This is a genomic window from Halomonas flagellata (assembly GCF_022487945.1).
GTDB classification, from domain to species: domain Bacteria; phylum Pseudomonadota; class Gammaproteobacteria; order Pseudomonadales; family Halomonadaceae; genus Halomonas; species Halomonas flagellata.
The window spans coordinates 172,156-228,482 of record NZ_JAKVPY010000005.1 but is presented as its reverse complement, the minus strand read 5'-3'; the positions used below and the strand labels follow the sequence as shown (position 1 = coordinate 228,482).

At 67.9% G+C, this 56,327-nt stretch carries 49 protein-coding genes and 6 tRNA genes (2 of these 55 only partly in view); 26 read left to right on the top strand and 29 right to left on the bottom strand.

The features are described 5' to 3' along the window. Nucleotides 1-724, bottom strand: partial view of an ABC transporter ATP-binding protein gene (locus MKP05_RS06085; protein ID WP_110283668.1) — the 5' portion only. Its footprint begins 239 nt before the window's first position; the window shows 724 of its 963 coding nt (coding positions 1-724); the start codon lies at nucleotides 722-724; the stop codon falls past the left edge of the window. Between the two features lie 67 nt (nucleotides 725-791). After that, nucleotides 792-1,223 (bottom strand): MarR family winged helix-turn-helix transcriptional regulator, encoded by a 432-nt coding sequence (locus tag MKP05_RS06080; RefSeq protein WP_240567454.1) that lies wholly within the window; start codon nucleotides 1,221-1,223, stop codon nucleotides 792-794. Nucleotides 1,224-1,307: 84 nt separating this feature from the next. Here MKP05_RS06080 and MKP05_RS06075 point away from each other — a divergent pair, with 84 nt between their 5' ends. Beyond that, nucleotides 1,308-1,871, top strand: a complete 564-nt coding sequence (locus MKP05_RS06075; RefSeq protein WP_240567453.1) for a YIP1 family protein — start codon at nucleotides 1,308-1,310, stop codon at nucleotides 1,869-1,871. Nucleotides 1,872-1,902: 31 nt separating this feature from the next. Here MKP05_RS06075 and MKP05_RS06070 read toward each other — a convergent pair. The 6 genes from MKP05_RS06070 to MKP05_RS06045 form a co-directional block, all read right to left on the bottom strand. Beyond that, nucleotides 1,903-1,977 (bottom strand) — tRNA-Gly (locus MKP05_RS06070). A 27-nt stretch (nucleotides 1,978-2,004) separates the two neighbouring features. Then, nucleotides 2,005-2,080, bottom strand: a tRNA-Glu gene (locus MKP05_RS06065). 14 nt (nucleotides 2,081-2,094) lie between these two features. Continuing rightward, nucleotides 2,095-2,169 (bottom strand) — tRNA-Gly (locus tag MKP05_RS06060). A gap of 40 nt (nucleotides 2,170-2,209) precedes the next feature. Beyond that, nucleotides 2,210-2,285 (bottom strand) — tRNA-Glu (locus MKP05_RS06055). Between the two features lie 4 nt (nucleotides 2,286-2,289). Further along, nucleotides 2,290-2,364: transfer RNA gene (locus MKP05_RS06050), tRNA-Gly, on the bottom strand. Between the two features lie 24 nt (nucleotides 2,365-2,388). Beyond that, nucleotides 2,389-2,464 (bottom strand) — tRNA-Glu (locus MKP05_RS06045). Nucleotides 2,465-2,662: 198 nt separating this feature from the next. Here MKP05_RS06045 and msrB point away from each other — a divergent pair. From msrB to htpX, 4 genes are all read left to right on the top strand, one after another. Continuing rightward, nucleotides 2,663-3,064 carry a peptide-methionine (R)-S-oxide reductase MsrB gene (msrB, locus tag MKP05_RS06040; RefSeq protein WP_110283665.1) on the top strand — a complete coding sequence of 134 codons (402 nt, stop codon included), beginning with the start codon at nucleotides 2,663-2,665 and terminating at the stop codon, nucleotides 3,062-3,064. An 81-nt stretch (nucleotides 3,065-3,145) separates the two neighbouring features. After that, nucleotides 3,146-4,117: a ribosome biogenesis GTPase YlqF gene (gene ylqF / locus MKP05_RS06035; protein ID WP_240567452.1), complete on the top strand. Its 972-nt coding sequence runs from the start codon at nucleotides 3,146-3,148 to the stop codon at nucleotides 4,115-4,117. A gap of 45 nt (nucleotides 4,118-4,162) precedes the next feature. Further along, nucleotides 4,163-5,392, top strand: coding sequence for a pyridoxal phosphate-dependent aminotransferase (locus MKP05_RS06030; RefSeq protein ID WP_240567451.1), 1,230 nt, complete (start codon nucleotides 4,163-4,165; stop codon nucleotides 5,390-5,392). A gap of 125 nt (nucleotides 5,393-5,517) precedes the next feature. Continuing rightward, complete coding sequence (htpX, locus tag MKP05_RS06025; protein WP_240567450.1) at nucleotides 5,518-6,420, top strand: protease HtpX; 903 nt, start codon at nucleotides 5,518-5,520, stop codon at nucleotides 6,418-6,420. Nucleotides 6,421-6,615: 195 nt separating this feature from the next. Here the strand turns inward: htpX and pdxB are convergent, their stop codons facing one another. Continuing rightward, complete coding sequence (pdxB, locus tag MKP05_RS06020) at nucleotides 6,616-7,776, bottom strand: 4-phosphoerythronate dehydrogenase PdxB (RefSeq protein ID WP_240567449.1); 1,161 nt, start codon at nucleotides 7,774-7,776, stop codon at nucleotides 6,616-6,618. Nucleotides 7,777-7,904: 128 nt separating this feature from the next. On the opposite strand from pdxB, the gene MKP05_RS06015 reads away from it, so the two are divergent. Further along, nucleotides 7,905-8,186: a hypothetical protein gene (locus tag MKP05_RS06015; protein WP_110283660.1), complete on the top strand. Its 282-nt coding sequence runs from the start codon at nucleotides 7,905-7,907 to the stop codon at nucleotides 8,184-8,186. A 198-nt stretch (nucleotides 8,187-8,384) separates the two neighbouring features. Here the strand turns inward: MKP05_RS06015 and MKP05_RS06010 are convergent, their stop codons facing one another. Together MKP05_RS06010 and rlmKL are read right to left on the bottom strand one after the other, a co-directional pair. Beyond that, a complete protein-coding gene (locus tag MKP05_RS06010; protein ID WP_240567448.1) occupies nucleotides 8,385-8,732 on the bottom strand; it encodes a glutaredoxin family protein in 348 nt (115 codons plus the stop codon). A gap of 459 nt (nucleotides 8,733-9,191) precedes the next feature. Further along, entirely contained in the window at nucleotides 9,192-11,402 is a 2,211-nt protein-coding gene (gene rlmKL, locus MKP05_RS06005) for a bifunctional 23S rRNA (guanine(2069)-N(7))-methyltransferase RlmK/23S rRNA (guanine(2445)-N(2))-methyltransferase RlmL (protein ID WP_240567447.1), read from the bottom strand. 307 nt (nucleotides 11,403-11,709) lie between these two features. Here rlmKL and rmf point away from each other — a divergent pair, with 307 nt between their 5' ends. Then, entirely contained in the window at nucleotides 11,710-11,916 is a 207-nt protein-coding gene (rmf, locus tag MKP05_RS06000; protein ID WP_110283657.1) for a ribosome modulation factor, read from the top strand. A gap of 128 nt (nucleotides 11,917-12,044) precedes the next feature. Here rmf and MKP05_RS05995 read toward each other — a convergent pair whose 3' ends face one another. From MKP05_RS05995 to MKP05_RS05975, 5 genes are all read right to left on the bottom strand, one after another. Next, complete coding sequence (locus MKP05_RS05995; RefSeq protein WP_240567446.1) at nucleotides 12,045-13,076, bottom strand: quinone-dependent dihydroorotate dehydrogenase; 1,032 nt, start codon at nucleotides 13,074-13,076, stop codon at nucleotides 12,045-12,047. A 113-nt stretch (nucleotides 13,077-13,189) separates the two neighbouring features. Continuing rightward, a complete protein-coding gene (locus tag MKP05_RS05990) occupies nucleotides 13,190-18,031 on the bottom strand; it encodes an NAD-glutamate dehydrogenase (protein ID WP_240567445.1) in 4,842 nt (1,613 codons plus the stop codon). A 191-nt stretch (nucleotides 18,032-18,222) separates the two neighbouring features. Then, a complete protein-coding gene (trmA, locus tag MKP05_RS05985) occupies nucleotides 18,223-19,344 on the bottom strand; it encodes a tRNA (uridine(54)-C5)-methyltransferase TrmA (RefSeq protein WP_240567444.1) in 1,122 nt (373 codons plus the stop codon). Between the two features lie 74 nt (nucleotides 19,345-19,418). Beyond that, nucleotides 19,419-20,195 (bottom strand): glutamate racemase, encoded by a 777-nt coding sequence (gene murI / locus MKP05_RS05980; RefSeq protein WP_240567465.1) that lies wholly within the window; start codon nucleotides 20,193-20,195, stop codon nucleotides 19,419-19,421. 210 nt (nucleotides 20,196-20,405) lie between these two features. Then, nucleotides 20,406-20,951: a hemerythrin domain-containing protein gene (locus MKP05_RS05975; protein ID WP_110284016.1), complete on the bottom strand. Its 546-nt coding sequence runs from the start codon at nucleotides 20,949-20,951 to the stop codon at nucleotides 20,406-20,408. A 221-nt stretch (nucleotides 20,952-21,172) separates the two neighbouring features. On the opposite strand from MKP05_RS05975, the gene MKP05_RS05970 reads away from it, so the two are divergent. Further along, a complete protein-coding gene (locus MKP05_RS05970) occupies nucleotides 21,173-22,522 on the top strand; it encodes a replication-associated recombination protein A (RefSeq protein ID WP_240567443.1) in 1,350 nt (449 codons plus the stop codon). A gap of 292 nt (nucleotides 22,523-22,814) precedes the next feature. Here the strand turns inward: MKP05_RS05970 and lolA are convergent, their stop codons facing one another. Together lolA and MKP05_RS05960 are read right to left on the bottom strand one after the other, a co-directional pair. Then, nucleotides 22,815-23,444 carry an outer membrane lipoprotein periplasmic chaperone LolA gene (gene lolA, locus MKP05_RS05965; RefSeq protein WP_240567442.1) on the bottom strand — a complete coding sequence of 210 codons (630 nt, stop codon included), beginning with the start codon at nucleotides 23,442-23,444 and terminating at the stop codon, nucleotides 22,815-22,817. A gap of 122 nt (nucleotides 23,445-23,566) precedes the next feature. Then, nucleotides 23,567-26,695: a DNA translocase FtsK gene (locus tag MKP05_RS05960; RefSeq protein ID WP_240567441.1), complete on the bottom strand. Its 3,129-nt coding sequence runs from the start codon at nucleotides 26,693-26,695 to the stop codon at nucleotides 23,567-23,569. Nucleotides 26,696-26,861: 166 nt separating this feature from the next. Between MKP05_RS05960 and aat the strand changes: the two genes are divergently transcribed. The 3 genes from aat to infA all read left to right on the top strand — a co-directional run bounded on the left by aat (nucleotide 26,862) and on the right by infA (nucleotide 28,720). Then, nucleotides 26,862-27,623, top strand: a complete 762-nt coding sequence (gene aat / locus MKP05_RS05955; RefSeq protein WP_240567440.1) for a leucyl/phenylalanyl-tRNA--protein transferase — start codon at nucleotides 26,862-26,864, stop codon at nucleotides 27,621-27,623. Beyond that, a complete protein-coding gene (locus MKP05_RS05950) occupies nucleotides 27,620-28,357 on the top strand; it encodes an arginyltransferase (protein WP_240567439.1) in 738 nt (245 codons plus the stop codon). The genes aat and MKP05_RS05950 overlap by 4 nt, the downstream gene beginning before the upstream one ends. Before the next feature lie 144 nt (nucleotides 28,358-28,501). Then, complete coding sequence (infA, locus tag MKP05_RS05945; protein WP_013332816.1) at nucleotides 28,502-28,720, top strand: translation initiation factor IF-1; 219 nt, start codon at nucleotides 28,502-28,504, stop codon at nucleotides 28,718-28,720. Between the two features lie 106 nt (nucleotides 28,721-28,826). Here the strand turns inward: infA and clpA are convergent, their stop codons facing one another. The 3 genes from clpA to icd form a co-directional block, all read right to left on the bottom strand. Continuing rightward, the gene (clpA, locus tag MKP05_RS05940; protein ID WP_110283649.1) at nucleotides 28,827-31,103 is read right to left on the bottom strand and encodes an ATP-dependent Clp protease ATP-binding subunit ClpA; all 2,277 of its coding nucleotides are present in this window, start codon (nucleotides 31,101-31,103) and stop codon (nucleotides 28,827-28,829) included. 140 nt (nucleotides 31,104-31,243) lie between these two features. Continuing rightward, the gene (clpS, locus tag MKP05_RS05935; protein ID WP_110284014.1) at nucleotides 31,244-31,573 is read right to left on the bottom strand and encodes an ATP-dependent Clp protease adapter ClpS; all 330 of its coding nucleotides are present in this window, start codon (nucleotides 31,571-31,573) and stop codon (nucleotides 31,244-31,246) included. Nucleotides 31,574-31,785: 212 nt separating this feature from the next. Beyond that, nucleotides 31,786-33,042 carry an NADP-dependent isocitrate dehydrogenase gene (gene icd / locus MKP05_RS05930; protein WP_110283648.1) on the bottom strand — a complete coding sequence of 419 codons (1,257 nt, stop codon included), beginning with the start codon at nucleotides 33,040-33,042 and terminating at the stop codon, nucleotides 31,786-31,788. Between the two features lie 118 nt (nucleotides 33,043-33,160). Between icd and MKP05_RS05925 the strand changes: the two genes are divergently transcribed. The 10 genes from MKP05_RS05925 (at nucleotide 33,161) to MKP05_RS05880 (ending at nucleotide 42,545) form a co-directional block, all read left to right on the top strand. Further along, entirely contained in the window at nucleotides 33,161-33,769 is a 609-nt protein-coding gene (locus MKP05_RS05925) for a pseudouridine synthase (RefSeq protein WP_110283647.1), read from the top strand. Further along, nucleotides 33,766-34,215, top strand: coding sequence for an NUDIX domain-containing protein (locus tag MKP05_RS05920; protein WP_240567438.1), 450 nt, complete (start codon nucleotides 33,766-33,768; stop codon nucleotides 34,213-34,215). The genes MKP05_RS05925 and MKP05_RS05920 overlap by 4 nt, the downstream gene beginning before the upstream one ends. Before the next feature lie 133 nt (nucleotides 34,216-34,348). Next, complete coding sequence (gene mnmA / locus MKP05_RS05915; protein WP_240567437.1) at nucleotides 34,349-35,476, top strand: tRNA 2-thiouridine(34) synthase MnmA; 1,128 nt, start codon at nucleotides 34,349-34,351, stop codon at nucleotides 35,474-35,476. Then, the gene (gene hflD / locus MKP05_RS05910; protein ID WP_110283644.1) at nucleotides 35,473-36,114 is read left to right on the top strand and encodes a high frequency lysogenization protein HflD; all 642 of its coding nucleotides are present in this window, start codon (nucleotides 35,473-35,475) and stop codon (nucleotides 36,112-36,114) included. Before mnmA ends, hflD begins: the two co-directional genes overlap by 4 nt. Nucleotides 36,115-36,179: 65 nt before the next feature. Further along, nucleotides 36,180-37,544 (top strand): adenylosuccinate lyase, encoded by a 1,365-nt coding sequence (gene purB / locus MKP05_RS05905; protein WP_240567464.1) that lies wholly within the window; start codon nucleotides 36,180-36,182, stop codon nucleotides 37,542-37,544. Nucleotides 37,545-37,575: 31 nt separating this feature from the next. Continuing rightward, nucleotides 37,576-38,139: a cob(I)yrinic acid a,c-diamide adenosyltransferase gene (locus tag MKP05_RS05900; RefSeq protein ID WP_240567436.1), complete on the top strand. Its 564-nt coding sequence runs from the start codon at nucleotides 37,576-37,578 to the stop codon at nucleotides 38,137-38,139. A 33-nt stretch (nucleotides 38,140-38,172) separates the two neighbouring features. Continuing rightward, a complete protein-coding gene (locus MKP05_RS05895) occupies nucleotides 38,173-39,348 on the top strand; it encodes a cupin domain-containing protein (protein WP_240567435.1) in 1,176 nt (391 codons plus the stop codon). Between the two features lie 74 nt (nucleotides 39,349-39,422). Beyond that, nucleotides 39,423-39,857: a GNAT family N-acetyltransferase gene (locus MKP05_RS05890; protein WP_240567434.1), complete on the top strand. Its 435-nt coding sequence runs from the start codon at nucleotides 39,423-39,425 to the stop codon at nucleotides 39,855-39,857. A 397-nt stretch (nucleotides 39,858-40,254) separates the two neighbouring features. After that, nucleotides 40,255-41,853, top strand: a complete 1,599-nt coding sequence (locus tag MKP05_RS05885) for an isocitrate lyase (RefSeq protein ID WP_110283640.1) — start codon at nucleotides 40,255-40,257, stop codon at nucleotides 41,851-41,853. A gap of 224 nt (nucleotides 41,854-42,077) precedes the next feature. After that, nucleotides 42,078-42,545 carry an outer membrane lipoprotein gene (locus MKP05_RS05880; protein WP_240567433.1) on the top strand — a complete coding sequence of 156 codons (468 nt, stop codon included), beginning with the start codon at nucleotides 42,078-42,080 and terminating at the stop codon, nucleotides 42,543-42,545. A gap of 130 nt (nucleotides 42,546-42,675) precedes the next feature. On the opposite strand, the gene MKP05_RS05875 is transcribed toward MKP05_RS05880, so the two are convergent. Next, nucleotides 42,676-42,957 carry a hypothetical protein gene (locus tag MKP05_RS05875; protein ID WP_110283638.1) on the bottom strand — a complete coding sequence of 94 codons (282 nt, stop codon included), beginning with the start codon at nucleotides 42,955-42,957 and terminating at the stop codon, nucleotides 42,676-42,678. Nucleotides 42,958-43,185: 228 nt separating this feature from the next. Between MKP05_RS05875 and MKP05_RS05870 the strand changes: the two genes are divergently transcribed. Next, nucleotides 43,186-43,668: an FKBP-type peptidyl-prolyl cis-trans isomerase gene (locus MKP05_RS05870; RefSeq protein WP_110283637.1), complete on the top strand. Its 483-nt coding sequence runs from the start codon at nucleotides 43,186-43,188 to the stop codon at nucleotides 43,666-43,668. A 76-nt stretch (nucleotides 43,669-43,744) separates the two neighbouring features. On the opposite strand, the gene MKP05_RS05865 is transcribed toward MKP05_RS05870, so the two are convergent. Together MKP05_RS05865 and MKP05_RS05860 are read right to left on the bottom strand one after the other, a co-directional pair. After that, complete coding sequence (locus MKP05_RS05865) at nucleotides 43,745-44,371, bottom strand: CDP-alcohol phosphatidyltransferase family protein (protein ID WP_240567432.1); 627 nt, start codon at nucleotides 44,369-44,371, stop codon at nucleotides 43,745-43,747. Nucleotide 44,372: 1 nt separating this feature from the next. Next, on the bottom strand, nucleotides 44,373-46,589 hold the full coding sequence (locus tag MKP05_RS05860) for a dihydrolipoyl dehydrogenase family protein (protein WP_240567431.1): 2,217 nt from the start codon (nucleotides 46,587-46,589) through the stop codon (nucleotides 44,373-44,375). A gap of 166 nt (nucleotides 46,590-46,755) precedes the next feature. On the opposite strand from MKP05_RS05860, the gene msrA reads away from it, so the two are divergent. Then, complete coding sequence (msrA, locus tag MKP05_RS05855; protein WP_240567430.1) at nucleotides 46,756-47,367, top strand: peptide-methionine (S)-S-oxide reductase MsrA; 612 nt, start codon at nucleotides 46,756-46,758, stop codon at nucleotides 47,365-47,367. On the opposite strand, the gene MKP05_RS05850 is transcribed toward msrA, so the two are convergent. Then, entirely contained in the window at nucleotides 47,364-48,566 is a 1,203-nt protein-coding gene (locus tag MKP05_RS05850) for an MFS transporter (RefSeq protein ID WP_240567429.1), read from the bottom strand. The two genes, msrA and MKP05_RS05850, sit on opposite strands and share 4 nt — an antisense overlap. Nucleotides 48,567-48,653: 87 nt before the next feature. On the opposite strand from MKP05_RS05850, the gene MKP05_RS05845 reads away from it, so the two are divergent. Beyond that, entirely contained in the window at nucleotides 48,654-49,541 is an 888-nt protein-coding gene (locus MKP05_RS05845; RefSeq protein WP_110283632.1) for a LysR family transcriptional regulator, read from the top strand. A 9-nt stretch (nucleotides 49,542-49,550) separates the two neighbouring features. On the opposite strand, the gene MKP05_RS05840 is transcribed toward MKP05_RS05845, so the two are convergent. Together MKP05_RS05840 and MKP05_RS05835 are read right to left on the bottom strand one after the other, a co-directional pair. Then, complete coding sequence (locus MKP05_RS05840) at nucleotides 49,551-50,177, bottom strand: C40 family peptidase (RefSeq protein ID WP_240567428.1); 627 nt, start codon at nucleotides 50,175-50,177, stop codon at nucleotides 49,551-49,553. A 275-nt stretch (nucleotides 50,178-50,452) separates the two neighbouring features. Further along, nucleotides 50,453-52,918, bottom strand: a complete 2,466-nt coding sequence (locus MKP05_RS05835) for a DUF1266 domain-containing protein (protein WP_240567427.1) — start codon at nucleotides 52,916-52,918, stop codon at nucleotides 50,453-50,455. A 230-nt stretch (nucleotides 52,919-53,148) separates the two neighbouring features. Here MKP05_RS05835 and MKP05_RS05830 point away from each other — a divergent pair, with 230 nt between their 5' ends. Then, nucleotides 53,149-54,585, top strand: coding sequence for an NAD-dependent succinate-semialdehyde dehydrogenase (locus MKP05_RS05830; RefSeq protein ID WP_240567426.1), 1,437 nt, complete (start codon nucleotides 53,149-53,151; stop codon nucleotides 54,583-54,585). A gap of 33 nt (nucleotides 54,586-54,618) precedes the next feature. Continuing rightward, on the top strand, nucleotides 54,619-55,917 hold the full coding sequence (gabT, locus tag MKP05_RS05825; RefSeq protein WP_110283628.1) for a 4-aminobutyrate--2-oxoglutarate transaminase: 1,299 nt from the start codon (nucleotides 54,619-54,621) through the stop codon (nucleotides 55,915-55,917). An 85-nt stretch (nucleotides 55,918-56,002) separates the two neighbouring features. Here the strand turns inward: gabT and MKP05_RS05820 are convergent, their stop codons facing one another. Together MKP05_RS05820 and MKP05_RS05815 are read right to left on the bottom strand one after the other, a co-directional pair. Then, entirely contained in the window at nucleotides 56,003-56,245 is a 243-nt protein-coding gene (locus MKP05_RS05820) for a GlsB/YeaQ/YmgE family stress response membrane protein (protein ID WP_110283627.1), read from the bottom strand. Between the two features lie 80 nt (nucleotides 56,246-56,325). Further along, on the bottom strand, nucleotides 56,326-56,327 hold a 2-nt sliver of the coding sequence (locus MKP05_RS05815; protein ID WP_110283626.1) for a DUF924 family protein. It continues 553 nt past the right edge of the window; a 2-nt sliver of its 555-nt coding sequence is all that appears in the window; its start codon lies off the right edge, out of view; only part of the stop codon is in view: it crosses the right edge, with 2 bases visible at nucleotides 56,326-56,327.

Genomic DNA, 56,327 nt, shown 5'->3' with positions numbered 1-56,327 from the left:
CCGGGCGGGCCAGGTCGAGCAGGAAGGTCTCGGTGTCGAGCTCGGCGAGCAGCTCGCGCACGCTGGTGTTACGGATGATCTCGCCGTGGTTGATGATCGCCACGTTGCGACAGAGGCTCTCGGCCTCCTCGAGATAGTGGGTGGTCAGGATGATGGTGGTGCCCTCCTCGCGGTTGATGCGGCGCATGTACTCCCACATGCTGCGCCTCAGCTCGATGTCCACCCCGGCGGTGGGCTCGTCGAGGATCAGCAGCCTGGGCCGGTGCATCAGGGCCCGGGCGATCATCAGCCGGCGCTTCATGCCGCCGGAGAGCATGCGCGCGCTGCCGTTGCGCTTGTCCCACAACCCCAGGTCCCTCAGCAGCTGCTCGGCCCGCGGCAGGGCCTCGCGGCGCGGCATGCCGTAGTAGCCGGCCTGGGCCAGCACGATGTCGAGGACCTTCTCGAACTGGTTGAAGTTGAACTCCTGGGGGACCACGCCCAGGTGGTACTTGGCGCGGGCGAAGTCGCGGTCGATGTCGATGCCGAAGATCGTGACCCGGCCGTCGGTCTTCTGCACCAGCGAGCAGACCACCCCCAGGGTGGTGGACTTGCCGGCGCCGTTGGGGCCCAGCAAGGCGAAGAAGTCGCCCTCGGCGACGTCGAGGTCGATGCCCTTGAGGGCCTGGAAGCCATTGCCGTAGACCTTGGTCAGGCCACGGATGGACAGTGCCGGTTCGGCCATGCGCGATCCCGTCGGTTGAGCAATATCATCGAAAGAGGCTCAGGACATTGGGGTACCGGCAGAAACTTCAAGGTTCGGCCCCCCATCCCGGCAGATGGAACTCCTGCTGCAGGTGGCGCAACTCGGGCTGGTGCTGCGCGGCGATCCGCGCTACCAGGGCGCTTCCCTTCTCGAGCAGGTGGACCTCCATTCGGCGCCGGTCCGCCCGGCCCGGGCGGCGCTCGACAAGCCCCGCCTCCTCGCAGCGTCCGACCAGCGCCACGGTGCCGTGGTGCTTGGCCTGCAGTCGCTCGGCCAGCTCGCCCACGGTGGCCCACTCGCGCCCCTCGAAGCCCTTGAGGTGCAGCAACAGCTGATACTGCAGCGAGGTGAGGCCATGATCGCGACAGATGTCCTCGCTATGGCGCTGGAAACACCGCAGCCGATAGCGGAAGTGGGAAAGTCGCTCGAAATCCTGCTTGGTCAGAGCGTCGGGCCGCGAATCACCCTGGCTGGGCATGGAAGCCTCCTTGACACGCCGGAGAATGGCAACTAGTAAATATCATAACATGATATAAATCGATGCGAGTCACCGGAGGTGCCCATGAATGTCTCCACCATTCTCTACCTGCCCTTCTCCCGCACCGCGGGCTGGAAGGAGCTCCAGCAACGGCAGGTGTCGATTCCCGCCCTGGCGTGGCTGATCGTGGTGCCGTTGTCGCTGCTGCCGCCGGTCATGCTCTACTATGCCGGCACCCACTATGGTGACGACTTCGTCCCCGGTTTCGCCGACCGCCCCTGGCGCCACATCACCACCATCCTCTTCCTGGCGGAGCTGCTGACCTTCTTCGTCATGGGCTGGCTCATCCATTCGGTCGTCCACAGCCACGAGATGTCGATCAGCTACCACGACGCCTACCTGCTGGCCGCCCTGGCGCCGCTGCCGCTCTGGTCGTCTTCCGTGGTGCTGGCGGTTCCCAGCCTGCTGCTCAATGCACTGGCCGTACTGATGGCACTGTGCATCTCGTGCAGCCTGATCTACCACGGACTACAGGGGCTGTGTCAGCGTCGGGATGACGACGTGACGGCGATGGCGGCGACCTATACCATCATGGCGGCCGGCGGTCTCGCCTGGGGGCTGCTGATGGCGATCGTCTGGGCGTACTGAGAGGAAGGCAGACACCGGGGGGAGGCACGACTGGAGCGGGAAACGAGATTCGAACTCGCGACCCTCGCCTTGGCAAGGCGATGCTCTACCACTGAGCTATTCCCGCTTGTCGGGTACCGCAATGCGCGCGAAGTGGCGTCCCATAGGGGGTTCGAACCCCTGTTCCCGCCGTGAAAGGGCGGTGTCCTGGGCCACTAGACGAATGGGACGTATTGGTACTGTTTGGAGCGGGAAACGAGATTCGAACTCGCGACCCTCGCCTTGGCAAGGCGATGCTCTACCACTGAGCTATTCCCGCTTGTCTCGCAACCTTCGATCGCCTGGGCAATCACCGGAAGTGGCGTCCCATAGGGGGTTCGAACCCCTGTTCCCGCCGTGAAAGGGCGGTGTCCTGGACCACTAGACGAATGGGACGCATTGGAGCGGGAAACGAGATTCGAACTCGCGACCCTCGCCTTGGCAAGGCGATGCTCTACCACTGAGCTATTCCCGCGCTCCGGCACCTTGAAGAGTCGAGTGGCGTCCCATAGGGGGTTCGAACCCCTGTTCCCGCCGTGAAAGGGCGGTGTCCTGGACCACTAGACGAATGGGACACATGTCTCGGCTCGTCGAGGTGGCGCGTATGTTACTGAGCACCCTGAAAGCTGTCAAGCGCGGTGCCGGCTGACGTTGAACGGGCGTGACCGAAGACGGAAATCCCCTCCCATGGCGGTGGGTAGATGATGCCACAATGAAGGCATCGGCCCGGTGGCCGATGCCGCTTCTGACCAGGCCAGACCAGGAGAGACGCCATGCGAAGGAAGATCGAGAAGAGTGACGCCGAGTGGCGTGCGCAGCTGACCCCCGAGCAGTACCACGTGACCCGCGAGAAAGGCACCGAGCGCCCCTTCAGCGGTGACTACCGGGTCACCGACGAGCACGGCATCTACCACTGCGTCTGCTGTCACGCCCCGCTGTTCGAGAACGAGCACAAGTTCGATGCCGGCTGCGGTTGGCCCAGTTTCGACCGCCCCCTGGTCTCGGGCTGCGTAGAGGAGCAGCCGGACACCTCCCAGGGCATGCAGCGCACCGAGGTGATCTGCGCCCGTTGCAACGCCCACCTGGGGCATGTCTTCCCCGACGGCCCGGCCGAGACCACCGGGCGGCGCTACTGCATCAACTCGGTGGCGATCCAGTTCCATGCCGGCGAGTAGGCGACTGGCCTGACCTGAAACGGGCGACCGTCTGGTATGATGGTCGCCCTTTTCATTTTCAGGCTCGCAGGAGTGGCTCCCATGCTCGGCTGGTACCCGGGACACATGAACAAGGCGCGCCGGCAGATCACCGAGGCGCTGCCGGAGATCGACGTGGTGATCGAGGTCCTCGACGCCCGGCTTCCCTACTCCAGCGCCAACCCCATGCTCGCCGAGCTGACCCGCCACAAGCCGGTGCTGAAGGTGCTCTCCCGCGCCGACCTGGCCGACCCCGAGCGCACCCGCGAGTGGACCGCCCACTTCGATGCCCAGGCCGATACCCGGGCCCTGCCCGTGACCACCACCAACGCCCGCGAGCTCAAGCGCATCCCCCGGCTGTGCCACGAACTGGCGGGGCAGGTGCGCGCCGATCGCGATGTGCGGGTGATGGTCATGGGCATCCCCAACGTCGGCAAGTCGACCCTGATCAACGGCCTGGCCGGGCGCACCATCGCCAAGACCGGCAACGAGCCGGCGGTGACCAAGCGCCAGCAGAAGGTGCGCATCGCCGGCCGGGTGGCGCTGATCGACACCCCGGGGGTGCTGTGGCCCAAGATCGAGGACCAGGCCAGCGCCTATCGCCTGGCGGCCAGCGGTGCCATCCGCGACACTGCCATCGACTATGTGGATGTGGCCGTGGTCACCGCCGCCGAGCTGGCGCGGCGCTATCCCGAGGCGCTCCAGGCGCGCTACAAGCTGGGGGCGCTGCCCGCCTATGCGGCCAACCCCGAGGCCGAACGGGTCGAGGCCGACGGCCCGGCGCGTGTCGACCTGCTGGCCCTGGCCGGCTTCGACGGCCACGCGATCCTCACCGAGATCGCCGGCAAGCGCGGCGGCCTGCGCCCCGGCGGCGAGGTCGACCTGCACCGCGGCGCCGAGGTGCTGCTGCATGAACTGCGCGACGGCAAGCTCGGCCGCCTGACCCTCGAGAGCCCGGCAGACATCCCCGCCGAACCGGAAAGCGAGCCGACCGGCGCCGAGGAGGATGGCCCCCGGCCCGGCGACCCCGCATAATCACAGGCTCGCCCTTGCCTGCATGACCACTGGACACTGGAAGACATGGACACCACCCCGATCCGGAAATCGCACAAGCTCCACAACGTCTGCTACGACATCCGCGGCCCGGTGCTCGACCACGCCAAGCGCCTGGAAGAGGAAGGTCAGCGCATCCTCAAGCTGAACATCGGCAACCCTGCCCCGTTCGGCTTCGAGGCGCCGGAGGAGATCCTCCAGGATGTGATGCGCAACCTGCCCACCGCCCAGGGTTACTGCGATTCCAAGGGGCTCTACTCGGCGCGCAAGGCGATCATGCAGGAGTGCCAGCGCAAGAACATACCCGGGGTCGGCATCGAGGACATCTACATCGGCAACGGGGTTTCCGAGCTGATCGTGATGGCCATGCAGGCGCTGATCAACGATGGCGACGAGGTGCTGATCCCGGCTCCCGACTACCCGCTGTGGACCGCCGCGGCCAACCTCTCGGGCGGCCACCCGGTACACTACCTGTGCGACGAACAGGCCGACTGGGCCCCCGACCTCGCCGACATCCGCGCCAAGGTGACCGGCCATACCCGGGCCATCGTGATCATCAACCCCAACAACCCCACCGGCGCCGTCTACCCGCCGGAGGTGGTGCGTGGTCTGCTCGACATCGCCCGCGAGCACGACCTGGTGGTGTTCTCCGACGAGATCTACGACAAGATCCTCTACGACGACGCCGAACACGTCTCCACCGGCGCGCTGGCCTCCGAGGACCAGCTGGTGGTGACCATGAACGGGCTCTCCAAGAGCTACCGCTGCGCCGGCTTCCGCTCCGGCTGGATGATCCTCTCGGGCAACCTCGCCAAGCAGCATGCAGACGATTTCATCCAGGGGCTGACCATGCTCGCCTCGATGCGCCTGTGCGCCAACGTGCCGGCCCAGCATGCCATCCAGACGGCCCTCGGCGGCTACCAGTCGGTCAACGACCTGATCCTGCCCGGGGGGCGCCTGCTGGCCCAGCGCGACATCACCTACGACAAGCTCAACGCCATCCCCGGGGTCTCCTGCGTCAAGGCGAAGGGCGCGCTCTACGCCTTCCCTCGCCTCGACCCCAAGGTGTTCAACATCCGCGACGACCAGCAGCTGGTGCTCGACCTGCTGCTGCAGGAGAAGATCCTGCTGGTCCAGGGCACCGCCTTCAACTGGCCGGACCCCGACCATGTGCGCATCGTCACCCTGCCCTGGGCCGACCAGCTCGAGGATGCCCTGGACCGCTTCGCCCGCTTCCTGTCGCGCTACCGGCAGTGAGCGCGCCCGGCGACCGCGAGCGCCGCGCTTGAAACCCGGCGGGCGAGACCGTATCTAAGCAACAGCTTCTGGACGCCGCGACCTGGGCGTCGCCCCCTTACGATGATGACTGGAGAACCGGCAACATGATGCGAATCCTGCTCTTCCTGGGCACCAACCTGGCGGTAATCATCGTCGCCAGCATCACCCTGCGCCTGCTGGGGGTCGAGGGCTACCTGCGCGGCCAGGGCCTGAACTTCAACGCCCTGCTGATCTTCTGCTTCGTCTTCGGCATGGCCGGCTCCATGATCTCGCTGTTCATCTCCAAGTGGATGGCCAAGCGCGGCACCGGCACCGTGGTGATCGAGACGCCCTCCAATGCCACCGAGAAGTGGCTGCTCGACACCGTGGCGGAGCTCGCCCGCGACGCCGGCATCAAGACCCCCGAGGTGGGCATCTTCCCCGCCCAGCAGTCCAATGCCTTCGCCACCGGCTGGAACAAGGACGACGCCCTGGTGGCGGTCTCGGCCGGCCTGCTCAACCGCATGCGCCCGGAAGAGGTGCGCGCGGTGCTGGCCCACGAGATCGGCCACGTGGCCAACGGTGACATGGTCACCCTGGCGCTGATCCAGGGGGTGGTGAACACCTTCGTGATGTTCTTCGCGCGGGTCGTCGCCCACCTGGTCGACCAGTTCCTGCGCAGCCGCAGCGACGGCGCCGGGCTCGGCTTCATGGGCTACTTTGCCGTGGTGATCGTCGCCGAGATTGTCTTTGGCATCATCGCCTCGGCCATCGTCGCCTGGTTCTCGCGCTTCCGCGAATACCGCGCCGACGCCGCCGGCGCGAAGCTCGCCGGCTCGGGCGCCATGATCAACGCCCTGGCGCGCCTCAAGGCCGAGACCGAGATGCCCGACCAGATGCCGGACACCCTCACGGCCTTCGCCATCACCACCGGCCAGACCCGCAAGATCATGGAGCGGCTGTTCGCCAGCCACCCCCCGCTGGATGACCGCATTCGCGCCCTCAAGGAAGCGGCATACCGCCAGTAAACGCCGGGCTGCGGGCTGCGGGCTGCGGGCTGCGGGCTGCGGGCTGCGGGCTGCGGGCTGCGGGCTGCGGGCTGCGGGCAGTAGTCTTGCTCGTGGCTCGTGGCTCGTGGCTCGTGGCTCGTGGCTCGTGGCTCGTGGCTCGTGGCTCGTGGCTCGTGGCTCGTGGCTCGTGGCTCGTGGCTCGTGGCTCGTGGCTCAAACCATCGTCACCCGAAAGCCGGCGGCCTCGAGAAGCGGTGCCATTTCGTGAGCCTTCTCGTTCAGAGTCACCTCCAGGGTAGAGAACTCGCGTCGCAGCGGGTAACTCGCCCGGCAGGCATCGAAGCCCCTGGCCATGCCCCGCCGGCGCGACTCGCGCAGCAGGCTGTCGTGGTCGCGACGCACATCGTGGACCGCACGGGCACACAGCCGCAGCGCCTCCTCGGCCTCGTGCCCGCCATGCAGCACCAGGTGCGACACCGGCGGTGGCGGCAGCAGGTCGGCGAGCGTCACCCGCGCCGGCAGGCCGAGATGCCGGACCAGCTCCCGATAGACCTGGTGGGTGCCGCGCAGCTTGCCGTCGAGGCTGTAGCCGGCGATGTGCGGCGTGGCGATCGCCGCCAGATCGTGCAGGGCGGCGTCGATGCCGGGCTCATGCTCCCAGACGTCGAGCACAGCGGTGATATCGCCCTGCCCCGCCAGCCGCTGACGCAGCGCCTGGCCGTCGATGCAGGCGCCGCGGCCGGCATTGAGCACCACCGTCCCCGGCGCCAGTTCGGCGATCCGTTCGGCATCGAGCAGGTGATGGGTGGCATGGGGGCCCTCGGCGACCAGCGGAGTGTGCAGGCAGACCACGTCGCACGCATCGATCAGCGACGCCAGGCCGACGAAGCCCTGAGCGCCCTCCCGCTCCGCCCGGGGGGGGTCACAGGCCAGGCAGTCGATGCCCAGGGCCTCGAGCCGTCGGAGCAGCCGGCCGCCGACGCTGCCTGCCCCGACGACACCGACACGGCGGTCGGCCAGCCGCCAGCCCTGCCGCTCGGCCAGGGTCAGCAGGCTGCCGAGAACATAGTCGACCACCGCCTCGGCATTGCAGCCGGGAGCACTGGCGAAGGCGATGCCGTGGCGTGACAGGGCGGCCTGGTCGACATGGTCGGTCCCGATGGTGCAGGTGCCGACGAAACGCAGTCGTGAACCGGCCTGCAAGGCCGCCTCGACCATGGCTGCGTCGACCCGAGTGATGGAACGCACCACCAGGGCATCGACATCGCGCACGGCCCCGGCATCGATCTCGCGGCCCGGCAGCCGGACCACCTCGCCGAGCCCGCCGAAACAGGCGTCTGCGGCAGGCACATTGGCATCGACGAGGATTCTCATGGCATGTCTCCTGACTCCCTGGATGGCACGACTTGTTCGGGCGGCACAAGGCCTTACAATACCTGCCTAACAGCCATATGACACATGAGCGCCGCCACCCGGCAGCGCCTAGCACTTCGGGAGTCGCCGTGATCGTCCGCTGGGAAACCGACCATGACTATGTGCTGGTACATGTCCACCAGGACATGTTCGGCGACTGGATCTTCAGCCGCGCCTGGGGGCAGATCGGCACCCAGTTCGGCGGACTGAAGCATCGCCTGGCCGACGATCACGCCCAGGCGATGATGTGGCTCGGCGACGAGGCCACCATCCAGGCCTCGCGGGGCTTTCGCAAGGTACTGGAAGTAGAGGCCGAATCCGCCGAGGGACGCGACGCCATCAGCCAGCTGTCGCTGCTGGATACGCTATAAGCCGGAAGCTGGAAAGGCAGCATGTTGCCACCAATCCTTTTGTCAGGGTTTTTTCTTACAGCTTCGAGCTTATGGCTTCGAGCTCCGGGCGAAGCCCGGCTCTTCCAGCCGCGAAGCGGCGCTCTTCCAGCTTCAAGCTCCCGGCGAAGCCGGGGACTTCAAGCTTAGGCTTACAGCTCCCGGCGCAGCCGTGCCGGGTCACCCCAGGTAGCGCCGGCCTCCGCGCCGGGTCGCGCCCTTCACCGAGCCAGGCTCTGCCGCCCCGCCGAGCTGTCGCTGCAGGGCCTGCCAGGCGCCCTCGTCCAGCCAGCCCCGCTCCCTCAGCCAATCGGCCAGCCGTGGCGCCTCGAAGCCGCGGTCGAGCTCCTCACCGGCCTCGTCCGCCAGTACCGGAATCCGCATCCCGAAGCGCTCGACCAGGGCATCGTCCTCGCTGATCTCGACCTCCTCCAGGTGGTACGCCTCGGCGGCCAGGGTGGCCAGCAGCGCCTCGAGCTGCCCGCAGAGATGGCAACCCAGGGTGGTATAGAGCCGCAGGCGGATCATACGGCCTCCCGCTGGCGGTTCAGAGTCGCTTGGGTCGGCCTCGGTGACGGATTACCGGCGTTGGTGGAGCCTGTGGGGTCTGACCCTGCGGCCTCCCCACGAATTTCTCGATGATGGCGGCATGTTCGCCGAGTAAAGGCGCCGAGGCCCGCCCCTATGGGGTCAGACCCCAGCCGAGTTGCCAAGCTTGTCATTGTGCACGTAGCGAGCGGATTCGACACCGCCGGGGTCTGACCCCATAGAGCCTCCCAGCGCTGGCAGTCCACCGATAGAGCACCCTCAACATGCTGATTTTTCAGCAAGACTCCTGGGGATTCGTCAGGGTCAGGCCCCACAGGCGTGACCTCGACGCAAGAGCCCGGCCCTCTATCGCCTATCATGACGCCTCCCGGTGGCGGATCAGGAACACGTGGTGCAGCCCCGGGCGGCGGTTGCCAGATAGAGAGCGGATCGAAGGTCTCATGACGCCTCCCGATGACGGATCAGGAACACGTGATGCAGACCCGGGCGGCGGTTGAAATCCGGATCGAAGGTCTTCCGCGAGATGTCCTCCACCGCGTAGTGCTCGGCGAGGTCGGCATCCAGTTGGAAGCGGCGCTGGTTGTTCGAGAACACCAGGGTGCCGCCCGGTGCCAGGCGGGCCATGGCCAGGCGCACCAGGCGGCCGTGGTCGCGCTGCACGTCCAGGGTGGCCTCCATCTTCTTGGAGTTGGAGAAGGTCGGCGGGTCCAGGAAGATCAGGTCGAACTGCGCCCTGGCGGTCTCCAGCCAGCGCAGGCAGTCGTCGCGCACCACCCGGTGGCGGCTCGGGTCGAGGCCGTTGAGGGCGAAGTTGTCCCGCGCCCACTCCAGGTAGGTGTTGGAGAGGTCGACGCTGACACTGTCGCTGGCCCCCGCCGCCTCGGTGTCCTCCTTCCGCGACCCCAGCGCCGCCTGCACCGTGGCGGTGCCGGTGTAGCAGAACAGGTTGAGAAAGCGCTTGCCGGCGGCCATCTTGCCCAGCATCCGGCGCACCGGGCGGTGGTCGAGGAACAGGCCGGTATCGAGGTAGTCGCGCAGGTTGACCCACAGCCGTGCCCTGCCCTCGCGCACCTCGAAGCGCTCGCCGCTGGTGGCCTGCTTCTGGTACTGGCCCTTGCCGCTCTGGCGCTCGCGCCGCTTGACCACGATAGCCGCCGGGTCCACGCCCAGCACCTCGGGAAGCACCGTGAGCGCATCGAACAGGCGCCGCTGGGCCTGCTCGGCGTCGATCGTCTTCGGCGGCGCGTACTCCTGGACATGCACCCGGTCGCCGTAGACATCGATGGCCAGGGCGTACTCCGGCATGTCGGCGTCATAGAGCCGGAAGCAGCTCTCGCCGGACTGCTTCAGCCACTTCCTCAGCCGCTTGCGGTTCTTCTCCAGGCGATTGGCGAACATCTGCGCCCCCTTCGAGAGTCGGGGCCGTGGCGCCGGCTCTGCCCCCGCCAGGCCTTCGTCGGCTTCGGGGATCGCCATCAGCAGCAGCCGGGCATCCAGCGGGCCATTCTTCAGCGAGTAGTGCTTGTGGGCGCGCAGGCCGATGCGGTGGCCCAGGTCGGGGTTGGCGGTGAACACGGCCAGTTGCCAGCCGGGAAAGGCCGCCTGCCCCCGTTCGCCGAGCTGGCCATAGAGGGTCACCAGCTCGGGCAGCTCGCCCAGGCGCTCGCCATAGGGCGGGTTGGTGATCAGCAGGCCCCGCGCCGCGTCCGGCAGCCCCTCGGGGCGCCCGAGCCGCCCCAGCGAGGCACCGCGGAACTCGATCAGCGCGGGAATGCCGGCGCGCATGGCATTGGCCTTGGCCGCGGCCAGCGCCGGCGGGCTCTCGTCGAAGCCAAACAAGCGCGAACGACAACGCTTGCGCCCGATGCTGGCCCGGGCCTCGGCCTCGCGGCGCAGCTCGCGCCACTGTCGCTCGTCATGACCGGCCCAGCCGTGGAAGCCGAATCGCTCCCGTGCCAGGTTGGGGGCCATGTCGGCGGCGATCAGCGCCGCCTCGATCAACAGGGTGCCGGCCCCGCAGAGCGGGTCGACCAGCGGCGCGCCCTGGCGGGCCAGCGCCGGCCAGCCGGCCCGGACCAGCAGGGCCGCGGCCAGGTTCTCCTTGAGCGGCGCATGGCCGACGTCGCGGCGATAGCCGCGGCGGTGCAGGCTGTCGCCGGAGAAGTCCACCCCCAGGGTCAGCCGGCCGCGATGCAGGTTGGCATAGAGGCGCAGGTCGGGGCGGCGCAGGTCGACGTCGGGCCGCGGCCGACCCGCGGCCAGCAGGCGCTCCACCACGCCATCCTTGACGGTCTGGGCACCGAAGCGGGTGTGGCGGATCGCCTCGGAGTGCCCGTGAAAGTCCACCGCCAGGCTGCCGTCGGCGCCCAGGTGATCGCGCCAGTCCACCGCCGCGACGGCCTGGCGCAGCTGGTCCGGCGTCTCGATGCCCTCCTCGCGCACCAGGCAGAGCACCACGCGGTTGGCCAGGCGCGACCAGAGGCAGACGCGATAGGCAGTCGCCAGGCTGGCCCGGAAGTGCACCCCGGCCACGGTGGTCTTGCCCGGCTCGGCGCCCAGGTCGGCCAGCTCGTCGGCCAGCAGGAGTTCGATGCCCTTCGGGCAGGTGGCAATGAATGCCAGCGAATCAGTCGCTTGTGTCTCAGTCATGGAAGGTCCATCGGCCCCTCGGATGGGCGGATCGCGGCCATTACGACCGGGTGAACGGGATGTTACAAATCAACGGTCGACAACGTCGACCCCGTTGCGCTATCAATTAGTCAGTAGCTACTGAATAACGCATGCGTTTGCTGTCAACGGGCCCCATCCGTCGCACGGCCGATTCCTTTCGGCCTGCAGGCGGCGGTAACCCGGGGCCCGAGGATCGAACGGGTCGGTCGTCTGTCGCCTTATGTCCTTATTTCAGACCGAGACGAGACGACAGGCCCACACCGGTACCTTTTCAAGAGGTAGTCCAATGAAACGACAGAAACGTGATCGCTTCCAGCGCGCCTATATTCATGGCTACAAGGCAGGTATCTCGGGTCGCTCCCGTGATGATTGTCCGAGTCAGGACATCAATCTTCGCGAATACTGGATGAGCGGTTGGCGTGAAGGTCGTGGGGATCATTGGTCCGGCATGACTGGTGTCTCCGGCATACACAAGAACCCCATGGTGATGTGAACCCTCGAGTCTCCCTCACAAGAACCCCATGGTGATGTGAACCCTCGAGTCTCCCTTTCGGTTCCCTTCACCGGCCGTCGAAGACGGTCAGCCAATAGAGCCCGTGGCCCTGCCGCGGGCTTCTTGGTTCACTCCCCCCGTGTCCCGGCGCAGGCCTTCAACGCCCGGGCACACTCCCCCACCAGCCGCGGTCCGCGGTAGATGAACCCCGAATAGAGCTGCACCAGGTCCGCCCCTGCCTGGCACTTGCCCGCGGCCGCCTCGCCGCTGTCGATGCCCCCCACGCCGATGATCGGCAGGGTCGGCAGATGACGGCGCAGCTCGCGAATCACCGCATTCGACGGCTCGAAGACCGGCCGGCCGGAGAGCCCCCCCTGCTCGTCGCCATGGGTGAGGCCGGCCACCGCGTCCCGCGACACCGTGGTGTTGGTGGCAATCACCGCATCGATGGCATTGGCCTCGAGCGTCCGGGCCACCAGCGCCACCTCCTCGGCACTCATGTCCGGTGCGATCTTCACCGCCAGCGGCACACGGCGGCCGGCCTCGCGGTCGAGCCCATGACCCGTCTCGCGCAGCGCGCCGAGCAGCTGGTCGAGGTGCTCGCCGAACTGCAGGTTGCGCAGCCCCGGGGTGTTGGGCGAGGAGATGTTCACCGCCACATAGTCCGCCTGGGCGTGGACCTTGCGCAGGCAGGTCAGGTAGTCGTCCACCGCCCGCTCCACCGGCGTGGTCAGGTTCTTGCCGATATTGATGCCGACGATGCCGGCATAGCGACGCTTCCTGACCCGCTCGACCAGGCGGTCCACCCCGGCATTGTTGAACCCCATGCGGTTGATGATTGCCCCCTGCTCCGGGAGGCGAAACAGGCGGGGCCTGGGGTTGCCGTCCTGGGGCCTGGGGGTGACGGTGCCGACCTCGACGAAGCCGAAGCCCAGCGCCCCCAGGGCATCCAGATGGTCGGCATTCTTGTCGAGCCCCGCCGCCAGGCCCACGCGATTGGGAAAGCGCAGTCCCATCAGCTCCACCGGGTCGTCGACCCGCGGGCCGGCCAGGCGCCCGGCGAGCCCCAGCCGACCGGCCAGGTCCAGCCCCGACAGCGCGACCCCATGGGCGGTTTCGGCATCGAGGCGGAACAGGAGCGAACGGGCAAGCGAATACATGGGTATCTCCGGGCGGTGTCGAGCGAGCGGGCGGGAGTATAACAGTCTGCCCCCCTGGAAACGACGAACCCCGCCAGCGGCGGGGTTCGTCTCTCACGGCGTACTGTCGCGCCTCAGGTTTCGCGGCTGCTCTCGGCCAGGTCGACGAGCTCACGCACCGCCACGGCGAACAGCGGGAAGCCGCCCTGGCTGCCGCTGCCCACCTGTTCGAGCAACCGGCACCAGCGCCCGTACATGGTGTCGTGGAGCTGCAGCCACCGGTCGACCCGCTCCACCGGGTCCCGCGGTCCGCCCTCCATGCCGAGCACGCTCACCGACAGCGCCAGCTGCTGACGGTCGATATCGTCGCGGAAGGTCTCGCGGGCCTTGGCCTGCCAGGTGTCGCGCACCTTGAGATCGGTGATCTTCTGGATCAGCCACGGCAGCTCCAGACGATCGCCGATCTCGTGGAACGCCTCGGCCACCCGCTGGGGCTTCTCGCCGGTCTGGCGCGCCGCCTGGATGATGCCGAGCGCGGTGTAGAGGCTGTTCGTGGAGACCACGGTGGTGGCCAGTGCCGCGGGTACCCCCGCCTCCACCAGTTCCTGACGCCGCGCTTCCCAGGCCTCGCGTTCCTCGCCACGCAGCCGCTCGCCGATGTTCTCTTGCAACTGGGCCAGGCGCGGGGCGAAGTAGGCAATCGTATCCTGGGTGGTCATGCCGAGGCGCTGACGCAGGAACCAGCGGCTGGCCCGACGCAGCGTACGCATCAGGTCGAGCATCATGCCGTACTGCACCCGGCTCGGCACCTGGTTGTCCAAGGCCTCGATCTGCTCCCACAGGGCGGTCAGCTGGAAGCTCTCGCGGGCAATCACGTAGGCCCGGGCGATGTCGGCGCGTCCGGCACCGGTGGAGTCGATCAGCCGGCGCACGAAGACGATGCCCATATGGTCGAACAGGTCATTGGCCACCTGGGTGGCCACGATCTCGCGCTTCAGCCGGTGTTCGTACATCTCGTCGCGGAAGCGCTCGACCAGCACCTTCGGGAAGATGCGTTCGACATGCCGCGCGATGGTAGGGTCGTCCGGCACCTCGGAAGCGATCAGGTCGCCCTTGAGGACGCTCTTGGCATAGGAGATCAACACCGAGAGCTCGGGCAGCAGCATGCCCTGCTCGTTGGCGGCCCGCTCCTGGAGCTCCTCGTCGGAGGGCAGGAACTCGAGTTCTCGATCGATCTGGCCGGCGGCCTCGAGCTCGCTGATGAAGCGACTGAAGGGGCCGATGCCCTGACGCGAGAGGATCTCGGAGAGATCCAGCGCCTGGGTCTGGCGATAGTTGTCGAGGATCACCAGCTCGGCGACCTCGTCGGTCATGTCGGCGAGCAGCTGGTTGCGCTGCTTGCCGGTCATGTCGCCGCGCTTGACCACTTCGTCGATAAGGATCTTGATATTGACCTCGTGGTCGGAGCAGTTCACCCCGCCGGCGTTGTCGATGAAGTCGGTGTTGACCCGCACGCCCTTGGCGGCGGCCTCCATGCGGCCATGCTGGGTGAGCCCGAGGTTGCCGCCCTCGCCGACTACACGGCAGTTGAGGTCACGGCCGTCGATGCGCAGGGCGTCGTTGGCCTTGTCGCCCACCTCGGCATCGGTCTCGTCGCTGCCCTTGACGTAGGTGCCGATGCCACCGTTCCAGAGCAGGTCGACCTCGGCCTTGAGCATGGCGCGGATCAGCTCGTTGGGGGGCAGCTTGTTCTCCTTGATGCCGAACACCGCCTTCATCTGCGGCGAGATCGGGATCGACTTGGCGCTGCGCTTGAACACCCCGCCGCCCTCGGAGATCAGGCCGGTATCGAAGTCCTCCCAGCTCGAGCGCGGCAGGTCGAACAACCGCTTGCGCTCGGCGAAGGTGGCGGCGGCATCCGGGTTCGGGTCGACGAAGATATGCAGGTGGTTGAAGGCGCCCACCAGCCGGATCGTCTCGGAGAGCAGCATGCCGTTGCCGAAGACGTCGCCGCCCATGTCGCCGATGCCCACCACGGTGAACTCGTCGCGCTGGGTGTTCAGGCCCAGGCCACGGAAGTGCCGCTTGGTCGACTCCCAGGCCCCCTTGGCGGTGATGCCCATCTTCTTGTGGTCATAGCCGTTGGCGCCGCCCGAGGCGAAGGCGTCGCCCAGCCAGTGGCCATACTCGGCGGAGATCTCGTTGGCGATGTCGGAGAAGGTCGCGGTGCCCTTGTCGGCGGCCACCACCAGGTAGGCGTCGTCATCGTCGTGGCGCACCACGTCACGGGGCGGCACCACCTCGCCGCCGACCAGGTTGTCGGTGACGTCGAGCAGGGCGCGGATGAAGGTCTTGTAACAGGTGATGCCCTCCCGCTGGATGGCGTCACGATCGCCCCCCTCGGGCATCCGCTTGCAGATGAAGCCCCCCTTGGCGCCCACCGGCACGATCACCGCGTTCTTCACCTGCTGCGCCTTGACGAGGCCGAGGACCTCGGTGCGGAAGTCCTCGTGGCGATCGGACCAGCGCAGCCCGCCGCGAGCCACCTTGCCCCCGCGCAGGTGCACCCCCTCGACCCGCGGTGAGCAGACGAATATCTCGAAGGCCGGGCGCGGCTTGGGCATGCCGGTGACCTGGGACGGGTTCATCTTGTAGGCGATGTAGTCCTTGACGCGGCCGTCGGCGTCCTGCTGGTAGTAGTTGGTGCGCAGGGTCGCCATGATCAGTTCCATGTAGCGACGCAGCAACTGGTCGTCGTTGAGGCTGGCCACGTCGTCGAGCAGCCGCACGATGCGCTGCTGGCAGGCCTCGATTTCGCTCTCGTCGGGCCGCTCCTCGGGGTCGAAGCGCAGCTCGAACAGCGTCACCAGCTCCCGGGTGATCTCCGGGTGGTTGGTCAGGGTAGTCGCCATGTAGTCCTGGGAGACGCCGAAGCGGATCTGCTTCAGGTAGCGGGCATAGCCGCGCAGCATCGCGACCTCGCGCCAGTCCAGGTTGGCGCCGATGATCAGGCGGTTGAAGGCGTCGTTGTCCGCCTCCCCGACCCAGATGCGCTGGAAGGCCTCGATGAAGGGCTCGCGCATCTCCTGCAGGTTGACCTCGGTGCTGGTGTGATGCTCCAGGTTGAAGTCATGGATCCAGTAGGTGGCGTCGGTGGCGTGAATCCCGTAGGGACGCTCGCCGATCACCCGCAGGCCCAGGTTCTCCATCATCGGCAGCACGTCGGAGAGCGGAATGGGGCGGTCGCGATGGAAGAGCTTGAGGTTGACCCCGCTGCCCTCCTCCTCGACCAGGCGATAGAGGGAAAGCGCCAGGGGAATGCCATCGTCGAGCTCGCTGATGTGGTGCAGGTCGTAGACCGCGGTACGGGCGCTGAAATCGTCGCGATAGCCGGCGGGGAAGGCGCCGCGGAAGCGGTCCATGAGCTTGTTGGCCTGCTCCTCGCCGAAGCCCTCGATGCTGGCGGCCTGCAGATCGTCACGCCAGTTGCGGGCGAGCTCGGCGACCTTGCCCTCCAGGCGCTTGAGGTCGTAGGCGACGGGCTGGTCGCCCCCGAAACGCAGGATGAACTGGATACGCGCCAGCACCGACTCCGAGAGGTAGGTGTTGAAGTCGCCGAAGGTGGCGCCCAGTTCCTCGCAGAGCAGATGCTGGATGCGCAGCCTCAGCTCGGTGGAGAAGACGTCCCGCGGCACGAAGACCAGGCAGGAGTAGAACTTGCCGAAACGGTCCTCGCGCACGAACAGTCGCACCCGGCGACGCTCGCGGATGTCGAGGATGCCCAGGGCCGTCTGGGCCAGCTCGTCGATGTCGATCTGGAAGAGGTCGTCGCGGGGATAGACCTCGAGAATCTGCAACAGCTGCTTGCCGTTGTGCCCCTTGGGGTTGAAGCCGGCGATATCCATCACCGACTTGAGCTTGCGGCGCAGGATCGGCACGTTGCGCGGCGACTCGTTGTAGACCACGGCGGTGAACAGCCCCAGGAAGCGGTGTTCACCGATTACGCGACCCTGCTCGTCGTAGCGGTCGATGGAGATGTAGTCGGGATAGGTCGGTCGGTGCACCCGGGCATGGTGGGCGCTCTTGGCGAACGACAGCAGCTGGGGCACCAGCACAAAATGGTCGCCGTCGACTCCGACCGTGGTGCGGATGCGCTCGCGATAGCGCGGCTGGTCCAGGCGAAAGACCCCCAGCTCGCTGCCCTCGACCTTCTCGAGCCACTCCTTGCCGTCCTGCTCGCGGATCTCGTAGGCGTCGTAGCCGAGGAAGGTGAAGTTCTCCTGGCGCAGCCACTCGAGGAAGGCGATGGCTTCGCTGTGGTCCTCGGGATTGATCGATGCCGGGCGGACGGCCCGGATCTCCTCGATCGCCTTCTCGACCTGCTCGACCATCGCATCGTAGTCTGCCACCGCGGTGCGCACATCGACCAGCACCTCGTGAAGGCTGGCCTGGAGATCCGCGAGGACGGCGGGGTCGGTATGGCGGTCGATCTCGATGGCGATCAGCGACTCGCGCGACTCCGGCGCGCCCTGCTCCCGGGGCGAGGCGACCCGCACGAGATGATCCTTGTCGTCACGCGCCACCGCCAGCACGGCGTTGTGGATCGCGTGCACGGTGATGCCCCGTCGATTTAGCTCGATGCGCACCGAATCCACCAGGAACGGCATGTCCTCGTGCAGCACCGCCACGAAGGTGTGGGTCGACTGCCAGCCGTGCTCCTCGAAATCGGGGTTGAAGACCCTCACCTTGGGCGAGGCAGGATCGAACTGCTGAATGAAGTGCCACACCGACAGGGTGGCGCCATAGATGTCGTCCAGGCGACGGTCGGCGAGGTCATCGAACGGCACCGTGGCGTAGAAGTAGCGGGCGAAGGACTCCACCGCGCGGGCCTTCTCCTTGTCCAGTCGACTAGCCAGTCGCTCGGCGAGTTGCTTGAGAAAATCCTGCCTGACTTCGTCGTACGCAACGTGCTGCATCCATCACCTCGGCTGCCGACGGCCGCCGAAGGGCGGCCGGGAAAAGTTCACGGCGGCCCCCTGGCCGCCTTGCCCTGCGATCTTACGCCACTCCCCGGACCGCCCCCACCGACTTGCCACCTTGCTCATGGTGCATGTCGGTTGCGCATCACCGCTTGACTTCCTCGCCATTGACTAGACCAAGGTCGCAATCAAGCTCGCCGCTCGAGCAGCACCCCGCACTCGCAGTGATGGGTCCAGGGAAACTGGTCGAACAGGGCGAAACGCCGAATGTCATGCGTCCTGGTCAGGGTCGCGAGGTTGTCCGCCAGGGTATCCGGGTTGCATGAAATATAGACGATACGCGCATAGCCGCCGAGTTGTTGGCAGCTCGCGTCGTCGAGCCCGGCCCGGGGCGGATCGACCAGCACCGTGGTGAAGTCGTAGTCGCCCAGCGCCCACTCGGCCACGCGCCGCCCGCCCTTCTCGCCCTTCAGCGCCAGCGAAAACTCCTCGGCGGACATGCGGCCGATCACGGCGTTGTCGATGCCATTGGCCTCGAGGTTGAGCCGTGCGCTGGCCACCGAGGTGCGCGAGATCTCGGTGGCCAGCACCCGGCGGAAGTTTTCCGCCAGGGCGACGGTGAAGTTGCCGTTGCCGCAGTAGAGCTCCACCAGGTCGCCGTCCCGGCTGTCGCGGGTCACATCACGGGCCCAGGCCAGCATCGAGCGGCAGATCTCGGCATTGGGCTGGGTGAAGCTGTTCTCCACCTGCTGGTAGACGAACTCGCGCCCGTCCACCTCGAGTCGCTCCCAGACATGGTCCCGCTCGAGCACCAGGCGCTGCTTGCGCGAACGGCCGATGATCATCGCACCCAGGGTCGCCTGCAGACGACGCGCCTCGGCTTTCCAGGCCTCGTCCAGCGGGCGGTGGTAGATCAGGGTGACCAGCGCTTCACCGGAGAGGGTGGTGAGGAACTCCACCTGGAACAGCTTGCGCCGCAACAGGGGGACGTCACGAATGGCGTCGAGCAACTGCGGCATCAGCTCGTTGATCCGCCGGCCGGCCACCGGATAATCGTCCAGGCGGATCACCCTCTTCCTCTTCGGATCCGCCGGGTCGACCTCGGACCCTTGTATTTCGAACATCGCATAGAAGAGGTCGTCCCCCTCGTGCCAGAGCCGGAACTCGCAACGCTGGCGGTAGTGGCTCGGTGGCGAGGGGAACACCTCCAGTGCCGGCGGCGAGAAGCAGGCGAAGTCGCGGAGGATGCGCTCGCGCTTGGCCTCGAGTTGCTGGTCGTAGCGGGCGGGGTCGACGACGGGAACGGCCACGGGGCCTCCTGTAATGGTGATAGGGATGGTGACGACAATGCTGACGGGAATTGATGCCGTGGACGCCAGGCGGCTCAGTCGAGGTGCAGCAGGTACGGCTCGGCGAAGCCGAACGCCGCCAGTCCTGCCCTCAGACGCGGGTCCGGGGCGGTGACGAAGCTCTCACCCGGCCCCCGGTACGGAGCAGGCGCGGCGACCACCTGGGCGACCCGGCGGGCGATGGCGTCGCCGGAATCGATCCAGGCGACTCCGCGAGGGGCCGCCTCGACCAGGACATCATGCAACAGCGGGAAGTGAGTGCAGCCCAGCACCACCGTATCGAGCTCGGGATCGACCCACAGCGGTGCAAGCGCCTCGCGGATCACCACGCGATCCGGAGCCTCGCCGACGACCCAGCGCTCGGCCTCGCCGACCAGCGCATCGGCGGCGACCCGGGTGACCCGGCAGCCGGCGGCAAACTCCCGAATCAGTTGCAGGGTGTAGGGGCGTGCCACCGTGGCACTGGTGGCCAACAGGCCGAGATGGCCAGTCCGACTGCATTGCGCCGCCGGCTTGATCGCCGGCACGGTGCCGACCACCGGCACCGCAAGCCGGTCGCGCAGGGCGTCGAGTGCCAGGGTGCTGGCGGTATTGCAGGCCACCACCAGGGCGCAACAGCCGCTGGCCGAGACCGCCGCCTCGCAGACGGCGAGGATACGCTGCACCAGCCAGCCGTCCTCGCGAATGCCATAGGGCAACATGGCATTGTCGCAGGCATAGGCCAGCGCCGCCCCCGGCAGGCGCTCGCGCAGGGCCGCCACCACCGAGAGCCCCCCCACACCGGAGTCGAACACCAGCACCGGCCCGGTCACCGGCACCCACCACAATGCGCTCCCCCCGCCCGGTCAGAAGAGGGCGGCTGGAGAGAGGAAGGCATGACATGGCGCAGGCTGGCTGGCATCGCACTGGGTCCCGGCGGTACGTTCTCGGCCGAGTGCTCCTGGCGGAGTGCCCCGGACCGACCATGGGGACGCATTCTACCTCAGACCGGCGACGACCCGAAGAGGCCCACCCACACAGGCTCAGATCACCTGCACCGGCGCCTCGCGCAGTTCGGCATAGAGCTCGGGATAGGCTTCCTGCAGGCGCTCCAGCTCGGCGGCGGCCCCTTCGGGAAGCAACTCGCCGAGATGTTGCAGCTCCTGCTCGTCGAAGTGCTGCTGGATCAGCGGGAAGAGCAGCTCACGCTCGTCACGCAGGTAGGCCCGATGGCTCTCCAGGTAGGCCTTGAGGTCATCGGAGAAACGATCCATCGGCACGACCGCATCCATGAGGATCATGTCGATGTCACCGGACAGCCGCTTCAGACGTGCGCGCAGGCCCCGGTAGTCCTTGGCCAGCTGTTCGGTGACGTCACCGCTCTCGGGAGCCTTCTGCTGCAACTGTTCGGTGCAGATACGCTCGAGGGGCAGCGTAAAGCCCTCCATGTAGTCCAGGATGTAGTCGACGACCTCCCTCACCAGCTGGAAGTTTGGGCGCTCGCCGGTCGACAGGGTCTTCTGCTTGAGCTGCAGAACGTGCAACATGCGCGCCATATTGGCATGATCCCGGCGCAGCTGGGTCAGCATGGTCATGTCGTGGCCTCCTCTTCCTGTCAGCGATGTGTGGAAGGCATTCCTCGTTGGATTCGCCATCCTGGCCAGGGTTCAGCGAGCCACTCGATACCGGAGGGCACGCCGAAGACGTTGTATCAACCTAGTGCCTGGCGGCGAGGCTGTCTATCGACCAAGGTCGCATTGTCGACGACACCCGCCCGGGCATCCTCTTGCCGTTCATCAGGGAGACCGCCATGGACCTGTTCCACCAGACCACCGGCGATGATGCCGCCCCCCTGGCCTTCCGCATGCGGCCGCGGCGGCTGGCCGACTACGTGGGCCAGCAGGCGCTGGCAGGGCCCGACAAGCCCCTGCGCCGCATGGCCGAGACCGGCGTGGTGCGCTCGATGATCCTGTGGGGCCCGCCCGGCACCGGCAAGACCACCCTGGCCGAGATTCTCGCCGCGGAGTCCGGTGCCCGCCTCGAGCACCTCTCGGCGGTGATGGCCGGGGTCAAGGAGATCCGCGCGGCGGTGGACCGGGCCCGGGCCGCCCAGGGCCAGGGGCAGCCCACCCTGCTGTTCCTCGACGAGATCCACCGGCTCAACAAGAGCCAGCAGGATGCCCTGCTGCCCCATGTGGAGTCCGGCCTGCTGACGTTGATCGGCGCCACCACCGAGAACCCCTCCTTCGAGGTCAACTCGGCGCTGCTTTCCCGCGCGCGGGTCCATGTGCTCAAGTCGCTCACCGAGGCCGAGCTGGTGGAGGTGATGCGTCGGGCCCTGGCCGACGAGACACGCGGCCTGGGACGCCGCCGGATCGCCGTCGACGACGGGGTGCTGGGGCTGCTGGCCCGGGCCGCGGCCGGCGATGCCCGCCGCGCCCTGGGGCTGCTGGAGACCGCCTGTGACTTCGCCGAACCCAACGAGGGCGGCGGCGAGATCCTGCGCCGCGAGGCGCTGGAGGACGTGCTCGGCCACCAGGCCAGTGCCTTCGACAAGCAGGGTGACCACTTTTACGACCTGCTCTCGGCGATCCACAAGTCGGTGCGCTCCTCTCGCCCCGACGCGGCGCTGCTCTACATCGCCCGCTTCCTCCAGGGCGGCGGCGACCCGCTGGACGTGGTCCGGCGCCTGGCCGCCATCGCCTCCGAGGACGTCGGCAACGCCGATCCGCGCGCCCTGCCGCTGGTCATGGCCGCCTGGGACGCCTACCTGCGCCTGGGCGACTACGAGGGCCAGCGCGCCATTGCCCATGCGGCGATCCACCTCGCCGTGGCGCCCAAGAGCAACGCCATCGACCTCGCCTGGAAGGAGGCCAAAGCCTTCGTCGCCGCCCAGCCGCGCCTCGAGGTGCCCACCTACCTGCGCAACGCGCCGACGAAACTGATGGCGTCCCTGGGTCACGGCCAGGGCTACCGCTATGCCCACAACGAGCCCCACGGCTATCCCGCCGGCAGCGCCCACGACTGCTGGCCCGACGAGATTCCGCACCAGCGTTTCTACCAGCCGACGGAGTACGGTCAGGAGAAGCGCTATGGCCAGCTCATGGCCTGGCGGGAGGCGCTGGACAGGGAGGCGGATGGGGACGGCAGCGACGTGTAGCGCCGCGGCGCCCTTCGGGCAGCGCCAAGCTACAAGCGCCCAGCCGCTCGGTGGCGGGCGGCTGGCGTCGAGGCAGAAAGCGAGAAACCCCCATCGGACTCGATCCGGTGGGGTTTTCGCTCTGCCAGGGTAGGACCTGGGCCGCGGCTTTTCCGGCGACTGGCCTTCGCGGAGGCGCTGTGAATCCGTCCCTGGACGCTACATCCTTCATCCCTGAAGAATGACCTCCGCTTCGGCCAGTCCCCGGCGCCGCTCACGCCGGCACTTCCCGCTATGGACGGGCCGCTCGGCGCTAGTGAGTATCCCGAATCACATCGGTGCCGTCGGGAATCTCGAAGGCGAACAGGCCGTCGTCGATGGCCTCGTTCATCTGCACGTCGCGGAACTCGATGGCGGTGCGCTGGCCGGTGCTGTCGGTCATCTGCAGGAACGCCAGGCGCTCGCCGCGGAAGGTCATCTTCAGCTCCTCGAACAGGGTGTCGGGGGAGCGCGGCAGCAGGGTGAAGGTCTCGGCACTGCCCTGCTGCTGGCGCGAGACGTCATAGCTGTCGGTCAGCTCACTGGCGCTGCCGGAGAGCAGCAGTGCTGGCGTGTGGGTCACGCGCTGGTCCAGCGCCTGCACGGTGACCTGCTCCAGGTCGGGGTCATACAGATAGACCTCCTCGCCATCGGAGACCACCTCCTGCTGGTAGGGCGCATCGACCTCCCAGCGGAACTTGCCGGGGCGAGACAGCCACATGTGGCCACTGGCCTCCTGCAGGCGCTGGCCGCTGCCGTCGAGGATCTGCTGCTGGAAGGCGGCCTCGTAGGTCTCCAGCGGCTCGAGCATGCGGGTCAGGCGCTCGGCGCCCTCGCTGGCCAGGGCCGACAACGGCACGGCGAACGTCATGGCCAGCGTGGCAAGGGTCTTCTTCATGGTCATCGTCTCTGTCTCCCTGGACGGGTCCATCATGGAATCCTGTCACTCGGACCAAGGGGGCGTCGGCGGGTTGCATGCCCGCCGGCGCTTTCATCATTGCTGCATGGTTGAGCGGGGTACTGGGCTCAGTTACCCACCGGCGGCGGCGCCAGTACCTCGCGGGCACCGTTGGTGCCCATGGTCGACACCACCCCGGCCATCTCCATGGCCTCGACCAGGCGGGCGGCCCGGTTGTAGCCGATCTTGAAGCGGCGCTGCACCGCCGAGATGGAGGCCCGGCGCGACTCGGTGACGAACTGTACCGCCTCGTCGTAGAGGGCGTCCTGCTCGGCATCGTCGCCATCGACGCCCTCGGCCTCCAGGCCGGTGAGGGCCTCAGCGGAGACGCCGCCGGAGAGGATCTCGTCGATGTACTTCGGCTCGCCGCGACGCTTCCAGTCCTCCACCACCCGGTGCACCTCGTCGTCGTCGACGAAGGCACCGTGGACCCGGGTCGGCAGGCCGGACCCCGCCGGCAGGTAGAGCATGTCGCCGTGGCCCAACAGGTTCTCGGCGCCGCCCTGGTCGAGGATGGTGCGCGAGTCGACCCGCGAGGAGACCTGGAAGGCCATGCGGGTGGGGATATTGGCCTTGATCAGGCCGGTGACCACATCCACCGAGGGACGCTGGGTGGCCAGTATCAGGTGGATACCGGCGGCCCGGGCCTTCTGGGCCAGCCGCGCGATCAGCTCCTCGACCTTCTTGCCGACGATCATGAACATGTCGGCGAACTCGTCGATCACCACCACGATGTAGGGCAGCTTCTCGAGCACCGGCGGGCTCTGGTGCATCTCCCAGGGCTGGGGCTCCCACAGCGGGTCGGCGACCTGGGCGCCGGCGCGATCGGCCTCGTCGAGCTTGGCGTTGAAGCCGGCGATGTTGCGCACGCCCATGGAGGCCATCAGCTTGTAGCGGCGCTCCATCTCGGCCACGCACCAGCGCAGGGCGTTGGCAGCCTCCTTCATGTCGGTGACCACCGGTGCCAGCAGGTGCGGGATGCCGTCGTAGACCGACAGCTCGAGCATCTTGGGATCGACCATGATCATGCGCAGCTCGTCGGGGGTGGCCTTGAGCAGCATGGAGATCAGCATGGCGTTGACCCCCACCGACTTGCCCGAGCCGGTGGTGCCGGCCACCAGCAGGTGGGGCATCTTGCCCAGGTTGGCCACCACGGGGCCGCCGCCGATGTCCTGGCCCAGCGCCAGGGTCAGCGCCGAGGCCTCCTGCTGGTAACGGTCGGAGTCGATCACCTCGCGCAGGCGGATCATCGCCCGCTTGGGGTTGGGAATCTCGATGCCCACCGTGGGCCGACCGGGAATCACCTCCACCACCCGCACGCTCTTGACCATCAGCGAACGCGCCAGGTCTTTGGCCAGGTTGCTGATCTTGGAGACCTTCACCCCCGCCGCCGGCTTGATCTCGAAGCGGGTGATCACCGGCCCGGGCCAGGTGTCGACCACCTCGGCCTTGACCCCGTACTCGCGCAACCGCACCTCGAGCAGCTCGGCCATCTCGGCCAGCTGCGCGTCCGTGTAGTTGGGCTGATGGGGCTGGGGCGGGGTCAACAGGCGCAGGCTGGGCAGCTCGCCATCGGGGTCGGGCAGGTCGTCGAACAGCGGCCGCTGGTTCTGCAGGTGCTCAACGGTCCAGAGGGTGGGGCCATCGGGCTGGTCGGCGGCCGCGCGCCCCTGCTCGGCGGTGGCGACACGGGGAGCATCGTCGGCGGCCGACTCGTCGGAGGCATGGCCCACCGCGGGACCATCGCTCGCCGCGCGGACGGCAGGCGTCTCCTCGGCCGCCGTCCGCGCGGCGTCCTCGTCCCGGACCGGCTCGTCCCGGCCCAGACGCGGCTCGTCGGCGTCGTCCTCCCAGTCACCCGCCTGCCAGTCGACCAGCGCCGGCTCGCGACGCCCCCCGTCGCGTACCGGCGAATGCGGCGACGAGCCCGAGGAGGCCCAGGCCGGCGGCGGAGCCTCGTCCTCCGGCTCCGCGGCTTCGGCAGGCGCCTCACGACGCTCGTTGCCGGTGGCCGGTGCCGCCAGGGGGTCATCGTCGCGGCTGGCCCGCAGCGAGGGGCCGCTCCAGGCCGGGGGGGCCTCGTCATCGTCGGGCAGCACCGGCTCGGGCACCGTCTCCGGCACACGGCGGGCCCCGCCAGCCTCGGGCGCGCGGAAGGGGGGGACGGCAGCGGCCCCGGCGGTACCTGACGCCGCCGTAGCGCTCGCTGCCGCCGCGGTGCTGCCGCCCCCCCTGTGGGGTGCGGGTGTCGGCGTGCGGGCGCTGTAGGCCGCCTCCGGGCGCTTGGCGGAGGGGGTGTGCGCGGGCACCTCCCAGGGAATCTCGGTGTCGCCATCATTGCCGAAACCCGGCTCACGCCGGGCATCGCCGGCGGCCGCCAGCTCGGGGAGCGCCTCCCCTCGCCGGCCGGGCAGCAGGCGTTGCCACCAGCGCTGCCGCGTCGGCGCCTCGTCGTCGGACTCGGCCACGGGTGCCGGGGGCGTCTGCTCCTCGGCCTCGTCGCGCCCAGCCCGGCGCGGCTCGCGCCGGTCGGACGAGAGGCCGAAGGGTTCGGCCAACCGCTGCCAGAACCGCAGGGCACGGTGGCCGAGCTCGTCCATCACCGTGAACCATGACAACCCGGTGAACAACGGAAAACCGCAGAGCATCGCCGCCAGCGACAGCAGGCCGGAGCCCCCGACGCCGACCAGTGGCACCAGGGCGCCGACCAGCCCCTCCCCGAGGATCCCTCCCGAGGAGTAGGGCAGCAGGCTCTCCGAATTGTAGAAGTGCAGTGCACCGAGCGTGGTGGTGCCGAGCAGCAGCAGCACCAGGCCGCCGCTGCGCACCGCCAGGGCCGTGGCATCCCACTCCAGGTGCACCTGGCGGGAGCGGAGCAGCCGCCAGGCGGCGAAGCCCAGCATACCGGGCCACCACAGGGCACTCACACCGAACAGCGAATAGAGCACATCGGAGAGCCAGGCCCCGATCGGGCCCATCCAGTTGGCGACCTCGGTCTCGGGCCCGCTGCGTGACCAGCCCGGGTCGCCGGGCTGGAAGCTGAACAGCGCCAGCAGCAGGAAGACGCAGGCCGCCAGCAGCATGATGGCCACGCCTTCGCGTGCCGATCCCTGCAGCTGCAGGCCGAAGCGTTTCGCCGTCTCCCTGGCATTGGTCGCACTCACTCGACGCGGCGACACCTTCTTCTTGACACTCAAGCGGCCATCCCCCTTGCGCCACAGTTGGCGTCTTCCGTTTCCATGGCGCCAATCATACCGAGCAAGTGCTTGCCATCACAGGGGCCCGCGCCGTCGGCCAGCATCTTGAGCCGGGTCGCCGCCAGCGTCACACTTGAGGCTCCGTCCCGCAAGGATTCGATTCTCGATGCTGCCCTGGCTTGCCGATCACCCCGTGCACTTCCCCCCCGTCGAGCAGGCCCTGCGCGATCCCGACGGCCTGCTGGCCGTCGGCGGCGACCTGAGCCCGGCCTGGCTGCTCGCGGCCTACCACCGCGGCATCTTCCCCTGGTACAGCGACGACCAGCCGATCCTGTGGTGGAGCCCGGACCCTCGCATGGTGCTGTTTCCTCACGAGATCCGCGTGCGCAGGAGCCTCGCCAAGCGATTACGCAACGGGGGCTTCCGGGTCACCGCCGACACCGCCTTCGATGCGGTGATCGCGACCTGTGCCGGCCCCCGTGACGGCCAGCCAGGCACCTGGATCACCGACGCCATGCGCGAAGCCTATGGCCGCCTGCATGCCCTGGGCATGGCCCACTCGGTGGAGGTATGGCGCGGCGAGCGGCTGGTGGGCGGCCTCTACGGGGTGGCCCTCGGTCCGGTCTTCTTCGGTGAATCGATGTTCTCCCGGGTCGCGGACGCCTCCAAGGTCGCCCTGGTGCACCTGGCCCGGGCCATGCAGGACGGCGGCGGCCGGCTGATCGACTGCCAGATGCATACCGCCCACCTGGCCAGTCTCGGTGCCCGCGACATCGCCCGGGCCGAGTTCATCGGCTATCTTGAAAAGTGGCTGGGCAAGGCACCGGACGTTGCCGAGGATGACACCTGCATCATCCCGCCCAGCTGGTCATTCGAACGCCTTGGTAGTACGGCACGCCATTCGACGCAAGAGAGGGGGGAGCCGTGAGCAGCAATACACCCCGGCAACCGGTACGGGACCTGCGGTTCTTCCTCACCGTGCCGCATGCCTGCAGCTATCTCGAGGGGCGTGAGGCCACCACCCTGTTCCTCGACCCCCAGGAGTCGCCCGGGCGTGGCGTCTACGATGCCCTGGCGCTGCTGGGCTTCCGGCGCAGCGGTCGCCACCTCTATCGCCCGCACTGCGAGGGCTGCAGCGCCTGCATCTCGGTACGCATCCCGGTGGCCGACTTCGCCCCGAGCCGCAACCAGCGCCGGCTCGTCCGGCGCAATGCCGACCTCACGCTGCACGTGCGTCCGGCGATCTTCGACAGCGAGCACTATGCCCTCTACGCCCACTACATCCGTATCCGCCACGCCGATGGCGACATGTTCCCGCCGAGCCACGAGCAGTACCGCACCTTCCTGACCCTCGACCAGGACTATGCCCGGCTGCTGGAGTTCCGCCTCGAGGGCCGACTGGTGGCCGTGGCGGCCTATGACCAGCTGGAACACGGGCTCTCGGCGATCTACACCTTCTTCGACCCCGACCCGACGCTGGACCGCCGCTCGCTCGGCACCTTCGCCGTGCTCTCGCTGGTCGAGCGGGCCCGTGACCTGGGCCTGCCCCACGTCTACCTGGGCTACTGGATCCGCGAGTGCCGCAAGATGAACTACAAGAAGGCCTTCCGCCCGCTGGAGATGCTCGACGGGCGCCACTGGCGACGCACCCTTCCCGTCTGACCCGCCGGGTCCCGCGTCGAACGGCGGCTTTTTTGCCTTGACGCCCGGCATGCGGCACAATACCGCGCTATTCTGTCGGCACGGGCGTCACCTGCGCGCCTCGGTGCCGCATCGCACCATCATCATCAGCGAGGAACCGCCTATATGGCACGTGAAGACCATATCGAAATGGAAGGCGTCGTCGTCGATACCCTTCCCAACACCATGTTCCGCGTCGAGCTGGAGAACGGCCACGTGGTCACCGCCCATATCTCGGGCAAGATGCGCAAGAACTACATCCGTATCCTCACCGGCGACAAGGTCAAGGTCGAGCTGACTCCCTACGACCTCTCCAAGGGTCGCATCGTCTACCGTTCACGCTGACCCTGCCCGCCAGGTACCACCACGCCTCCGCTCACGGCCACGCAACGTACAGCGCCCCGTCCAGAGACAGGGCGCCGTGTCGTCGTGGTGAAAAGCGTGATACCGCTCAGGGCGCGTCGGCCAGCTCCGACTCGGTGGAGAGGTGCAGCTCGCCCTCCTCCACGCTGACGTGCACCACCCCGCCGTGCTCCGAGAGCTCGCCGAACAGGATCATCTCCGCCAGCGGCTTCTTGAGCTTCTCCTGGATCAGGCGCGCCATGGGGCGAGCGCCCATGTCGGGGTCGTAGCCCTTCTCGGCCAGCCAGTTCCGGGCGGCATCGTCCACGTCGAGCTGGACCCGCTTCTCGTCGAGCTGTGCCTGCAGTTCCACCAGGAACTTGTCCACCACGCTGCGCACCACCGACATCGGCAGGGAGTGGAACTGGATGATGCCATCCAGACGGTTGCGGAACTCCGGCGAGAAGGTCTTGCGGATGGCCTCCATGGCGTCGGTGGAGTGATCCTGGGTCTGGAAGCCGATGGAGCGCCGCGTGGCCAGCTCGACCCCGGCGTTGGAGGTCATGATCAGGATCACGTGACGGAAGTCCGCCTCACGGCCGTTGTTGTCGGTCAGGCGGCCGTGGTCCATCACCTGCAGCAGCAGGTTGAAGACCTCCGGATGCGCCTTCTCGATCTCGTCGAGCAGCAGCACGCAATGCGGATTCTTGGTGATCGCCTCGGTCAACAGGCCGCCCTGGTCGTAACCGACGTAGCCGGGGGGCGCCCCGATCAGCCGCGACACCGTGTGACGCTCCATGTACTCGGACATGTCGAAGCGCACCAGCTCGATGCCCATGATCTTCGACAGCTGGCGAGCGACCTCGGTCTTGCCCACCCCGGTGGGGCCGGCGAACAGGAAGCTGCCCACCGGCTTGTCCGGCGACTTGAGGCCGGCCCGCGAGAGCTTGATGGCGGCCGAGAGGCTGTCGATCGCCTCGTCCTGGCCGAACACCAGCATCTTGAGGTCGCGGTCGAGGTTCTCGAGCAGCTTGCGGTCGGAGCTCGAGACGCTCTTCGGCGGAATCCGCGCGATGGAGGCCACCACCGCCTCGACCTGGTCGACGTCGATGGTGTCGATCCGCACCTCGGGCGGCAGCAGCCGCTGGTGGGCGCCGGCCTCGTCGATCACGTCGATGGCCTTGTCGGGCAGATGGCGGTCGTTGATGTAGCGATCCGCCAGGCGCGCCGCACTGTCGAGGGCCGCATCGGTGTACTTGAGCCGGTGATGCTCCTCGAAGCGCGACCGCAGCCCCTTGAGGATACGGATGGTGTCCTCCACCGAGGGCGCCATGACGTCGACCTTCTGGAAACGGCGGGCGAGCGCCCGGTCCTTCTCGAAGATGCCGCGGAACTCCTGGAAGGTGGTGGAACCGATGCAGCGCAGGTCACCGGAGGAGAGCAGCGGCTTGAGCAGGTTCGAGGCGTCCATCACCCCCCCCGAGGCCGCTCCCGCGCCGATCACCGTATGGATCTCGTCGATGAAGAGGATGGCGTTGGGCTGCTTCTTGAGCTCGGCGAGCAGGCTCTTCAGCCGCTTCTCGAAGTCGCCCCGGTACTTGGTGCCGGCCAGCAGGGCGCCCATGTCGAGGGCATAGACCACCGCATCACCGATCACCTCGGGCACGTCCTCCTCGACGACCCGCTTGGCGAGCCCCTCGGCGATGGCGGTCTTGCCCACGCCGGCCTCGCCGACCAGCAGCGGGTTGTTCTTGCGCCGACGCGCAAGGATCTGCACCACCCGCTCGAGCTCGTGCTCACGCCCGATCAGGGGGTCGATCTTGCCCAGCCGGGCCTGCTCGTTGAGGTTGGTGGCGAAGCCGGTCAGCGGATTGGCGCCGGTCTCGGCACCGCCCTCCTCGGCCTCCTCGGACTCGGGAGAGGGCGACGAGGGGCTCTGGCCATGGCCGGCCACCTTGGAGATGCCGTGGGCGATGTAGTTGACCGCATCGACCCGGGCCACGTTCTGCTGCTTGAGGAAGTAGACCGCCTGGCTCTCCTGTTCGGAGAAGATCGCCACCAGCACGTTGGCGCCGGTGACCTCGCTCTTGCCCGAGGACTGGACATGAAAGACGGCGCGTTGCAGCACGCGCTGGAAGCCCAGGGTCGGCTGGGTCTCACGATCGCTCTGATCCTCGGGGATCAGCGGCGTGGTGGAATTGATGAAATCCTGCAGGTCGGACCGCAGCTTGTCGAGGTTGGCCCCGCAGGCCCTCAGCACGTCCGCCGCGGAGGCATTGTCCAGCAGAGCCAGCAGCAGGTGCTCCACGGTCATGAACTCGTGACGCTTGGAGCGCGCCACGGTGAAGGCCGTGTTCAGGGTCAGTTCAAGTTCTTTGCTCAGCATGGCAGTCCCCTTCTCGCCGCCTAGGGCTTGCGTCGGATCTTTCAAGGTCCGGCATCATCAACATCGGGTACAAACGCCGCCGTTGCAAGTCTCCTCGCCCAACGGCCGGCATCCATCCCCCTTCGCGACCATGTCCGGAATCAGTCCGCCGCCTCGATGTCGCTCAGCAGCGGATGCTGACACTCTCTTGCGTATTGATTGACCTGGTGGCTTTTGGTTTCCGCGATGTCGCGGGTAAAGATGCCACAGGTGGCCTTGCCCTGGGTGTGCACCGTCAACATCACCTGCACCGCGGTCTCGCTGTCCATGTAAAAGAAGGTCTGCAGCACCTCCACCACGAACTCCATGGGGGTGAAGTCGTCGTTATGCAACACCACCTTGTACAGTGGCGGACGCGCCACCTCCGGATCGGCGCTCTGCACCGCCAGGTCGTCGTCACTCTCCTCGCCAGGCTCGGGGGGGCGGGTCATGCCTCCCCGGATCGAGGCGTGCCACTCACGCCACGCCTCCTCTTCTGTCTTGAACATAAGAGCCACTATCCATCTCGACAAGCCGGCCACCAGGGTAGGTCTCAACCGTGATTGGACGCCACGGGGCCGGCGGGGTTCACTCGCGCCTGCTCAACGCAAAGGGCCCCCGCCCGCCATGCGGCGGACGGGGGCCCCGGGCTCGGCGCCGCGACTTACATGTTGTCGGCGACGGCCTGACCGAACTCGGAGCACTTGAGCAGCTTGGCATCGTCCATCAGGCGATGGAAGTCATAGGTGACCTCGCCCCTGGAGATCGCCTTCTCCATGCCCTTGAGCACCAGGTCGGCGGCCTCGACCCAGCCCATGTGGCGCAGCATCATCTCGGCGGAGAGGATCAGCGAGCCCGGGTTGACCTTGTCCTGGCCGGCGTACTTCGGCGCGGTGCCGTGGGTGGCCTCGAACATGGCCACGGCGTCGGAAAGGTTGGCGCCCGGCGCGATACCGATGCCGCCCACTTCCGCCGCCAGGGCGTCGGACAGGTAGTCACCGTTGAGGTTCAGGGTGGCGATGACGTCGTACTCGGCCGGGCGCAGCAGGATCTGCTGCAGCATGGCGTCGGCGATCACGTCCTTGACCACGATGTCCTTGCCGGTCTTGGGGTTCTTGAAGGTCATCCAGGGGCCGCCGTCGAGCAGCTCGGCGCCGAACTCATCGCGGGCGAGCTCGTAGCCCCAGTCCTTGAAGGCACCTTCGGTGAACTTCATGATGTTGCCCTTGTGCACCAGGGTCAGCGACTCGCGGTCGTTGTCCACAGTGTACTGCAGGGCCTGGCGCACGAGGCGCTTGGTGCCCTCCTCGGAGACCGGCTTGACGCCGAGGCCGCAGTCCTGGGGGAAGCGGATGTTGGTGACACCCATCTCCTCGCGCAGGAACTTGATCACCTTGTCGGCTTCCGGGGTGCCGGCCTTCCACTCGATGCCGGCGTAGATGTCCTCGGAGTTCTCGCGGAAGATGACCATGTCCACGTCGCCGGGCTTCTTGACCGGGCTGGGCACGCCCTCGAACCAGCGAACCGGGCGCTGGCAGACGTAGAGGTCGAGCTTCTGGCGCAGGGCCACGTTCAGGGAGCGGATGCCACCGCCCACCGGGGTGGTCAGCGGCCCCTTGATGGAGACGACGTAGTCCTTGACGGCTTCCAGGGTCTCTTCCGGCAGCCAGGTATCGGCGTCATAGACCTGGGTGGCCTTCTCACCGGCGTAGACCTCCATCCAGTGAATCTTGCGATCGCCGTTGTAGGCCTTCTGCACGGCGGAGTCGATGGCGATCTTCATGGCCGGCGTCACGTCGACGCCGATGCCGTCACCCTCGATGAACGGGATGACCGGCTCATTCGGCACGTTCAGGGTGTTGTCGGCGTTGACGGTGATCTTCTGGCCGCCTTCAGGGACGACGATTTTCTGGAACCCCATTGAGAACTCCCCTGTCTGGTCTGTTCAGTGGAGCGCGGAGTATAGCATTCACCCGATCGATCGGAGTAGGCTTGGAGCCATATTTGTCGACAATCCATGGTAGCAAGACCTTGGTCGAATGAGCGCTCTATACCTGCTGCACAAGCCCTATCGCATGCTTTCCCAGTTTACCGACCCCGGGGCCGGTGACGGAGAGCGCCGCGCCACCCTGGCCGGGGTGATCGCGGTGCCCGGCATCTATGCCGCCGGCCGTCTCGACTACGACTCCGAAGGCCTGCTGCTGCTCAGCGACGACGGCGAGCTGATCCACCGCATCAGCGACCCCCGCCACAAGCAGCCCAAGACCTACCGGGTACAGGTGGAGGGCCGCCCCAGTGATGCCGCCCTGCAGGCGTTGCGCAGCGGCGTCCGGCTGAAGGATGGCCGCACCCGGCCGGCGAAGGTCCGGCGCCTGGCGTCGAGCGGCCTGCCCGAGCGGGACCCGCCGCTGGACCCGAGGCGCCACCCGGTCACCAGCTGGCTGGAGCTGACCATCAGCGAAGGCCGCAACCGTCAGGTGCGACGCATGACCGCCCATGTCGGCCACCCCACCCTGCGCCTGGTGCGCGTGGCCATCGGCCCCTGGCGCCTCGACGGCCTGGCCCCGGGGCAGTGGCGCCGCGAGACCCTGCATGCCCCTCGCCCGAACCCGCAACGCCCGACCCGCCACCGAGGAGGCCGCCGATGAACCGCTGGCACCCCCTGGTCACCGTGGCCTGCGTGGTGGAGCGCGCCGGCCGCTTCCTGATGGTCGAGGAGGAGCGCGGCGGCCCTCATACGCTGTTCAACCAGCCGGCCGGCCACCTGGAGCCGGGCGAGCGCATCAAGGAGGCCGCCCTGCGCGAGGTGGGCGAGGAGACCGCCTGGCGGGTGGGCATCACCGACTACCTGGGCCTCTATGTCTACCAGGCACCGGATGGCCACACCTTCCACAGCCACGGCTTCTTCGGCATGGCACTGGCCCACCTGGGCAACGACCTGGACCCGGCGATCCTGGCCGTGCACTGGCTGACCCTGGAGGAGCTGGAGGACCTGGAGCGCCAGGGGCGACTGCGCAGCCCCCTGGTGATGCGCCGCATCCGCGACGCCCTGGCCGGCAAGTTCTTCCCGATGGACGTGATCCACGAGCGCTGAGCGGGTGAAGGCTGCGGGCTGGACTGTAGCTTGAAGCTCGAAGCTCGAAGCTCGAAGCTCGAAGCTCGAAGCTCGAAGCCAAGATAAGGTATAATTCCCGCCCATTTGCGATCCATCCATTCCGAGAGCGCCCATGACCGCCACCCCAGGCAAGGTGATCGTCGGCATGTCCGGCGGCGTCGACTCCTCCGTGTCCGCCCTGCTGCTGCTCGAGCAGGGCTACCAGGTCGAAGGCCTGTTCATGAAGAACTGGGACGAGGACGACGGTACCGAGTACTGCACCGCCAAGGCCGACCTGGCCGATGCCGAGGCCGTATGCGCGAAGCTCGGCATCCGGCTGCACACCGCCAACTTCGCCGCCGAGTACTGGGACAACGTCTTCGAGCACTTCCTGGCCGAGTACCGTGCCGGGCGCACACCGAACCCGGACATCCTCTGTAACCGCGAGATCAAGTTCAAGGTGTTCCTGGAGTACGCCGAGATGCTCGGCGCCGAGAAGATCGCCACCGGCCACTATGTTCGTCAAGGGCGGGTACGCCAGGGGCAGGGCGACGTTCGCCCGAGGTTGCTCAAGGGGCTCGACCCCAACAAGGACCAGAGCTACTTCCTGCACGCCGTACCCGAGGCCGCCATCGCCCGCACCCTCTTTCCGGTCGGTGAACTGGAGAAGCCCGAGGTGCGCGCCATCGCCGAGCGCCACGGCCTGGCAACGGCCAGGAAGAAGGACTCGACGGGGATCTGCTTCATCGGCGAGCGCCGCTTCCGCGACTTCCTGCAGCAGTACCTGCCCGCCCAGCCGGGGGTGATCGAGACCCCCGACGGCGAGGTGATCGGCGAGCATATGGGGCTGATGTACTACACCCTCGGCCAGCGCCAGGGGCTGGGCATCGGCGGGCTCGCCAACCACCCGGACGCGCCCTGGTACGTGGCCGCCAAGGACCTGGCACGCAACGTGCTCGTCGCCGTGCAGGGCAAGCACCACCCGCTGCTCTATACCGATACGCTGGCCACCGAGGCCATGGACTGGGTCGCCGGTGAGCCCCCGGCCGGTGCGGGGCGCTATACCGCCAAGACCCGCTATCGCCAGTCCGACGTGCCCTGCACCATGACCGTGCGCGATGACGGCGGCGTCGAGGTGCGCTTCGATGCCCCCCAGCGCGCCGTCACCCCGGGCCAGTCGCTGGTCCTCTACGACGGCGAGATCTGCCTCGGTGGCGGCGTGATCCGCGACACCTGGAACGCCACGGAGCCCGCCCCATGACCGCCTCGACCCCGATCCACCGCGCCCCCGACACCCCGGCGGCCAGGCAGGCCCTGGCACTCGCCGGCGTCTTCCAGGCCGCCAGCCTGGTCGACGAACTGGCCCGCACCGGCCAGGTCGAGACGCGCGCCTGGGAGACCCTGATCCACGCCACCCTCGACACCGACCCGGAGAGCTTCGAGGCGATCTACGGCGGCCACCCCAACAACCTGCGCCGCGGCCTCGAGGTGCTCGAGGCGGTGGTGGGGCGCAAGCAGGCCAACCCGGTGGTGCTGCGCTACGGTTTCTCGCTGCTGCTGCTGATGAACAAGCTGCGCGGCAACGATGCCATGATGGGCGAGCTGGGCAGCCGCCTGGCCCGCATCCAGGGCCAGGCCGAGCACTTCGAGGCGACCCACGAGAACGTCATTGCCAGCCTCGGCGAGGCCTATCAGGAGACGATCTCCACCTTCAAGACCCGCATCGTGGTGCAGGGCGACCCCTCACTGCTGCAGAGTCGCATGATGCCCGAGCGGGTCCGCGCCATCCTGCTCGCCGGCATCCGTTTCGCCCTGCTCTGGCACCAGCAGGGCGGCCGCCGCTGGAAGCTGGTCTTCCAGCGCAGCGCCCTCAGGAAAGCCCTCGACCAGTTGGGCTGACGCTGTCTTCCCGAACCCAACCTTCTCCACACCGTACCGGAACCTCGACCATGCAAAGCGCCTCCCTGCCCCTCTCCGCCCTTACCGCCCTCTCTCCCGTCGACGGCCGCTACGGCAGCAAGGCCGAGGCCCTGCGCGAGCACTTCAGCGAATTCGGCCTGATCCGTGCCCGGGTCATCGTCGAGATCCGCTGGCTGCAGCGGCTCGCCGAACTGGCCGGCGTCACCGAGGTGCCGCCGCTCTCCGCCGAGGCCACCGCCTTCCTCGAGGCGATGATCCGCGACTTCTCGGTGGCGGATGCCGAGCGCATCAAGGAGATCGAGCGCACCACCAACCACGACGTCAAGGCGGTGGAGTACTTCATCAAGGAGAAGATCGCCGAGTCGCCGGAGCTGCATGCGATCACCGAGTTCGTGCATTTCGCCTGCACCAGCGAGGACATCAACAACCTCTCCCACGGCGTGATGCTGACCGACGGCCTCAAGGCGCTGCTGCCGGTGATGCACCAGGTGGCCGACGAGGTCGCCCGGCTGGCCCGTGAACATGCCGCCGTGCCGATGCTCGCGCGCACCCACGGCCAGACCGCGAGCCCCACTACCCTGGGCAAGGAGATGGCCAACGTCGCCTACCGCCTGCGCCGCCAGCTCGGGCAGATCGAGGGCGTCGAGATACTGGGCAAGATCAACGGCGCGGTGGGCAACTACAACGCCCACCTGGCGACCTACCCGGAGGTGGACTGGGAGGCCAACGCCCGCACCTTCGTCGAGGGCCTGGGGCTGACCTTCAACCCCTACACCACCCAGATCGAGCCCCACGACTACATCGCCGAGCTGTTCGACGCCGTGTGCCGCTTCAACACCATCCTGATCGACTTCGATCGTGACGTCTGGGGCTACATCTCGCTGGGCTACTTCAAGCAGAAGACCGTCGAGGGCGAGATCGGCTCCTCGACCATGCCGCACAAGGTCAACCCGATCGACTTCGAGAATTCCGAGGGCAACCTGGGGCTTTCCAACGCCCTCCTCGGCCACCTGGCCCAGAAGCTGCCGATCTCCCGCTGGCAGCGCGACCTCACCGACTCCACGGTGCTGCGCAACCTCGGCGTGGGCCTGGCCTATGGCCTGATCGCCTACCAGGCCTCGCTCAAGGGCATCGGCAAGCTCGAGGCCAACCCGGCGCGGCTGGCCGAGGACCTCGATGCCAGCTGGGAGGTGCTCGCCGAGCCGATCCAGACCGTGATGCGCCGCTACGGCATCGAGAAGCCCTACGAGAAGCTCAAGGAGCTGACCCGCGGCAAGCGTATCGACCAGGCCGGCTTTGCCGCCTTTATCGATACCCTGGACCTTCCGGAGACGGTCAAGGCAGAGCTGAAGGCACTGACCCCGGCCAGCTATATCGGCAACGCCGAGGCCCAGGCCCGTCGGCTGTAAGCCGCATGCGGCACCAGCAGGAGGTGAAGCGATGGTAAAGCTTACCAAGATCTATACCCGCACCGGTGACAAGGGCGACACCGGGCTCGGCGATGGCAGCCGCGTGGCCAAGCACGACCTGCGCGTGTCGGCCTTCGGCACGGTGGACGAGACCAACGCCGCCCTCGGCCTGGCACAGCTCCATGCCGTGGGTAAGCTGCAGCAGGTGCTGGCCACCGTGCAGAACGACCTGTTCGACGTGGGAGCCGATCTCTGTACCCCGGAGCAGGAAGCACCAGAGCACCCGCCGCTGCGGGTCACGGCCGCTCAGGTGACCTTCCTGGAACAGCAGATCGATGCCTTCAACGAGACGCTCGAGACCCTGCACTCCTTCATTCTGCCCGGGGGCACGCCGCTCGCCGCCCATCTGCACATGGCGCGCACCGTCGCCCGACGCGCCGAGCGCCTGGTCACCCAACTGATGGCCGAACAGCCGGTGAACCCGGAAGTGCTGCGCTACCTCAACCGCCTCTCCGACCTGCTGTTCGTCGCCGCGCGCCGGGCCAACGACGACGGCGCGGCCGACGTGCTGTGGGTTCCCGGTGCCAACCGCTGAGCCTTTTCCAACCGCCCACTTCCAGGAGCCCCCATGGCGAGTGACACTCCGTTGCAGCTGCTCGGTGGCCTGACCGCCGCCGAGTTCCTGCGCGACTTCTGGCAACGCAAGCCGCTGCTGATCCGCGGCGCCTTCACCGACTTCGCGTGCCCCCTGGACCCCGACGAGCTGGCGGGGCTCGCCTGCGAGGAGGGCATCGAGGCGCGGCTGGTCGAGGAGCACGGCGCCGACGGCCCCTGGCAGGTCAGCCACGGCCCCTTCAGTGAGGCCACCTTCGCCAGGCTGCCCGAACGCGACTGGACCCTGCTGGTCCAGGCGGTGGACCACTACGTGCCCGAGGTGGCCGACCTGCTAGAGCACTTCGACTTCCTGCCCCGCTGGCGCCTCGACGACATCATGATCAGCTATGCGCCCCCGGGCGGCAGCGTCGGCCCCCATGTCGACCAGTACGACGTCTTCCTGCTGCAGGGCAGCGGCACCCGGCGCTGGCAGCTCGGCGGCCAGGTCGCCGACGACGCGCCCATCCTCGATGGCCTCGACCTGCGCATTCTCGAGCGCTTCGAGGTCGTGGACGGCGACGACTGGGTGCTGGAACCGGGCGACATGCTCTACCTGCCGCCGGCCTGGGCCCACCACGGCATCAGCCAGTCCGACGACTGCATGACCCTCTCGGTCGGCTTCCGCGCCCCCTCGGCGGACGAGGCCGTCACCTCCTATGCCGACTACGTCGGCGAGGGCCTGCCCGCATCACGGCGCTATGCCGATGCCGGCATGGCACCGCCGGAGGACCCGGCGGAGCTCGACGATGCCGCGCTGGCCCGCATGCGCACCCTGATCCTCGAGACCCTCGACGACCCGGCCCGGCTGGCCGAGTGGTTCGGCCGGGTGATGACCCAGCCCAAGTACGTCGACCAACTGGTGCCCGCCGAGGCACCCACCGACGTCGACGCGCTTGTCGCAGCACTCCAGGAGGGCGAAGAACTGGTGCGCAGCCCCGGCTCGCGCTTCGCCTGGAGAGCCCTGGACGACGGTCGGGCGACGCTCTTCGCCGACGGCGACGGCCAGAACTGCGACCTGCCGCTGGCCCGTGCCCTGGCGTCCGACTTGCCGCTGGATGCCGGGCTGCTCCAACTCCCGGGCGCCGCCGAACTGCTCGCCGCCCTGCTCGATGCCGGTAGCCTGACCTGGGTCGACGAGCTCGAGGAGTAGCAGGCCTGCCGCCGGATCAGCCCCGAGCGCTGCCGGTGGCCGCTATCATCAGGGTCGCAGCAGAGAGGTGAGAGATGACGAAAACCGAGCTGGAGATCCATGAAGGCGACTGGGCCACCCTGGGGACGGCGGCCGGCGAGATCCGCCGCGTCGTCTTCATCGAGGAGCAGCAGGTGCCCCTCGAGGAGGAGTGGGACGGCCGCGACCCGGACTGCCGGCACTTCCTCGCGCTGGCCGGCGGCCACCCGGTGGGCACCGCACGCCTGCTGCCCGACGCCCATATCGGCCGGGTCGCCGTGCTCGCCGAGGCCCGAGGGCTCGGCATCGGCGCGGCCCTGATGCGGGCCGCCATCGAGGCGGCCCGGCGCCACGGGCACCCTGCCGTGGAGCTGGCCGCCCAGACCCATGCCCTGGCCTTCTATGAACACCTCGGCTTCCAGGCCGTCGGTGACGAGTTCCTCGAGGCCGGGATTTTGCACCGCAACATGCGGCTCCCCCTGCGGGGCTGAGCCACCGCCCCTTCGCTGCGCCACGGAAACTTCACTACAGGAAAGCACCCGCGCGGTGTGCTCCTGTAGTCGAACTACAACGCCCCCTACCCCCAAGGGTCAATTGTGCACGCCCGCCACGAGGCGCCATAGTGGAGGCCATGGCGAGGTAAAACGATCGTTCATCGCCCGGCTCATGATGCCAGCGACGCGACGATCCGCCCCTCGCCCCGGGTTCGACCAAGGCCGTAGAGACAACCCAGGGCAACTGGCCGAACCTGACAAGACTTCGCAGGTGCAGCATAAGGCATTGCCGAATGATGCAGCAGGCGATTCCAGCGGCCGCGACGCCGCCGGCCCCGGCCAGGCACCCGCGTCGCGATCACGAGACTCCACTCCTGACGTGAAGGATGGCCCCATGGCAGCATTCAACGACGAACTCCAGGCACTGGCGCAACTGCGTGACGCCCAGCGCGGCAAGTGGGACAACATCAACCCCGAGCATGCCGCCCGCATGCGGGTTCAGAACCGTTTCCAGACCGGTCTCGACATCGCCCGCTACACCGCGAAGATCATGCGCGAGGACATGGCCGCCTATGACGCCGACAGCGCCCAGTACACCCAGTCCCTAGGCTGCTGGCACGGCTTCATCGGTCAGCAGAAGCTGATCTCCATCAAGAAGCACTTCGGCACCACCAAGCGCTCCTACCTCTACCTCTCCGGCTGGATGGTCGCCGCCCTTCGCTCCGAGTTCGGCCCGCTGCCCGACCAGTCCATGCACGAGAAGACCACCGTGCCGGGCCTGATCGAGGAACTCTACACCTTCCTGCGCCAGGCCGACGCCTGGGAGCTCAACCACCTGTTCCGTGACCTGGAAGAGGCCAGGAAGGCCGATGACAAGGCGAAGGCCGACGAGATCATGGCGAAGATCGACGGCTTCGAGACGCATATCGTGCCGATCATCGCCGACATCGACGCCGGTTTCGGCAACGCCGAGGCCACCTACCTGCTGGCCAAGAAGATGATCGAGGCCGGTGCCTGCTGCATCCAGATCGAGAACCAGGTCTCCGACGAGAAGCAGTGCGGCCACCAGGCCGGCAAGGTCACGGTGCCCCACGAGGACTTCATCGCCAAGATCAACGCCGTGCGCTACGCCTTCCTGGAACTGGGTGTGTATGACGGCGTGATCGTCGCCCGTACCGACTCCCTGGGTGCCGGCCTGACCCAGAAGATCGCCGTGACCAAGGAACCGGGCGACCTGGGCGACCAGTACAACAGCTTCCTCGACGGTGACGAGATCACTTCAGCCTCCGACATCAACAACGGCGACGTCGTCATCAAGCAGGACGGCAAGCTGGTCAAGGTCAAGCGCCTCGCCTCCGGCCTCTACGAGTTCAAGCCGGGCACCGGCGAGGACCGGGTGGTGCTGGACTGCATCACCAGCCTGCAGAACGGGGCGGACCTGCTGTGGATCGAGACCGAGAAGCCCCACGTCGGCCAGATCGCCGGCATGGTCAACCGCATCCGCGAGGTCTGTCCGGATGCCAAGCTGGTCTACAACAACTCGCCCTCCTTCAACTGGACCCTGAACTTCCGCCAGCAGGTATTCGATGCCTGGGAGAAGGAAGGCAAGGACGTCTCCGCCTACGACCGTGCCAACCTGATGAGCGCCGAGTACGACGACACCGAACTCGGCAGGCTGGCCGACGAATGGACCCGCAACTTCCAGCGCGACGCCTCCCGCGAGGCCGGCATCTTCCACCACCTGATCACCCTGCCGACCTACCATACCGCGGCCCTGTCCACCGACAACCTGGCCAAGGGCTACTTCGGCGACGAGGGCATGCTGGCCTATGTGGCGGGCGTGCAGCGCCGCGAGATCCGCGAGGGCATCGCCACCGTCAAGCACCAGGACATGGCCGGCTCCAACATCGGCGACGACCACAAGGAGTTCTTCCACGGCGAAGCGGCGCTCAAGGCCGGCGGCAAGGACAACACCATGAATCAGTTCGGCTGAGCCGACACGCCGGCGATAGAACGACTGGAACCCTTGGGGAGGCTCGGCCTCCCCTTTTTTGTGGCGGCGCGGTTTTCACACTATTTGCCCATCTCTCACGCTACACTGGTGGGCACTCGCCCCCGGGTGACTGGTCGAACCGCCTATAACCCTTCGATTCCGCGACAGGATGTCGACGGGCTGTCTTCACGAAAGCCCGAATGAATGCCCCCAGGAGGTCTCACATGAAACGTCTTCTTCCCGTACTCGCGCTCGGTGTCCTGACCCTGGCCGGCTGCGCCAACACTGCGCCCTATGGGGGTGATGTCTACCGCGGCAGCCAGGCCCAGACCGGTCAGAGAGTCACCTTCGGCACCATCACCGCCCTGCGCCAGGTACAGATCCAGGCCGACAGCCGCGCCGGCGGTATCATCGGTACCGGCGGTGGCGCCGTGATCGGCGGCCTGCTCGGCAACCAGGTCGGCGGTGGTTCCGGGCGCCGGCTCGCCACCGCGGCCGGGGCCATCGGCGGTGCCGTGGCCGGCAGCAACATCGAGGAATCCGCCAACCGTGTAGCCGCCTGGGAGATAGAGGTCCGCCGCGATGATGGCCAGCACATCGTCGTGGTGCAGAAGGCCGACCGTGACTTCCAGACCGGCCAGCGCGTGCGCCTGATCGGCAGCGGGGCCAACCTGACCGTGGCCCCCTACTGATCGTCCCTGATCGATCGAGATACCGATCGAGATAACGTACCCCGCACAGCCGAGGGCCCGCGGAATGATCCGCGGGCCCTCGCTTCGTTCACGACGCGTTACGCGACTCGACAGGCCAGGTGCCGGGCGCCTACCTATCGACCCTGTTCATGGCCCAGCCGGCCAGCTTCCTGCCGACCAGTACCAGCAGCAAGATGACGATCGCGGTCAGCAGGATGTCCACCGGGCGCACCAGGGTGGTAGCCCCCAGCACCGCCAGGGCCAGGCTCCAAACCAGTCGATTGTCGCCATGGGTCTTCATCACCGCCGGCAGCAGCTTGTCGAGGCCGGGGCTAATGCTGGACTCCCAGCGGCTGTAACAGAGAAACAGGATCACGGCGAAGGCGATCAGCCAGATCACGACGATGGTCATGGGCACTCTCCGGGAGATGGTATGGGCAATGGAGAAAAGGGTGTCGCGCAAGGGTATCCCCGCCCGCAGGGGCACGCAACTGTTCGAAAGTCCGGCCACCCTCGGGACCGAGGGCGTGAATGTGTCTCAGGATCGACGCTGGCATCCTGAAATTCGCCCATCCCCCTGACAGCCCCCCGACCGGCGCGTTACCATGTTTCCTACATGCACTCACCGAAAGGTTCATCAATGCAGATTGCGCAGAATTCCGTTGTCGCGTTCCACTACACCCTGACCAACGACGCAGGTGAAGTGCTGGACAGCTCGGAAGGCCGCGAGCCGCTGACCTACCTCCACGGCGCCGGCAACATCATTCCGGGCCTCGAGAAGGAGCTTGAGGGCCGCGTCGCCGGCGACAAGCTCACCGCCACCGTGGAGCCCGCCGAAGGTTATGGCGAACAGCAGCCGCAACTGGTGCAGGAAGTGCCGCGTGACGCCTTCCAGGGCGTCGACAACGTCGAACCCGGCATGCAGTTCCAGGCCCAGACCCAGGGTGGCCCGCTGATGGTCACCGTGACCAAGGTGGAAGGCGACACCGTCACCGTCGACGGCAACCATCCGCTGGCCGGCCAGACCCTGAACTTCGACGTCGAGATCGCCGAGGTTCGCGAGGCCAGCCAGGAAGAGATCGAGCACGGTCATGTGCATGGCGCCGGCGGCGTCGAGCACTGAGCGCGACCCTGAGGTCGATCGCGAAGGGGCAGCCAGCGGCTGCCCCTTCGTCGTTTCAGGGCCCCTTCGCCCGTTTTCAGGGAGGAGTCTCGAGGGCCCGCAGGGTTCGATAACCGCCCCAGAGTCGGGTGACGGTGGTGATCAGGCAGGCCACGGCGAACAGCACCGCGAGCAGCGGGAAATGCCCGGGCCAGAGGCAGAACGCCACGAAGGCGAGGATCGTCTCGGTCCCCTCGGTCAGGCCATGCAGGTAGTAGAAGGCCTTCTGCCGGAAACGGGGTCGCGTGAGGCCATGACGAGTGGCCATGATGGCGAAGGCCAGAAACGAGGTGCCGGTACCGATGAAGGCGAACAGCAGGAAGGCCGCCGCCAGGGCATTGGCCGCCGGGTCGGCCAGCGCGAAGCCGAGCACCACCGCGGCGTAGAAGACGAAATCCAGGCCGATATCGAGAAACCCGCCAGCATCGCTCGGCTGATGGTTCAGGCGGGCCAGGGCACCATCTACCCCATCACCGAGGCGATTGAGCAGAATCGCCGCCAGCGCCGGTGCATACCACTCCATGGCCAGTAGCGGCAGCGCCGACATGCCGATCAGAAAGGCTGCCAGTGTCATCTGATCGGGTCGAATCTGGCACTTGGCCAGCCAGGCGGCCAGCCGGATCAGCGGCGCCTGGGTCAGGGGCATGGTCCAGCGATCCAGCATCTCAACTCCTTCTCATGCTCTCGTCGACTGTCTTCATTGCCGCCACCCGAGTCGACCCGCCGCGCCGCCATGCAAAATAGCGCTCCAGCCAGCCCAGCAGCCGTTCCGGCTTGTGGGCGTTCTTCCATACGCCGGCCGTGGCCTTGACCGCCTCGCTGCGGGTCGGATAGGAGTGGATGGTGCCCAGCAGCTTGTTGAGCCCGATGCCATGGGTCATGGCCAGGGTGAACTCGGCAAGCATCTCCCCTGCGCCCTGGCCGACGATGGTCGCCCCCAGGATCTTGTCCTTGCCGGGCACCGTCAGCACCTTGAGGAAGCCATCGGTCTCGCCCTCGGCGATGGCCCGATCCAACTCGCTCAGTGCATAGCGCGTGACCTCGACATCCAGGCTCCTTTTCCTGGCCTCGCGCTCGTTGAGCCCCACCCGCGCCACTTCGGGGTCGGTGAAGGTCACCGCCGGCAGCGCGCGATAGCTGACCCGGAAGCGCTTGAGCTCGCCGAACAGGGCATTAACGGTGGCATGCCAGGCCTGGTGGGCACTGGCATGGGTCAACTGGAAGGGGCCGGCCACGTCGCCGCAGGCCCAGACATTGGGCAGCACGCTCTGCAGGGTCTCGTCCACGGCCAGGGTACCGTCCTCACGTGTCTCCACGCCGAGCGCCTCGAGGCCCATTCCCGACACATTGGCCTGCCTTCCCACCGCCACCAGCAGGTGCGAGAAGCCCAGCCGCTCGACCACCGGCTCGCCATCGTCGCCCGGGCGCTCGACCTCCAGCGCATGGCCGCCGTCCACCGTCACCACGCGCCGCGCCCGGGTGGCGAGATGCACCCCGACCCCCTCTCCGCCAAGCCGGGCCTCGACCTCGGCCGCCACGTCCCGGTCCTCGCGGGGCAGCAGCTGATCGTCCATCTCCACTAGCTCCACCCGGCTGCCCAGGCGGGCGAAGCTCTGTCCCAGCTCGCAGCCGATGGAGCCGCCGCCCAGCACCACCAGCCGTTCGGGAAGGGTCTCGAGGCGCCAGAGGTTATCCGAGGTCAGCACCTCGATGGCGTCGAGGCCCGGCAGGTCGGGCACCCGAGGCCGCGCGCCGCTGGCGATGATCACATGGCGGGCAGTCACTACCCGCTCGCCCCAGCGCCCGGTGACACGCACCCGCCAGGGATCCTCGAGGCGGGCGTCGCCGGCCATCACGTCCACGCCCAGCCCTTCGTAGCGCTCACGGCTATCGTGGGGCTCCACCTCGCGGATGGCGCCGTGCACATGCCCCATCACCGCCGCAAAGTCGATCTCCGGCTCACCGGCCTGCACGCCGTAGCGCGACGCCCCGCGTACCTCGCTGGCGGCACGCGCGGCGCGGATCAGCGCCTTGGACGGCACGCAGCCGGTATTGAGGCAGTCGCCGCCCAGGCGGTCGCGCTCCACCAGCGCGACCTTGGCCTTGACGGCGGCGGCGATATAGCTGGCCACCAGCCCCGCCGACCCGCCGCCGATCACCACGATGTCATGGTCGAAGGCGGTGGGCCGGTCGTAGCGCCGCGCCAGCCGACGGCGCTTGGCCACCGCCACCCCGGCCCGGGCCAGCCAGGGGAAGAGCCCGATCAAGGCGAAGGAGCCGATCAGTCCCGGGGACAGGATGCCCGAGAGCGACTCGAGATTGCCGAGCTCACGGCCCGCATTCACGAACACCGCCGTGCCAGGCAACATGCCGAGCTGGCTGACCCAGTAGAAGGTCCACAGGCGCATGCGGGTCAGGCCCAGCACCAGGTTGATCACGAAGAAGGGGAAGAGCGGGATCAGCCGCAGGGTGAAGAGGTAGAAGGGCCCCTCGCGCTCGATACCGGCATTGATGCGCTCGAGCTGGGGGGCGAAGCGCCGCTCCAGCGGTGCCCGTGCCAGGGTACGGGCAACCAGGGCCGCCAGGGTCGCGCCCAGGGTGCTGGCGAAGGAGATGATCAGCAGCCCCCAGCCCAAGCCGAACAGCGCGCCTCCCAGCACCGTGAGCAGGGTCGCCCCCGGCAGCGAGACGGCGGCCATGACCACGTAGATCAGGAAGAAGCCGCCGACGACCGTCAGTGGCTCCGCGGCCAGCCAGGCCCGGAAGCGGGTCTGTTCGGCCTGCAGGTTCTGTAGTGTCAGGGCCTCGTCGGCCCCGCTGAGGAAGTAGGCCGCGACGATCATGGCGATCAGGGCCGCGAGTATCAGGCGACGTCGGGTCAAGGGAAGGCTCCTGGTGGTGGCCGCGGGCGGGCGACGAACGAGTTCGCCCTTGTGTCGTCGCGAAGCCTGGCACCTTACAGGGTAGCCAGCATTAACAGGGGTTGTACGGAACCCCTGGCGTACGACAATCTCCAATCTACCATCCCTGTCCACCGGAGCCACCCCCATGCCTGTTCTCACTGCTCCCCGCTGGCTTGCCCTGCTCACCCTCCCGCTCGGCCTGGCCGGGCCGGCCCTCGCCGAGGAGGAGACCGCCAGTGCCGTCTTCGCCGGCGGCTGCTTCTGGTGCATGGAGGAGGCCTTCGACCCGGTCGAGGGCGTGCTCTCGACCACCTCCGGCTTCAGCGGCGGCCATGCGGAGAATCCCAGCTACAATCAGGTGGTCGCCGGCGGTACCGGCCATGCCGAGGTCGTCGAGGTGGAGTACGACCCCGGGGTGGTCGACTACGAGGCATTGCTGCACGTCTTCTGGCGCAACATCGATCCCTTCGCCGTGGATCGCCAGTTCTGCGACGCCGGCGACTCCTACCGCAGCGCGATCTTCCCCATGAATGCCGAGGAACGGGCCCTGGCCGAGGCCAGCCGGGACGCCCTGGCCGACCGCTTCGACCGCGAGATCGCCACCGAGATCAACGACTTCGAGGCCTTCTACCCGGCCGAGGAGTATCACCAGGGCTACTATCGCAAGAACCCGGTGCGCTATCGCTTTTACAAGTCGGCCTGTCGCCGCGAGGAGCGGCTCAACGAGATATGGGGCGACGAAGCGGGTGGTGTCTAGCCAATGGCCTGTCGGTAGCGGACCGAACGCTCGCGGCGCCATAGCCAGCCGGCGATGCCCAGCGTCACTACCAGTACCAGCCAGGAGCCCAGGGCCACGCCCTCCCAGGCGGCGAACCACCAGAAGGGTTCCAGCCACAGGCCACCGAGGCTCGCACCGCCGTAGTAGAACACCAGGTAGAGGGCCGAGGCACTGCCGCGGGCCCGTTCGGCGTGGCGCCCCACCCAGCTCGAGGCCATGGAGTGGGCCAGGAAGAAGCCGAAGGCGTTGATGGTCAGGCCGAGGACGATCAGCCAGAGCGAGTCGGCCAGGGTCACCAGGGTGCCGGTCATCAGGATCAGGATGCCGACCATCATGCAGGCCGGCTGCGACAGCGAGCGGGCCAACCGGCCGGAGAGCGTCGACCCCAGGGTACCGCCCAGGTAGGTGAGAAAGATCAGTCCCAGCAGGCTCGCCCCCAGCCCGAAGGGCGCCTCGGCCAGGCGAAAGGTGATGTAGCTGTACTGGTTGATAAAGATCAGGAAGTTGAGCCCCCCGAGCAGGTAGGCCGATAGCAGCAGCGGGTTGCACAGGTGTCCCGCCAGGTCGGCCAGGGCACCGCGCAGTTCGAAGGGGCGCGGGGTGAAGGCCCGGGCCTGCGGCAGCAGCTTCCAGAACAGCACCACTCCCGCCAGCGTCATGGCGCCCACCACCAGGAAGCTGGCCGAGGCACCGCCCACCTCGCCCAGGGCCCCGCCGACGACCCGGCCGCTGATGCCCCCCAGGGTGTTGCCGCCGATATAGAGGCCCACCGCCGAGAGCAGCGCCGGGCGCTCGAACTCGTCACCCATCCAGGCGATCGCCACCGCCGGCAGCCCGCCCAGCACGAAGCCCTGCAGGGCCCGCAGCGCCAGCAGCGTCTCGAAGTTCGGCGCAAGGGCCAGGCCCAGCGAGAGCGCCCCCGCCGCCAGCAGCGTCAGTCGCATGATACCGGCGCGGCCGATGGCATCCGACAGCGGGCCGAACACCAGCAGCGAGGCCGCCAGCGCCAGGGTCGACACCGACATCACCAGCCCCGCCACCAGGGTGGAGACCCCGTAAGCCGTGCGCAGCTCCGGCAGCAGCGGCTGGGGCGCATAGAGATTGATGAAGACGAGAAAGGAACCCAGGCACAGGGCCAGGGTAGCGCGCCACCAGGCGCGGGAATGCACTTCGATCATGTTGCCCTCCGGCTTGGCAAGCCATGATCACCTGCGCACAATGATAACCCAAACAGAATATCTAGATAAAAACCATCGGATTTACTTATGAGCCTACCCTTCGACCTGCGCGCCCTGCGGGTCTTCCTCACCGTGGCCGACCAGGGGGGCTTCAGCGCCGCGGCCCGGGCGCTGCACGTGGCCCAGTCGGCGGTGAGCCAGACCATCGCCACCCTGGAAAAGCGCCTGGAGCTGACGCTCTTCCACCGCCATGAGCGACGTATCAGCCTGACACCGGAAGGCGAGCACCTGCGCCAGCACGCCCGGGAGCTGCTCGAACGGGCCGAAGCCACCCACCTGGCCATGCGCGAGTTGCATGGCCTGGTCAAGGGCGAGCTGCGCATCGGCATCCCCTCGATGCTCGGCTCTTACTACTTCCCGCCCTTGCTGATGGGCTTCAAGGCCCGTCACCCGGGCATTCGCCTGACGGTGGTCGAGGCCGGCGCCCGCCGTCTACAGCGCATGATCGCCGGCGGCAAGCTGGATCTCGGGGTGGTGATCGACGACGAGACGAGCCACCACCTGGAGCGGCGGCGGCTGGTACGGGAGGAGATGGTGGTCTGCGTGCCGAAGGAGCACCCCTTCGCCGGGCGCCCCGGGGTCACGGCCGAGGCGTTCTTCCGCGAGCCACTGGTTCTGTTCCAGGACGGCTACTTCCATCGCGAGTTCGTCGACGCCCTGTCGCGCCAGACGGGACACGCCGCAGACATCGCCTTCCAGTCAAACCTGATCCCGCTGACCAAGGCGATCGTACGCCAGGGCTTCGGCATCACCACCTTCCTGCGCCGGGTGGTCGACGAGCCGGCCCTTGAGGCGGTCTCGTTCGACCCACCGGCCTGGCTGGACCTGTCACTGGCCTGGGCCCGGGGCGCCTATCTGTCGCGCGCCGAGCAGGCCTTCGTGGAGTTCGTGATGGCACACCGCGACGCCCTGTGAAGGGGACGCTCAGCTCTCGCCGGACGCGGCCACCCGCTGCGCCAGCTGGGTCGGCTCGAGCGCACGCCGGGCCTGCCAGTAGTGACGGCGCCAGTAGGCGTTGTCGAGCCTGGAGAGCTTGACACCGCGCGAGGTGGAAGCGTGCAGGAAGTAACCGTCGCCGACGTAGATGCCGACATGATCGTAGGCGCCGGGCGGGCGGAAGAAGACCAGGTCCCCGGCCTGCAGCTCGTCGCGCGCCACGGGCGTGCCCTGGTGCACCTGCCGGCCGGTGGAGCGCGGCAGCGCCAGGCGGAAGGTGTCGTTGAAGACATGCTGGACCAGCGCCGAGCAGTCGATGCCGCGCTCGGTGGTCCCGCCCAGGCGGTAGGGGGTGCCCACCCAGCGCTCGTGCTGGGCCAGCAGCGCCTGGCGCACCAGGGCCGGTGGCGGATTATGCAGGCTGCGCACCTGGCGGATGGGATTGTCCACCGGCGACATCATCGGATCCCCGCCCCCGGGCAGGCCCGGCAACTGTCGGGCGAAATAGTCCTCGGGTGCCCGGGACACCGTGTCCCGCGGGGAGGCGGCACAGCCGGCCAGCAGGGCCAACGACACGATGACCAACAGGGTACGACACGATCGGGTGACGACCATCCGGCGACGACCTCATTCCCTGAGCCGCACCCGCCCCGGGCAGCACTTGGCATGCTGCATCTCGGGCCAGCGGGTTGTCGCTGTGGGAGTGACGCCAGACGTCCTCGTCGGTATCACTGCCAGAGCGGCCTTCTGCGGCTCGCTGAGTGGCTGGGACTCCCGAAAACAGGAGCCGAATCATCAAACCCATTGACTATAAATCAGTCTTCCGGCCGATGGCGAGTCTCATGTGACGATATCAGGACACCCGGCACTCGCCTTGCCCCGGCGCACCTTCAGTGGAGCCTCCGGGTGTCCCCCGGCAGGGTGTCGATATGCAGCGGCGCCCAATGGCGAGGCCGGGCGCCGGGGAAGTCGAGACTCGCCCAGGGACCGGCCAGTGGCGGCGCCCCGGACAGCCAGGCCACCAGCGCCTGGCGAAAACCGGCCAGGAAGCTCTCGCGCTCCGGCGTCTCACCCATGAAGAAGGAGAAACCGGCATACAGGCCCCGGGCGTACTCCTCCCAGCCGGCGTAGTGAGACGCGGCCAGGGCATGGGCACGCTCCAGGACACGGGCGAAGGCCGGCTCCTCGAGCCAGTTCAACTGGCGCCCGGCGATGGCCAGGTCGACGGCCTGGGCGATGTCCCAGGCCGCCATGTCGGTGTCGTTGCAGCCGTCCTCGTTGTCGCGTACCCGCTGGAGCCGCAGCAGGTGGCTGGCCTCCTCCTCGCTGCACTCACCGGACTCCAGGGTAGCGATCTCCGAGCCCAGGCGAGCGTCGTTGAGGGTGTAGGGGGCGTAGTTGATCTGATACTCCTGACGGTCGCCGGCCTCGAGCAGGAAGTCGAGGAACTCGGCGAGCTCGGCGGCCGAATGCAGGCCGTAGTGGCCGTCGACCCAGTCGCGGATCGAGGCGCACTCGCGCTCGCTCTCCGGCTGCGGCAGGCTCCAGGCCGCGCTGTTGAGCGGCCCGACCAGCGCCATGGCGGTGAAGTGCGGCAGACTCGGCCGACGCCCCGGTTCCTGCCACTCAGCGGGGCGCCAGTCGAGCCAGTGGAAGAGACTGCCGGGATCCTCCAGGTGCCAGCGAATCTCGCCGGTCAGTGGCGGCTGCCCCTCCTCGGGCAGCAGCGACTCCCAGCTCGCCCAGGCTTCCAGCAGGCGACGCGCATCGGGATAGAAGCGGCTCAGCGAGCCGCGCAGTGCCTCGGCCAGCGCCTCGAGCCTGGCCGCATCGAAGGCCTCGCTGTCCATGGCCATCTGCAGATAGAAGGCGTACTTCTCGGCCATGTGAATGGTCGCCGAGTGCCGGCTCGCCGTGCGCAGGCCATCGCGCAGGGCGAGATCGCCCGCCGCCGGGGCGCCGAAGGGGGTCTCGGCACCGGGCAGGGCCCCGTGGGCGGCGTCGGCGGCGAGTTGATTGAGGTGATGGGCCTGAGCCGGCAACCAGTAGCGCGCGAGGGCTTCGACGCCCTCGTCGGCATGCAGGTCGAGGGTGTCACGCAGGTACTGGCCGGCATCGTCACGCCGCGCCGGCGCCACCGGTACCGCCGGCCCCTGGCGCATGGCGAGTTCGGGCTCACGCACCGAGGCCAGGGCCAGCACCCAGTGGCGCGGCTCACGGCGCCAGTCGCGCAGGGCGCTGTGGGACCGCTCGAGCAGCGACGAATCGATCAGCCCCTGCAGCGCCGGGCGCCAGGGACTCACCGGCGACTGCAGCAACAGCTTCCAGTCGGCCTCCAGGGCCGGCAGCAGGTTGCGCCCCTCGAACAGGCTACGCCCTCGCTGGTAGGCCCGGGCCAGGGCCGCCCAGTCGCTGTAGCGGTGCTGCACCAGGTCGGCGCCGTGCAGGGCGAAATCCGTCGCCTCCCGCTCGTCGAGCCAGCCCAGGCAGGCACCGGCCCAGGCCAGGTCGACCAGCCGCAGCCAGTCCCAGGCGGCCCACTCCAGGGGCTCGCCATGGTCGATGAAGCCCAGCAGCACCCGTCCGTAGGCGCGTTCAGTGCCGTCCAGCCGCTCCAGCCAGTCATGCCGAGCGGCGACGTCCAGCGCCAGCAGGCGGGTGGCGTCCAGGTCCCAGCCCTGGCGGTCGCCCTGTCCGGCCAGCCACAGCAGGGCCCGGAGCAGGTCGTCGCGCCTCTGGATCTGCCAGGCCTCCTCCAGCCAGGCCTCCAGGCCCGCCCAGTCCTGCCGCCCCGCCGGCCACTCGACCACCGGCGAGAAGCCGGCCCGCAGGCGCCAGACCTGCGCCTCCGGCGCCTCCGGCCACAGCGCCAGATGCCGATCATGGATCGCCAGCCACTCGCCGAGTCGCTCCCAGGTGATACCGTCGCCCTCGTGCTCGAGCACCGCCAGGGCCTCGCAGGCATCGCTGAAGCCGTCGTCGCCGCGCACCCAGCCCTCGGCACCGCGCACACGGCGCAGCGCCTCGAGCCAGACGTCGAGGCTGGAATAGTGGGCGCTGATCTCGCCGGCGAGCCGCTGGGCCCAGTCCCGTGCCCGCGGCTCGGAGAGCCAGCCGGCAGCGCCGGCGAGGGCCACCACCTCGAGGCCGGACAACATCCGGGCCGGGTCGGCCACCGCGCCGCCGGCACCCAGCGACTCGACCAGACGCCAACCGAGCTCGCCACGATCGGACACGCCCAGGACCGCCAGGCGCGATACCGCAGCCTCGGCGTCCACCGACAGCGGGTCCGGATCGAAGGCCCAGTCACACAGCACCAGCTGCTGGGCCCACCAGGCATTCAGGGTATCGACCAAGGCTCACCTCGACATCCAGGAAAGACGGCCGGCACGCTCGAGCGTACCGGGAATTCGGCGCCCTAGTGTAGCGGAAAGCGACGCCCGCGCCGATGGTCGGGGATCAGGAAATCGTTCCTTTCGTCGCGGTGACGACTCGGCGGGGAAGGATCGGCGAAGGGCTTGGCGAGACGTTTTAAATAATGCACACTCGTCAAATATGATGACCACCGCCCCCACAGGAGGCGCCCATGACCGAATTGATCGTCGACAAGGCCTATATCGCCGGGCAGTGGCGCGATGCCGACCGCCGCTTCGCCGTCACCAACCCCGCCAACGGCGAGACCCTCGCCGAGGTCCCGGATCTCGATGGTGACGCCGCCCGCGAGGCGGTCGCCGCCGCCGAGGCCGCCTGGCCGGCCTGGCGGCGCCGAACCGCCAAGGAGCGCGCCGCCCTGCTGCGCGCCTGGTTCGACGCCATCATGGCCAACCAGGAGGCGCTGGCCCGGCTGATGACCCTGGAACAGGGCAAGCCGCTGGCGGAGTCCCGCGGCGAGGTGGCCTACGGCGCCTCCTTCGTCGAGTACTATGCCGAGGAGGCCAAGCGCGTGGCCGGCGAGACCCTGCCGAGCCATGGCGCCGACAAGCGCATCCTGGTCTTTCGCGAACCGATCGGCGTGGTGGCCGCCATCACCCCCTGGAACTTCCCGCTGGCGATGATCACCCGCAAGTGCGCGCCGGCGCTGGCCGCCGGCTGTCCGGTGGTGATCAAGCCCGCCGAGGCAGCCCCGCTCACCGCCCTCGCCCTGGCGCAGCACGCCGAGGAGGCGGGCTTCCCGGCGGGGGTGCTCAACGTGGTCACCACCGCGAAGCCCGCGGTGATCGGCGAGGTGCTGACCACCGACCCGCGGGTGCGCAAGATCTCCTTCACCGGCTCCACCCCGGTGGGCAAGAAGCTGCTCGCCCAGTGTGCCGGCACGGTCAAGAAGGCCTCCATGGAACTCGGCGGCAATGCCCCCTTCATCGTCTTCGACGACGCCGACCTGGACGCCGCCGTGGAAGGTGCCGTGGCCTCCAAGTACCGCAACTCCGGCCAGACCTGCGTCTGCACCAACCGCCTGCTGGTCCAGGCCGGCGTGTACGACACCTTCCTGGAGAAGCTGACCCGCCGCGTCACCGAGCTGAAGGTGGGCAACGGCCTGGACGACGGCGTGGTGCAGGGACCATTGATCAACGCCGCCGCCGTGGACAAGGTGCAGTCACACATCGCCGACGCCCTGGCCAAGGGCGGCCGCCTGGTCTGCGGCGGCGAACCCCACGCGCTGGGCGGCACCTTCTTCCAGCCCACCGTGATCGCCGACGTCACCGACGAGATGCGCGTGGCCAGGGAAGAGACCTTCGGGCCGCTCGCCCCAGTGTTCCGCTTCGACACCGTCGACCAGGCGATCGCCATGGCCAACGCCACCGAATTCGGCCTGGCGGCCTACTTCTATGCCCGCGACTACCGCCGTATCTGGCATGTCATGGAAGGCCTGGAGTATGGCATGGTGGCGGTCAACGAGGGGATCCTCTCCACCGAGCTGGCCCCCTTCGGCGGCGTCAAGGAGTCGGGGCTGGGTCGCGAGGGGTCGCGCCACGGCCTGGATGAGTACACTGAACTAAAATACGTCTGTGTCGGCGGACTCTGACCGGTCGCCAATCCCTTTTTTCAAGGAGGCATCATGAACAACGCTCAGCTCAACGAACTCAAGCAGCGCTACGTGGCCAACGGTGCCGCCAGCCCCGCCACCGCCTTTGCCGACCGCGCCGAGAATGCCCAGGTCTGGGACGCCGACGGCAACCGCTTCGTCGACTTCGCCGGCGGCATCGGCGTGCTCAACATCGGCCACCGCCATCCCAAGGTGGTCCAGGCGGTCAAGGACCAGCTCGACCGCGTGATGCATACCTGCCAGACGGTGATGCCCTATGAGGGCTACGTGAAGGTGGCCGAGAAGCTCAGCCAGGTCACCCCGGTGCGTGGCCATGCCAAGGTGATGCTGGCCAACTCCGGCGCCGAGGCGCTGGAGAACGCGGTCAAGATCGCCCGGGCCGCCACCGGCAAGAACAACGTGATCTGTTTCGATGGCGGCTACCACGGCCGCACCTTCATGACCATGGCCATGAACGGCAAGGTCGCGCCCTACGCCACCGACTTCGGCAGCATGCCGGGCAACGTCTTCCGCGCCCCCTACCCGGTGCCCTATCACGGGGTCAGCGAGGACGAGGCGCTGCGCGGCCTGAAGATGACCCTCAAGACCGATGCCAACCCGCGCGACACTGCGGCCATCGTGCTCGAGCCGGTGCTCGGCGAGGGCGGCTTCTACCCGGCACCGGCGAGCTTCCTGAAGGCGATCCGCGAGATCTGCGACGAGCACGGCATGCTGATGATCGTCGACGAGGTCCAGAGCGGCTTCGGCCGCACCGGCAAGCTGTTCGCCATCGAGCACAGCGGCGTCGAGCCGGACATCATCGCCATGGCCAAGAGCATGGCCGACGGCATGCCGATCTCCGCCGTGGTCGGCACCGACAAGCACATGGACGCCTCCGGCCCCAACTCCCTGGGCGGCACCTACACCGGCAGCCCGGTCTCCTGTGCGGCGACCCTGGCGGTCCTCGAGGTGTTCGAACAGGAGGGCATCCTGGAGAAGAGCCAGGCGCTGGGCGACAAGCTGGCCAAGCGCTTCGCCCAATGGCAGCAGACGTTCGACTGCGTCGACAACGGCCGCAACATGGGAGCCATGGCGGCCTTCGACCTGGTCGCCGACAAGGCCAACCACACCCCGGACGCCGACCTGGCCGGCGCGCTGTGCAAGAGGGCCCGCGAGAAGGGGCTGATCCTGCTCTCCTGCGGCCTGTACGGCAACACCATCCGCTTTTTGATGCCGGTCACCATCGAGGACGAGGTGCTGGAGGAGGGCCTCGACATCCTCGAGGAGTCCCTCAGGGAGCTGGTCGGCGGCCAGGCCGCCGCCACCGCCTGATCCGCCGGCCTTACCTCGACAGCGCATGACCCCGAACCGCCCGGCTGGCAACAGTCGGGCGTTGGATGCCGGGAGTCGATGTCGATCAGGCCTGCCGGATCTTCGCGATCACCCACAACAGCACCACGGCCCCGACGATGGCGGTGACCAGCGAGCCGATGAAGCCGCCGGCCTGCAACCCCAGCAGGCTGAACAGGAAGCCGCCGATCACGGCCCCCACCACGCCGACCCCGATGTTGCCGAGGATGCCGAAACCACCCCCGCGCATGATATGGCCGGCGATCCAGCCGGCCAGACCACCGATGATCAGCCAGGCAATCAGTCCCATGTCGCTCTCTCCTTTGCATGTGGTCGTGGGAATGCCCCCGATGGTGCCCCAGCCCGGGCCCGGAAGGAAGGCATCCCAACTC

Excerpts from the sequence above, each read along its gene's own strand:
- MKP05_RS06080 (WP_240567454.1), bottom strand. The coding sequence starts at position 1,223 with ATGCCCAGCCAGGGTGATTCGCGGCCCGACGCTCTGACCAAGCAGGAT.
- MKP05_RS06075 (WP_240567453.1), top strand. The coding sequence starts at position 1,308 with ATGAATGTCTCCACCATTCTCTACCTGCCCTTCTCCCGCACCGCGGGC.
- msrB (WP_110283665.1), top strand. The coding sequence starts at position 2,663 with ATGCGAAGGAAGATCGAGAAGAGTGACGCCGAGTGGCGTGCGCAGCTG.
- ylqF (WP_240567452.1), top strand. The coding sequence starts at position 3,146 with ATGCTCGGCTGGTACCCGGGACACATGAACAAGGCGCGCCGGCAGATC.
- MKP05_RS06030 (WP_240567451.1), top strand. The coding sequence starts at position 4,163 with ATGGACACCACCCCGATCCGGAAATCGCACAAGCTCCACAACGTCTGC.
- htpX (WP_240567450.1), top strand. The coding sequence starts at position 5,518 with ATGATGCGAATCCTGCTCTTCCTGGGCACCAACCTGGCGGTAATCATC.
- pdxB (WP_240567449.1), bottom strand. The coding sequence starts at position 7,776 with ATGAGAATCCTCGTCGATGCCAATGTGCCTGCCGCAGACGCCTGTTTC.
- MKP05_RS06010 (WP_240567448.1), bottom strand. The coding sequence starts at position 8,732 with ATGATCCGCCTGCGGCTCTATACCACCCTGGGTTGCCATCTCTGCGGG.
- rlmKL (WP_240567447.1), bottom strand. The coding sequence starts at position 11,402 with ATGACTGAGACACAAGCGACTGATTCGCTGGCATTCATTGCCACCTGC.
- rmf (WP_110283657.1), top strand. The coding sequence starts at position 11,710 with ATGAAACGACAGAAACGTGATCGCTTCCAGCGCGCCTATATTCATGGC.
- MKP05_RS05995 (WP_240567446.1), bottom strand. The coding sequence starts at position 13,076 with ATGTATTCGCTTGCCCGTTCGCTCCTGTTCCGCCTCGATGCCGAAACC.
- MKP05_RS05990 (WP_240567445.1), bottom strand. The coding sequence starts at position 18,031 with ATGCAGCACGTTGCGTACGACGAAGTCAGGCAGGATTTTCTCAAGCAA.
- MKP05_RS05975 (WP_110284016.1), bottom strand. The coding sequence starts at position 20,951 with ATGCTGACCCAGCTGCGCCGGGATCATGCCAATATGGCGCGCATGTTG.
- MKP05_RS05970 (WP_240567443.1), top strand. The coding sequence starts at position 21,173 with ATGGACCTGTTCCACCAGACCACCGGCGATGATGCCGCCCCCCTGGCC.
- lolA (WP_240567442.1), bottom strand. The coding sequence starts at position 23,444 with ATGACCATGAAGAAGACCCTTGCCACGCTGGCCATGACGTTCGCCGTG.
- aat (WP_240567440.1), top strand. The coding sequence starts at position 26,862 with ATGCTGCCCTGGCTTGCCGATCACCCCGTGCACTTCCCCCCCGTCGAG.
- infA (WP_013332816.1), top strand. The coding sequence starts at position 28,502 with ATGGCACGTGAAGACCATATCGAAATGGAAGGCGTCGTCGTCGATACC.
- clpA (WP_110283649.1), bottom strand. The coding sequence starts at position 31,103 with ATGCTGAGCAAAGAACTTGAACTGACCCTGAACACGGCCTTCACCGTG.
- clpS (WP_110284014.1), bottom strand. The coding sequence starts at position 31,573 with ATGACCCGCCCCCCCGAGCCTGGCGAGGAGAGTGACGACGACCTGGCG.
- icd (WP_110283648.1), bottom strand. The coding sequence starts at position 33,042 with ATGGGGTTCCAGAAAATCGTCGTCCCTGAAGGCGGCCAGAAGATCACC.
- MKP05_RS05925 (WP_110283647.1), top strand. The coding sequence starts at position 33,161 with ATGAGCGCTCTATACCTGCTGCACAAGCCCTATCGCATGCTTTCCCAG.
- MKP05_RS05920 (WP_240567438.1), top strand. The coding sequence starts at position 33,766 with ATGAACCGCTGGCACCCCCTGGTCACCGTGGCCTGCGTGGTGGAGCGC.
- mnmA (WP_240567437.1), top strand. The coding sequence starts at position 34,349 with ATGACCGCCACCCCAGGCAAGGTGATCGTCGGCATGTCCGGCGGCGTC.
- hflD (WP_110283644.1), top strand. The coding sequence starts at position 35,473 with ATGACCGCCTCGACCCCGATCCACCGCGCCCCCGACACCCCGGCGGCC.
- MKP05_RS05900 (WP_240567436.1), top strand. The coding sequence starts at position 37,576 with ATGGTAAAGCTTACCAAGATCTATACCCGCACCGGTGACAAGGGCGAC.
- MKP05_RS05895 (WP_240567435.1), top strand. The coding sequence starts at position 38,173 with ATGGCGAGTGACACTCCGTTGCAGCTGCTCGGTGGCCTGACCGCCGCC.
- MKP05_RS05890 (WP_240567434.1), top strand. The coding sequence starts at position 39,423 with ATGACGAAAACCGAGCTGGAGATCCATGAAGGCGACTGGGCCACCCTG.
- MKP05_RS05885 (WP_110283640.1), top strand. The coding sequence starts at position 40,255 with ATGGCAGCATTCAACGACGAACTCCAGGCACTGGCGCAACTGCGTGAC.
- MKP05_RS05880 (WP_240567433.1), top strand. The coding sequence starts at position 42,078 with ATGAAACGTCTTCTTCCCGTACTCGCGCTCGGTGTCCTGACCCTGGCC.
- MKP05_RS05875 (WP_110283638.1), bottom strand. The coding sequence starts at position 42,957 with ATGACCATCGTCGTGATCTGGCTGATCGCCTTCGCCGTGATCCTGTTT.
- MKP05_RS05870 (WP_110283637.1), top strand. The coding sequence starts at position 43,186 with ATGCAGATTGCGCAGAATTCCGTTGTCGCGTTCCACTACACCCTGACC.
- MKP05_RS05865 (WP_240567432.1), bottom strand. The coding sequence starts at position 44,371 with ATGCTGGATCGCTGGACCATGCCCCTGACCCAGGCGCCGCTGATCCGG.
- msrA (WP_240567430.1), top strand. The coding sequence starts at position 46,756 with ATGCCTGTTCTCACTGCTCCCCGCTGGCTTGCCCTGCTCACCCTCCCG.
- MKP05_RS05850 (WP_240567429.1), bottom strand. The coding sequence starts at position 48,566 with ATGATCGAAGTGCATTCCCGCGCCTGGTGGCGCGCTACCCTGGCCCTG.
- MKP05_RS05845 (WP_110283632.1), top strand. The coding sequence starts at position 48,654 with ATGAGCCTACCCTTCGACCTGCGCGCCCTGCGGGTCTTCCTCACCGTG.
- MKP05_RS05840 (WP_240567428.1), bottom strand. The coding sequence starts at position 50,177 with ATGGTCGTCACCCGATCGTGTCGTACCCTGTTGGTCATCGTGTCGTTG.
- MKP05_RS05830 (WP_240567426.1), top strand. The coding sequence starts at position 53,149 with ATGACCGAATTGATCGTCGACAAGGCCTATATCGCCGGGCAGTGGCGC.
- gabT (WP_110283628.1), top strand. The coding sequence starts at position 54,619 with ATGAACAACGCTCAGCTCAACGAACTCAAGCAGCGCTACGTGGCCAAC.
- MKP05_RS05820 (WP_110283627.1), bottom strand. The coding sequence starts at position 56,245 with ATGGGACTGATTGCCTGGCTGATCATCGGTGGTCTGGCCGGCTGGATC.